We start from the raw sequence: 55780 nt of genomic DNA, 5'->3' as shown, positions 1-55780 counted from the left end.
CCGCTAATCCTTCACGGTAATCAGACCCTTCAAGATTTTTATCTTTTTCCTTGAGAAGACCTGTCTTACGGGCATAGTCATTCATGACTTTGGTAATAGCAGACTTAAGTCCTGTCTCATGCGTTCCACCGTCCTTAGTGCGAACGTTATTGACAAAGGACAGGATGTTATCTGAAAATCCATCATTATACTGAAGGGCTACTTCTACTTGGAAACCATTATCTTCGCCTTCAAAGTAAAGGACTGGCGTCAAGGTTTCCTTGTCTTCATTGAGGTAAGAAACAAAGTCTTGTACCCCATTCTCATAATGGAATTCAATTGCTTCATCTGTTCGTTTGTCCGTTAATGACAAGGTTACATTTTTCAAGAGAAAGGCTGACTCATTGAGACGCTCTGAAATGGTATTGTATTTGAAGTCTGTCGTAGAAAAGATACTAGCATCCGGCATAAAGGTCACTTTGGTACCTGTTTTAGACTTAGGTGCCGTTCCAACCTTTTCAAGAGTTGTTACTGGCTTCCCACCATTTTCAAAGCGTTGCTTGTAGACTGCACCATCACGAGTGATTTCTACTTCAAGCCAACTAGAGAGTGCATTCACAACAGAAGAACCAACCCCGTGGAGACCGCCAGAAGTCTTGTAGCCACCTTGACCGAATTTTCCTCCAGCGTGGAGAATGGTAAAGATGACCTCAACCGTTGGAATCCCCATAGCGTGCATCCCAGTCGGCATCCCACGTCCGTGGTCTTGAACCGTTAAACTTCCATCTTTATTAATCGTTACATCAATGCGATCACCAAATCCAGATAAGGCTTCATCGACTGCATTATCGACAATTTCCCAAACAAGGTGATGTAGCCCAGCACCGTCAGTCGATCCGATATACATCCCTGGACGTTTACGGACTGCATCCAACCCTTCTAGCACCTGAATGGCGTCATCATTATAATTGTTAATATTGATTTCCTTTTTTGACACAAGGAACCTCCTATTTGTTCATCTTTTCTATTTTACAGGTTTTCTAAGGATTTTGCAAAATTTTCAAGTTAAAAGCCTATTCACAAGTCCTATTTAGTAAAAAAATCACTCATTCCCGCCCTAAAAAAAGAAACCAAGACGAGAGTCTCAGTTTTCTTTTCCTTTAACTTGACTTGTTGCAATATCTTCACCAAACCATTTTTGGCTAATTTCTTGGAATTTTCCTTCTTGATAGAGTTCCACAAAAGCCTCATTCAAATTGGCTAATAAGGTCTTATCCGCTGGTCTTACTCCGACCGCAAATGACTCACTCTCAAAACCGGCTGGAAAAATCTCATATTGATCTAAAATTCCTTCCGTTTTAAGATAATAGTTGGCATAAACACGGTCAATTAAAAGAGCATCAATCCGATCATTTTGCAAGTCAATCAAGGCTTCATTAAAACTCTGATACTGATTAGCCTTTTGGTCCTTAACAATATTCTTTAGAAGATCTGGCTGAGCTTCAAAATCTAGATAACCAGAAGAACCTGCTTGGGCTCCCAAAATCTTATTTTTCATATCCGAAACCGACTGGATATTTTGCGATTTTTTTGAGACTAGAACCTGCTGATTCTCCATATAAGGAATGGTAAAATCTACCTTCTCACGGCGTTCATCTGTTGCGGAATAGCCGTTCCAAATTGCATCAATAGTGCCGTTTTGAAGTTCTGTTTCTTTCATATCCCAATCAATGGGTTGAAACTGTACCTTGAACCCCAGTTTCTCAGAAACAGCTTGGGCTAAGTCAATATCAAATCCAACATATTGCCCATTCTTTTCTTCAAAGCCCATAGGAACAAAGGTATTGTCAAATCCAATAGTAATGCTTCCTTGTTGTTGGTATTTGTCCCAATTATCGACTTTGGGATCACTAGCTTTTTGCGTACATCCTACTAGGAAAAAAGCCAGAAAGAATACCAAAACAAGACTGATTTTCTTTAGATTCATAGACACCTCCTACTTAGGCTCTACTTTGAGAATCTGATCAGCAATATTCTCTGCAAACTGGAGATCGTGAGTCACGACAATCTGAGTCATGCCTAATTCTCGATTTTGTAGGATCAGTTTTTCAACCTCAAGACGCAACTCAGGGTCAAGGGCTGAAGTTGGTTCGTCATAACCAATCACTTCAGGATCTATCATCATAGCGCGTGCTAAGGCAACCCGTTGCTTTTGACCACCAGATAATGAGTATGGATAAGCATCTGCATGAGCTTCGAGTCCCAGACGAGTTAATAAGTCGACCGCCTTCTTCTTTGCATCTGCTTCAGACATCCCCATAGTCTTAATAGGGGACAAAATCAAGTTTTCCATAACGGATAAGTGAGGAAAAAGCTGAAAATCTTGAAAAACAAAACCTAACAAGTGGCGCTTTTCAAGTTCATCCAAATGTAGGGATTCTCCATTATAAAAAATCTCTCCCGAATCAATGGTTTCTAGTCCAGATAACATTCTAAGCAAGGTAGTCTTTCCACCACCAGAAGGGCCAACAATGGCCAAAATTTGCTTTTCAGGAATTGTTAAACTGAAATTGGATAAAATTTCTTTTTTTCCAAATTTTTTGCTGATATTTCTTAACTCTAACATGGATAACCTCCTATCTATAGTAGCTGAACTTCTTCTCAAGTTTCTTAGCTAAGATTGTAACGATACCAATCATAAGCAGATAAATAGCTCCTGCTAGAAACATTGGAATCAAGCTAGCATCACGATTGGCAGCGGTTCGACTAGCTAGGATTAAATCTGAAATACCGAGTGCATAGACCAAAGAAGTATCCTTAACCAAACTCATAACCTCATTAAATACACTTGGTAAGACAATCTTGGTCACCTGTGGCAAGATAATATAGCGGACGGTATCGATAGGTTTGAATTTCAAAACCTTAGCTGCTTCATATTGTCCTTGAGGAATGGTTGCAATCCCTCCACGGAAAATTTCAGCAAAATAGGCTGCATAATTAAGCGTGAAGGCAATAATCGCAGCAGGCACTCGATCTAAACGAATTCCGATACTTGGTAGGACATAATAAATAAAAATCAACTGCAAGAGCAAGGGTGTCCCGCGCATCACCCAGATATAGATATCAATCATGTAATGGAGGGGTTTCCAATGGACCTGTAAGCAAAAGGCAACCAAAATGCCTAAAGGGATTGAAAAGAGCAAGACCAGTGCAAAAACTTGTAAAGTCATTGTCGCACCGCTCAATAAACTTGGTAATATCTCAAATAAGTAAGACATATTCCACCTCCTAAAAATAATTGTTCCTATTATAGCATAAATAAACACAAAATCAAGGAATTTCAGAAACTTTCATGAATTTTTAAAACTTTATCCTTAATTTCCGAACAATAGTGTTCATGTGAAAAATTTTCTACTTACATAAAGAATCAGATGTCACAAATTGAGAAAAGATTCCTTTCCGTTTCTATCCTATTTCATGGTATAATAGAAGCATGATGACAATAGTATTATTAATTTTAGCTTATTTATTGGGTTCTATCCCTTCAGGACTGTGGATCGGGCAAATCTTCTTTAAGATTAATCTAAGAGAACATGGTTCTGGTAATACTGGAACGACCAATACCTTTCGAATCCTAGGTAAGAAAGCGGGTATGGCAACCTTCGTGATTGACTTTTTCAAAGGAACCATCGCAACCTTGCTTCCACTTATCTTTCATGTCCAAGGAGTTTCACCTCTAGTCTTTGGCCTTTTAGCTGTGATCGGGCATACCTTCCCAGTATTTGCAAGCTTTAAAGGAGGAAAGGCTGTCGCAACTAGTGCTGGAGTCATTTTCGGATTTGCTCCTCTATTTTGCCTCTATCTAGCAGTTGTTTTCTTCGGCACTCTTTATCTAGGCAGTATGATTTCTCTCTCTAGTGTTACTGCTGCCCTTGCTGCTGTACTTGGGGTGATTCTCTTTCCGCTTATCGGTTTCCTACTGCCAAGTTACGATATATTATTTGTAGTGATTATCCTAGCCCTCGCAAGCTTAATTATCATTCGCCATAAGGATAACATCAATCGTATTCAAAACAAAACTGAGAACCTAGTTCCTTGGGGACTAAATCTTACCCATCAAAAACCTAAAAAATAAAGCATCAGTTTCAAACTGACGCTTTTTTTGTTTATTTAGATTTGATATAGTTGATACCATCTGCCTTTGGCGCAACAGCTTTACCAAAGAAGGCTGCTAGAACGACAATGGTCAAAAGATATGGTGCAATTTGCAAGTAAACGGCTGGAACTCCTTGCAAGAAAGGAAGTTGAGAGCCGATAACTGCCAAACTTTGTGATAGTCCAAAGAATAGACTTGACAACATGGCACCAACAGGATTCCATTTACCGAAGATCATAGCTGCAAGAGCGATGAATCCAGGTCCGACGATGGTTGTAACTGAGAAGTTAACAGAGATTGATTGAGCGTAAATAGCTCCACCGATTCCTCCAAGGAAACCTGAAATCACAACTCCAAGATATCTCATCTTGTAGACATTAATCCCCAAAGTATCTGCTGCTTGTGGGTGTTCACCAACTGAACGAAGGCGAAGTCCAAAGCGAGTCTTAAAGAGGATAAACCATGCTAAGAATGAGAAGGCAATTGCTAGGTAACCAAGTAAACTTGTTGACTTGAAGAAGATATCTCCGATAACTGGGATATTAGCCAAAAGAGGAAAATCAAAACGTCCAAAAGTTTGCGTTAAGTTATCCGTTTGTCCCTTGTTATAAAGCACCTTCACCAAGAAGACTGCCAAGGCTGGCGCCATCAAATTAAGTACGGTACCACTGACAACATGGTCAGCACGAAAATGAACTGTAGCTACTGCGTGAATCAGTGAAAAGATAGCTCCGACTAATCCACCAACTAGAAGAGCCAACCAAGGAGTTAATGCTCCCAAATCTTGTGCAAATTCAAGGTTAAAAACAACTCCAGAGAAGGCACCCATGACCATGATTCCTTCAAGTCCAACGTTAACAACTCCACCACGTTCAGAGAAAACGCCTCCGATACTTGTGAAAATAAGTGGTGCTGAGTAAATCAACATTGAAGAAACCATAAGGGTTAGCATTGTTGTAATCGACATCCTTATTTACCTCCTTTAAGTTGTTTTCTTGGTTTGACAAAGCGTTCGATGATGTAGTGAACGCTGACAAAGAAGATAATTGAGGCTGTAACGATACTTACAAGCTCAGATGGCACTTGTGCAGCATTCATACCTGGAGCTCCAACTTGAAGCACTCCGAACAAGAAGGCTGCAAAGAGAATTCCAATTGGTGAGTTTGCAGCAAGTAGACTGACCGCCATACCATTAAATCCGATCGCCAATGATGAACCTTGAACATAGACGTTTTGGAAGGTACCAAGTCCTTCTACAGCTCCACCTAGACCTGCAAGAGCCCCTGAGATAATCATTGATAGAATAATGGTGCGTTTAGCTGAAATACCTGCATACTCAGAAGCATTTGGATTGAGACCAACTGCACGGATTTCAAAACCGAGAGTTGTCTTCTTAAGCAAGAACCAGATAACTGCAACTGCAATGATGGCAAAGAAAATCCCAATATTCATACGAGAGTTTCCAGTTAACTCAGCAAGCCAAGGTGTTTGATAAGTTGCGTTTGCACTTACTCGGATAGATGAGTCTGTACTTTGCATGATTTCTTTAGGGAAGTGGTGGATAAAGGCATTTCCCACATAAAGAACAATGTAGTTCATCATGATGGTTACGATGACTTCAGATGTTCCCAGATAGGCTCTTAAAATACCAGGAATGGCACCAACGATTCCTCCAGCCACCAACGCAATGACAACTGTCGCAAGAATCAACAATGGACGTGGTAAATCTGGATTTGAAAGAGCGAACCAGCCACTCATAACCCAACCAGCGAGTGCTTGTCCTGGAAGACCAACGTTAAAGAAGCCAGCACGACTCGCAACTGCAAATCCAAGAGCAATCAAGACTAATGGCCCCATGGCACGGAAAATTTCACCGATTCCACGAACACTACCGAAGGCTGTGTAGAACAACTCTTCATAACCCCAAATAGCATCGTAGCCAAAAATCCACATAACGATGGCTCCAAGCAAGATCCCAAGGATAACAGAAATCAAGGGAACCGAAATTTGTTGTAATTTTTTAGACATCACTCTTCTCCTTTTTCCAATTCACCACCAGCCATCAAGACACCAAGTTCTTGCTTGTTGGTTGTTTCTGGTGTTACGATCCCTTGAATCTTACCATCATGAATAACAGCGATTCTATCTGAGACATTTAGAATCTCATCTAGTTCAAAGCTGACCACAAGGACAGCTTTTCCATTATCACGTTCTTGAATCAAGCGTTTGTGAATGTACTCAATGGCACCGACGTCCAAACCACGAGTTGGTTGGCTGACGATAAGGAGATCAGGATCTCGATCAATTTCACGAGCGATAATCGCTTTTTGTTGATTTCCTCCTGAGAGTGCTGCTGCTGGTACTATCTCACTAGCGGCACGAACATCAAACTCTTGCATCAATTTTTTTGCATAGTCAATGATATTCGTATAATTTAAAATTCCCTTTTTGCTAAGAGGTTCTTTATAGTAGGTTTGAAGAGCGATATTTTCAGAAATCATCATTTCCAAAACCAGACCATCACGGTGACGATCTTCAGGAACGTGACCTACGCTTAGCTCAGTGATTTGGCGAGGATGCAAACCTACGATAGATTGGCCTTTCAATTCTACGCTACCAGATTCAATCTTACGAAGTCCTGTGATAGCTTGGATCAATTCAGATTGACCATTCCCATCAATACCAGCAATTCCGACAATTTCACCAGCTCGAACATCGAGTGAGAGATTTTTAACAGCAGGAACGCCACGGTTTTCATTAACAACCAAGTCTTTAATGGACAGTACAACTTCTTTTGGTTGAGGTGCCTGCTTCACAGTTTTGAAGGAAACTGAACGCCCTACCATCATTTCTGCCAAGTCAGCATTAGTTGCACCAGCAATCTCAACTGTTTCGATAGACTTACCACGACGGATAACTGTAACACGGTCAGAAACTGCACGAATTTCATCCAATTTGTGGGTAATCAAGATAATTGATTTGCCTTCTTTGACCAAGTTCTTCATGATAGCCATCAACTCATCGATTTCTGATGGCGTTAAAACAGCAGTTGGTTCGTCAAAGATAAGGATATCGGCACCACGATAAAGTGTCTTCAAAATTTCAACACGTTGTTGAGCACCAACAGAGATATCTGCTACTTTGGCTGAAGGATCCACAGCAAGACCATAACGCTCCGATAGTTCGTTAATTTCTCGAGTTGCTCGAGCAATATCTAGGACACCATTTTTGGTTAATTCACTTCCCAAAATGATATTTTCAGCAACTGTGAAAGCTTCAACCAACATAAAGTGCTGGTGAACCATCCCAATTCCTAAGCTAGCTGCTTTTGATGGCGAGTCTAGTTTTACAACTTGACCGTTGACCACAATTTCACCACTAGTTGGTTCTAGAAGCCCTGCTAGCATGTTCATAAGAGTGGACTTCCCAGCTCCATTTTCTCCTAAAAGTGCATGAATTTCACCTTTACGAAGTTCAAGGTTAATCTTGTCGTTAGCGACAAATTCACCGAAAACTTTGGTAATTTCACGCATCTCAATGACATTTTCGTGTGCCATGTGCTCTTCCTTTCAGAGTTTTATTTTATTTCAATAAAACCTGCTAAAGAGATTTAGCAAGCTCTATTGAGACAAAACAATTTGTCTCAATTCTTAAAGAAGCGGCCACAGGCCGCTCCCCTAAGAAATGACTTTTATCTATTATTTTTCAGGAACTTTGATGCTGCCATCTAGGATTTTAGCTTTTGCATCTTCAACAGCTTTTTTACCTTCTTCAGAAAGGTTAGTTGTTACTAGATCAACCCCTTTATCCTTCAATGAGTAAACGATCACTTGACCGCCAGGGAATTCACCTTTTTCAGCTTTGTTTGCGATATCTTGAACTGTTGTTCCGACTTGTTTCAAAGTAGAAGCAAGTACGAAGTTTGATTCTTTACCATCTTTAGAAGTGTATTTACCTTCTTCAACTTGGTCACGGTCTACACCGATAACCCAAACTTTTTCGCCTTCGTTTTTGCTTTCATTCAAAGATTTAGCTTCTGAGAAGACACCTGCACCAGTACCACCAGCTGCTTGGTAGATTACGTCTGCACCTGCAGCGTATTGAGCTGCAGCGATTGTTTTACCTTTAGCGGCATCACCAAATGATCCAGCGTAGTCTACTTGTACTTTGATAGATGGGTCAACTGACTCAACACCAGCTTTGAAACCAGCTGCGAAACGAGAAATAACTTCAGATTCCATACCACCTACAAAACCAACTTGTTTTGTTTTAGTAGTTTTAGCTGCTGCTACACCTGCAAGGTAAGCTGCTTCGTTATCAGCAAATGTTACACTTGCTACGTTCTTTTGATCTTTAATCACATCATCAATCAAAACATAGTTCAAGTCTGCATGTTCTTTCGCTGCTTCTTCAACTGCATTGTGAAGGGCAAAACCAACACCATAAATCAAGTTGTAGCTTCCTGCTGCTTGGTTCAAGTTGTTAGCATAGTCAGCTTCACTTGTTGATTGGAAGTATGTGTAGCCTTTATCTTTTGCAAGATTGTGCTCTTTACCCCAAGCTTGAAGACCTTCCCAAGCTGATTGGTTGAATGATTTATCATCAACACCACCAGTATCTGTAACGATAGCTGCTTTAGTCTTCAAATCAGAAGATGAAGATGCTGCGTTACGAGAAGAGCGATTACCACATGCAGCAAGTCCAAATGCTGCTACTGCAACTAGACCAAGGCCTAGCCATTGTTTCTTGTTCATTACTGAACCTCCTAAATAAGATGCGCAACGAAGTTGCAAGTATGGATTGATTGGTCACAAGGACCCTTGTCACTCAGGGAGTGACGCAGACTAACTAATGCAAGTCTGTAAATGAGTATGGAAGTAATTCCCCGACCGTCATCTCGACCGTCGATTTATCTTTGGCAACTAAGGTCACCTTTAGATCTTGTTCAAAAAATTCGACCATAACTTGGCGACAAGCTCCACATGGAGAAATAGGTTTCTCAGTTTGACCATAAACAATCAATTCTGAAAACTCCCGTTGTCCTTCAGAAACAGCTTTAAAAATAGCTGTTCTCTCACCACAGTTGGTCAAGGGGTAGCTAGCATTTTCAATATTGCATCCTGTATAGACGCTTCCATCCTTAGCAACCAAAACGGCACCGATTGGAAAGTGTGAATAGGGTACATAGGCGTTTTGACTAGTCTCAATCGCTAAGTAAATCAACTCAGTAGTCGCCATCTGCTAACTCTCCTTTTAAGATTGCTACACCAGAAGATGTTCCGATACGAGTAGCTCCAGCTTCAACAAAGGCAACAGCATCTGCATAAGAACGAGCTCCACCAGCAGCCTTAACCCCCATTTCAGGTCCAACTGTCTGGCGCATTAATTTAACATCCGGTAGGGTTGCACCACCTGTTGAGAAGCCTGTTGACGTCTTGACAAAGTCTGCTCCTGCTTTCTGAGCTAGCTGACAAGCTAGAACTTTTTCTTCATCAGTCAACAAACAAGCCTCGATAATAACCTTAACCAGTTTGTCTCCGCTTGCTTCAACAACAGCTCGAATATCTGACTCAACTAAATCAGCATTCCCAGACTTGAGTGCTCCAACATTGATAACCATATCAATCTCATCAGCACCATTTTGGATAGCTTCTTTGGTTTCGAAGGCTTTAACAGCAGATGTTGTGGCTCCAAGTGGGAAGCCTACAACCGTACAAACCTTGACATCAGTATTTTCTAGACCAGATTTGGCATGAGCAACCCAGCACGGATTAACACAAACACTGGCAAAATCATAGTCTTTGGCTTCAGATAACAAACGATCAATTTGCTGTTCGGTAGCATCTTGCTTTAAAAGCGTATGATCAATGTATTTATTTAATTTCATTTCGGTTTTTCCTTAAATTAGGAGATAATTTCAATGATTTCACGCGTTTTGATCGCTTCATCACTCATCTTAATTTTAACATAATTTTGGAAATCTGTAACTAGTTCCGGAGAAATTTTCCCATTTGTATATACTTTTGCGACAATTTCACCCTGTTTGACCGAATCTCCCACTTTCTTCTCAAAAACGATACCTGTCTCATAGTCAAGAGCATCTGTTTTAACGGCACGACCAGCACCCAATCTCATAGCAAAAAGACCAAACTCCATGGCTGGCAGTGCCTCAATAACACCATCTTCCTGAGCAGGAATTTCTACCACATGATCAACTGTTACAGGTCGATAAAGATCTTCTAAATCTCCACCTTGAGCGAGGACCATCGCTTCGAATTTCTTGAGTGCCTGACCATTTTCAAGATGTTGCCTTACTTCCTCGACTGTTTTTTCAACATTTGCCAGAGAAAGCATAATCTGTGCTAACTCACAGATAAAGTTACTAATATCCTCGCGTCCTTTACCCTGAAGAATTTCTAGTGCTTCTAGAATTTCCAAGCGATTCCCAATGGCACGTCCCAAGGGTTGACTCATATCAGTAATAACTGCTACTGTCTTACGACCTACAGCCTTACCAAGGTTTACCATGGTTTGAGCCAGTTGGCGTGCCTCATCAACTGTCTTCATAAAGGCACCTTCACCCACTGTTACATCAAGTAAGATAGCATCAGCTCCAGCTGCAATTTTTTTACTCATGACCGAACTAGCAATCAAGGGAATGGTATCCACTGTTGCCGTCACATCACGAAGGGCATAGAGAAGTTTGTCAGCCTTAACCAGTTGATCGGATTGCCCAATAACTGAAACACCAATATCTTGAACTTGTTTGATAAATTCATCCTGACTTCGTTCAATCTGAAAACCTTTGATGGATTCTAATTTATCGATAGTACCACCAGTGTGGCCTAAGCCCCTACCGCTCATCTTAGCCACTGGGACATCAAAACTGGCTACCAAGGGTGCTAGGATTAAAGTTACCTTGTCACCGACACCGCCCGTAGAGTGTTTATCAACCTTGACACCATCTATAGCAGACAAATCAAACTCCTGACCTGTCTTAACCATATTCATGGTTAAATCAGAAATTTCTCTCGTGGTCATTCCTTGGAAGTAAACTGCCATGGCAAATGCTGACATCTGGTAGTCAGGAACAGTTCCTGCCACATAGCCTTCAATCAACCATTGGATTTCGTTCGAACTGAGTTCTTGTCCGTCTCTTTTTTTCTGGATTAGATCTACTGCTCTCATTCTTTCACACTTCTAAGGATATAATATCCCTTATCTTTTTTTACAATCTCGCAATTGCCAAATACATCTTCCATCTTACTTTTGGCACTTGGGGCTCCTTGTTTTTTCTGGATAACAATGGTCAAATCTCCACCGTCTACTAAAAAGTCTATACTTTTTTCGATGATTTCGTGAACTACTTGCTTGCCTGCACGAATGGGCGGATTCGAAATGACATGATCGAATTGTCCTTCTACCTGCTCATAAATATTAGACTGGAAAATAGTCGCTTGAACCTTGTTTTTTATTGCATTTTGCTGGGCTAAATCCAGTGCACGATTATTGATATCCACCATGGTCGCTTGGGCACCATAAGCTTTAACCAAAGACAAGCCTATTGGACCGTAGCCACAACCAACATCAAGAATTTTTTCACCTTTTTCAACATCAAGACATCTTAACAACAACTGACTTCCGAAATCAATCATTTTTTTACTAAAGACACCAGCATCCGTCAAAAAGGTCATCTTTTGCCCAAGTAGCTCAACTCTAAGCTCATGAACATCATGGGTTGCATCTGGATTTTCTGCATAATACATTTTACTCATGATACTATTTTACCATAAAAATAAGTTATTTGTAAATCGTTTACAAAGATAGCAAGCCCTTAAATCATATTGTATTTTCTCAAAAATAATATAAATTCGGATTAACATTAGGGACCTAGTAAAAAGCTCCCAACTGCCATGGTAATCGGAAAAGCAAAAATGCAAGCAAGACCAAAAAAGAAGAGCCAGCACTTTCTTTTAAAGAAAGCTAGCACAAGGTAGCCAAGACCTATGAGGGGCAATAAGATAAACAAAACAAAAGTGGTCCAGTTATGGCTCTGAGTTCCTATCGTAAAGGAGAAATTCACCCAGTTTGGTGATAACCATAAAACAACTACAAATAGACTGATAAAAACCAGCGCCTTTTCTCTTAATCTAGCTTTCATCTTAACACCTCCTTTATAGGTTTTCCCCCTTATATTTTAACAAAGAAAGCGCTTTTCTTCAATCTCTATCAATTATTGGAAACGAATGACAAGTCATTGGGAGCTATAAGGTATCACAGTCAGGATAAAACAACAAATTTATTGTCTATAATCAGACGCATTTTGATTACTATTGCTTCACCTTCAAATACTTAATTATCAACAGGATTCCCAAGAAGATGTTTAGATAAAAGCCCAACTGATAAGTTTGTGTCAGGATTTCCAAACTTGTCCACAGGCGTATCAAATCTTCTATTGACATGCGGAATAAATAACCCTCTGTAGCAATCCACAAAATCAAAAATAGATAACTACCAGCAGCAAGGAATTTTGTCCAACCTTTCCTTAACAACCATGCAATGAGGAGTGAACAAATGAAAATAGTTGTTACAATGGCATAATCCATTAAAAATGTAAAACCGTAATAAATTTCCACAAAACGTCTACCATTATCCACATTGACTCCTTTTATAAAAGGTAAAGCAAAACTTAAAATAAAACAGAGTTCCAATATGTAATTTTTTAAGATTTTCATAGTACACCTCCTATGAGTTGTGAACTAAAAAGCCCCCTTTATTAGCTGATAAAATCAGGAGAAATCAGCTCCTACTTCATCAATAAATTGTTCATTCTCTATCTACTTATAGTATATACTACTGACTTATCACATTCAAGAAACCGCTTTATTTTTTTAGCTTTTTATGGTATGATAGACAAAATATCTAGGGGAAAACAAATGACCAACGAATTTTTACATTTTGAAAATATAAACCGCGAAACTTGGCAATCCCTGCATCGCAAATCCACACCGCCATTAACTGAGGAAGAACTGGATTCTATCAAAAGTTTTAATGACCAGATTAGTCTTCAAGACGTTACAGATATCTATCTGCCACTGGCACATCTGATTCAGATTTACAAACGTTCCAAAGAAGACCTTGCCTTCTCAAAAGGCATTTTCCTTCAAAGAGAGAGTAAAAAACAGCCCTTTATTATTGGAGTTTCAGGAAGTGTCGCTGTCGGTAAATCAACCACTAGTCGTCTCTTGCAAATTTTGCTTTCTCGTATCGTTCCTGAAGCAAGTGTTGAGCTAGTTACTACGGATGGTTTTTTATACCCAAATAGTGTCTTAATTGAGCAAGATATCCTCAACCGCAAGGGTTTTCCTGAGAGCTACGATATGGAAGCTTTGCTTAATTTTCTAGACCAACTCAAAAATGGTCAGGATGTTGATATACCTGTTTATTCCCATGAAATTTATGATATCGTGCCGGGTCAAAAACAACAAGTAGAAGCTGCTGATTTTGTCATTGTTGAGGGAATCAATGTGTTCCAAAATCCACATAATGCCCGTCTCTATATTACTGATTTCTTTGACTTTTCAATCTATGTCGATGCCGCTGTCGAAGACATTGAAAGTTGGTATTTGGATCGATTCTTAAAACTCCTTAGCTTTGCTCAAGATGATCCAGTCAACTATTACTACCGTTTCACTCAACTTCCTCTTAGTGAAGTCAAGGATTTTGCTCACCAAGTTTGGACCAGTATCAACCTCACCAATCTCCAAAATTACATTGAACCGACACGAAATCGTGCCGAGGTCATTCTCCATAAATCTAAAAATCACGAAATTGATGAAATTTACTTAAAAAAATAATTTTCCCTTGTCAAAACGTAAGTTTTCAGATATAATGGTATAGTTAGTAAAAATGGAGGTAAGAACATTGGCAAACATTAAATCAGCTATCAAACGCGCTGAATTGAACGTTAAACAAAACGAAAAGAACTCAGCTCAAAAATCAGCTATGCGTACTGCTATCAAAGCTTTTGAAGCAAACCCATCTGAAGAACTTTACCGTGCTGCCAGCTCAGCTATCGATAAAGCAGAAACTAAAGGTTTGATCCACAAAAACAAAGCTAGCCGTGATAAAGCACGTCTTGCAGCTAAACTTGGTTAATCATTAACTGCATACAAAATGAGCTCCTCGGAGCTTTTTTTGTGCACATTTTCTGGAGGTTATTATGAAAATAGCTATCATTGGATATTCTGGATCAGGCAAATCTACTCTGGCAGAAAAACTTGCTAAGCACTACTCCATCCCCAAACTTCATATGGATACTCTCCAATTTCAACCAGGGTGGCAAGATAGTGACCGTGACTGGATGCATAACGAAATGAAAACTTTTCTAGTCAAAAACAAAAACTGGGTCATTGATGGCAACTACTCTTGGTGTTGTTATGAGCAAAGAATGGACCAAGCTGACCAGATCATTTTTTTAAACTTCTCTGCTTGGAATTGTTTGCTAAGAGCCTTTAAGCGCTATTTAAAATACAGAGGAAAAGTGAGAGAAAGTATGGCTAAGGGATGCCCCGAGCAATTCAACTGGGAATTTATCCGTTGGATTCTTTGGGATGGACGAACTAAAAATGCTAAGGCAAGATACCAACACTTAAACAATACTTACCCTGCAAAGATGCGCATTCTCCATTCTCAAGCAGAGATTGATTGTTTTTTGCGATCTTTAAAAAAATAAACAATATAGTAGCATTTCATTAAAGTCAGCATGGACTGAATGACTAAAAATAACTCGAGCAATTTATAAATCAACAATATAGTAGATTGAATTTAGAACAGTACACTACAACTGCTAAAAATATTTCTAGAAATTAGTTTGACTTTTCTAATCTCTCTGTTCACATCTTATTTCAATCCACTATAATATTCCCCTAGAAATGAAGAGAATCTTGTTCATAGTTTCTGAGTTCGTAATACAAAAAAACTGAAAGAAGTATAGTCCTACTTCTTTCAGTTTTTTATTGTCTCAATTTAGAAAAAACTTCTCCGATATTACCTTCGATAACTAAATCAGCTTGGCTATCTTGAGGAGTGCTGGACTTGTTGATAACGACAAGATTTGACCCTGAAAAATAATTGATTAGGCTAGCTGCAGGATAAACGACTAAAGAAGTTCCACCAATGATCAATAAATCTGCTTGCTGAATGGCTCGAGCTGCTCGACTAAATACGTCCATATCTAGTGATTCCTCATAAAGGGTTACATCAGGTTTGACTACCTTGCCACAATCTAAGCAGTGGGGAACTGGACCTTCAAGTGCCAAAAATGCATTCAAATCATAAAAGCGATGACAGCCCAAACAGTAATTACGATCTGCACTACCATGCAGTTTCAAAACTTTTTCAGAACCCGCCATTTCATGGAGACTATCGATATTTTGCGTCACAATCGCCTTTAATTTACCTGTTTTTTCTAACAACGCTAGATAATTATGTGCTAAATTTGGCTTGGCATCTGGATAGACCAGATATTTTTTGTAGAAATCAAAAAAATCCTCTGGATAGCGCTCAAACATGGTGCGTGATACCAGTTGCTCGGCAGTAAAATGGCGCCCCAACTTAAGACTATAAACACCATCAGAACTTCGAAAATCTGGAATATTAGATTCTGTAGAAACCCCTGCACCACCGAAAAAGACAATTCTTTGACTTTGGTCAATGATTTCCTGTAGTTGTGCAATTTTATCCATTTCACCCCTCCTTAAGTTTTTTGTTCTAAAAAAGTTGAAAACCTCTAGCTATTGTCAAGCAGGCTTTCAACTTTATTTGATTATGATTTAGATATTAAACTGACTAGTCTCGGTTCTTTGACACAATTTGACGTTCTTCAAAGTCCTTATTCTCATCTATTAGAAGATTGAAGCAATGAACATGCTTATCATTTTGAGAACAAGAGTAATCACATGAATGGAATCTAACTTTAGTCTGCAATCAAGGTTTCTAGACCAACCTTCATCATATCTGTGAAAGTATTTTGGCGCTCTTCTGCAGTTGTATCTTCATCTGGATTAACCAAACTATCTGAAATAGTCATGATAGCAAGAGCATCAACATGGTGTTGAGCAGCAAGATAGTATAGCGCCGCCGCTTCCATTTCCACAGCTTTCACCCCCCATTTTCCAAGCTCAATGTTCTTTTCAAAGTAATTTGAATAGAAGACATCTGAAGACAAGACATTCCCAACGTGAGTAGTCATACCAAGATCTTTGGCGATATGGTAGGCTTTATCTAGCAAATCAAAGCTAGCGATTTGTGGAAAATCATATTGAGGCCAGTCATTGCGGATAATGTTTGAGTTGGTAGCAGCTGCTTGCGCCAAGACCAATTCACGGACGTGAACATCCTCATTCAAAGAACCAGCAGTTCCCACACGGATCAATTTTTTCACACCGTAATCGACAATCAATTCACGTGCATAGATGGAGATTGATGGCATTCCCATCCCTGTTCCCATGACAGATACACGATGGCCCTTGTAAGTTCCAGTGTAACCAAACATGTTACGGACTTCATTGAAGCATACAGCGTCTTCAAGAAAATTCTCAGCGATAAACTTCGCACGAAGAGGATCCCCAGGAAGAAGAATTTTATCAGCAATTTCACCCTGCTTAGCAGCAATATGGATAGACATAGTTTATGATACAAAGAGCGACCAGAAAGCGACTGAAAATTAGGAATCTGACGAGAAATCCTGATTTCACAGTCAGATTATCTATTTTCCGAGCTTTCCGCTCGTGTTCAAATCTGAACACATGCTCTACCTTTCTGTTGTTTTTAATTTGTTAATGAATCCAAAAATGCATAGAGTTTTGCATTCATTTCTCGATAAGCATAGTTACGAATAGCTTCAGGCTTTTGAACATATGTCGATTTTTTGCTTTGTTCTTCCAAAACTTCTTCACCATCCGCAGCAATTAAGAGCTCTACTGCTTCTGGATCAAATTCCAAATGAGCTTGGAAGGCATAGTGTTTAGGACTAAAGCGAATAATCTGACGTGGACAGCCTTGACTGGTCGCAAGGACGACAGCATTCTTTGTCAAACCTGGCATATCTCCATGCCAGTGGCCGGTATTTAAAGTTTGTCCAAAAACTTTGACATGATTGTCTTTTAATCCAGCTTCAGTTAGCGTTATTGGAAAAACACCAATCTCACGCTCTGGACTATGTTCATACTCTGCGCCATAAGCAACCGATAGGAGTTGAGCACCAAGACAGACACCAACAATATAACGATCTGCCTTCATAGCCTTTTGAATCAGCTCAATCTCTGCCTGAGGATTGTAGTATGGAAAAGTTTCCCGATCTTCATCTGGCGATTGAGGTCCCCCCATCACAATTAAGAAGTCGATTTCATCCACTGTCTCTGGTAAGGCTTCATTCTCATAGACTTTGGTCGTGGTCACTTGATGGCCACGATCCTGTGCCCATTTTAGATAAGCACTCGGCACTTCAAAGGTTTCATGCAGTACAAAATGTACCTTCATCGTTTCTTCTCCCATCTCTTTCGAATCACGTAAGACAGACCAGCCGCAAGTACAAGCGGAATTGTCAAACTCCAAGTTTGGCCTGTAAATCCAAGGCTCAGGGCAATGGCTGTCAGAGGAGCTTTTAAGGTCGTCCCTAAAAAGACGGTCGCTCCTAGTAACATCCCTAGAGCAGGATCTAGATGAATCCCAACTGTTGTCAAAAGCAAGGTCACTAGGTAGCCAGAGCCAATCCCTAAGGCAAATGATGGTGTTAAAGTTCCCCCATAAGCACCATTGCGTAAGAGGAGATAAACCAGAATCCCCTTCACTGCAAGAGCCAGTGGAAGATAAGGAATCGACTGGCTAGACAAGAGGGCTTGCGCTAGTACCTGGCCATTTCCCATAAAGATAGGGAAAAAGATTGCTAGGCCCCCCAGCACTAGAAAGGCTAGCGGAAGAGCCCAAAGAATCGTCCCATCCTTCCGCCGTTTGTAACTAGCCCGCTTGGCTAGGAAAGCAAAGACCAGAGCCAAGGGAGTGACCAAGAAAGCAATCACAATAGCCTGTAAGAAACTGCTAGCCGACCATGAGACTGCGGACAGGTGATAAATAGCCTCCTGACCAACGATGGACTGAGCGACCCATGTGGCCAGATAAGTGCTGGTCAAAACCAGTAGAAGGTTCTGCCAACTGTAGGCGAGTCCTAAGGTCTCAAAAACAAACAAGCTACTGGCAAAGGGAACTTGATAGACCGCAGCTAAACCAGCTCCAGCACCACAGGCAATCAAGACTTTTCGCTCTTTGAGGGCTAGAGAAAAAGCTTTCGCCAAGCGACCAGCTAGAAGAGCCCCGACCTCACGTGGTGCTCCTTCTTTTCCGACCGATGCACCTGCTCCGACAATCGCAACCTGCATACCTGCATGAAGGAACTGGGCTAAGGGCGGTGGTTCCCTGTCTCCAGCTAAGTCAATTTGCTGGCGAATAGACAGAATCTTATAACGCTTTTGCAAGGCATACCAAAAACCAGCTGCCAAGCACCCAGTCACACATAAGACCAAAAATCTACGGAGACCTCCAGCTTCTTGAAATTGCTGGAGTAAATCCGACTTATCTTGGCCAAAAGCCAGCCCTTGCACCCCTTCTAGTAGATAATGACAGGCAATTCCGACCAGACCCGTCCCTATTCCTAATGATAAAGTGGCTAGAAGCACTCTCAGTCCATAGGGCATACTTTGGAGTCGTACTCTCATAGTCTTACAATTCTGCAAGAATAGCTTTAAGCAATCCTTTAAAATCTCCTTTGACACGTTCGGTAACTTCTACTACTTCTTCGTGGTTAAGTTCCTCTTGGAAACCAGCCGCAAAGTTGGTAATACATGAAATACCAAGAACTTTCAAGCCAGAGTGAGCTGCCACGATAACTTCAGGAACAGTTGACATACCGACAGCGTCTGCACCAAGAGTCTTATAAGCACGGATTTCAGCTGGAGTTTCATAAGTTGGACCAGTTACACCGATATAAACACCGTCATCAAGTTTAACACCAAGCTTTTCAGCAACTGCATGCGCTGTAGTACGATATTCTGGAGTGTAGGCTTTTGACATGTCTGGGAAACGTGGACCGAAGTCATCTAAGTTTTCACCGATTAGAGGATTTTGTCCTGTCATATTGATGTGGTCAGTGATAGCCATCAAAGTACCAGGACCAAATCCGATACCTCCAGCAGCGTTGGTTACAATCACACCTTCACAGCCCAAAACTTTCATGACACGAACTGGGAAAGTCACGACTTCAAGCGGATTTCCTTCATAGAAATGGAAACGTCCTTGAAGAGCTAAGACTTTACGTCCTGCAAGTTCACCGTACACCAATTTTCCAGCGTGTCCAACAACAGTCGAACGTCCCCAGTTTGGAATCTCAGCATAGTCTACCACAACTGGATTTTCGATTTCTTCAGCAAGTTCTCCAAGTCCTGATCCAAGAATCAAGCCGAACTCTGGTGCTTCTACTCCCTTTTCTTTTAAGAAAGCAGCTGTTTCATTGATTTTTGCTAATAATGTCATTGTCTGTCTCCTTTATAATCTTTTAAAAATTGACCGATTTTGTCAAAGGTTTTTGCATTTCGAATAGTAATATTACGATAGAAAGGCATCTTAAGCAGGAACTTGTGATAGGCTGTTTTGGTATAGGTTTCTTCTGAGAATTTGCCCCAGAAAATTCCCAGTTTCCCGAAATGAAGCACTTCATCTACCAGTTCCATACTTTCGACTTTCTCGATGACTTGCTTGATATCCAGTCCCTCAGTATAAAAGAGAACATCCTTTCGAGCCATTTCTTGGAACCACCATTCCGGAAGAGTTCTAATCTCCTCTTCGTAATCTTCTTGACTTAACAAGGAAAAATGTTGGATAAATGGATAATGTTCTTTAAAGAAATCCTGTAACCTCTCAACCAACTGAGTTCTAGGCATGCTAGTATCAAAGAAAATATTGCCACTATTGATGTAGGTTTCAACATTTTCTAATCCCAACTCTGTCAATTCTTGACGCAACTGTGCCATAACCACCTTATGTTTCCCACCGACATTGATCCCTCTAACCAGTAATGCAAAACGAGTCATCTTAAACTAATTTATCTAAGAAGCTTTCACCAATCATAGCCTTATCTACGCCAAAGTTATCAGCGATTGTCGCAGAAATATCTGCAAAATGACCGATTGGTAGGTGTCCATTTCCTTTTAGTGATGGACTGTATGCCAAAAGTGGAATATATTCACGAGTATGGTCAGTACCAGCATAGGTTGGATCATTTCCGTGGTCAGCAGTAATCAAAAGAAGATCGTCTTCTCTCATTGTTGCCATGATTTCTGGCAAACGCTCATCAAACTCATGCAAACAATCACGATAGCCATGTGGATCACGACGGTGTCCATATAAAGCATCAAAGTCTACCAAGTTTGTAAATGAGAATCCTTTTTCAAACTCAGGTAGTCTCATCGTTGTCAAAAGCGTGTCAATCCCGTGGCTATTGGACTTATTGTGACCCATATCATGGTTAACCCCAGCACCATTAAAGATATCGCTAATCTTACCTACTGAATAAGTATCAATGCCTGCTTCGTTCAATTTATCCAAAACAGTTGGTGCAAATGGTGATACGGCCAAGTCACGACGATTTGCAGTACGTGTGAAGTTTCCAGGCTCCCCAACATAAGGACGAGCAATAATACGTCCCAGAAGAGCTGGACGCTCTAAAGTAATCGAACGAGCGTACTCACAAATACGATAGAGTTCATCCAAAGGAATGATCTCTTCGTGGGCTGCGATTTGAAGAACTGGGTCAGCTGATGTATAGATAATCAACTCGCCAGTTTCCATTTGGCGTGGTCCAAAGTCATCGATTACTGCTGTTCCTGAGTATGGTTTGTTGGCTTCACGAATTATTTTACGACCTGAGAATTCTTCAATCTTTGTAAGGATTTCTTCTGGGAATCCATTCCAGAAAGTATCAAACGGTTCAGTGATGTTGAGGCCCATGATTTCCCAGTGACCTGTCATAGTGTCTTTACCTAGTGACACTTCCTCAAGTTTAGTGTAGTAACCGCTAGGATTTGCTTCTGCGGGAACGGTTTTAAGCGCTGTCTCACGTTCAATGTTCCCAAGACCAATCTTAGCCATATTCGGTACATTCAAACCTACTGATTTTGAAATGTGTCCAAGCGTGTCAGATGCTCCATCTGGAACCCCTGCATTGACAAAGTTATGAGCATCTGGTGCCGCACCGATTCCTACAGAATCGAGTACCACCAAGTGAATACGTTTAAATGTTGACATCATTTGCCTCCTTTATTTCCCTTTTGTTGAAGTTAAAACCTGAACGCCAGCTTGTCCTGCAACGATCACTTTATCAACCATTTGATTAAATAAACCGTGCTCAACAACACCAACCTGAAGATCCAATTGACGACCAAAAGCGATCGGATCTTCAATAACACCTAAATCAAGGTCAATGATGAAATTTTTCATATCCGTCACAAAGCGTTGGCCATCTTTTTCACGAAAACTTGGCTTATAACCAGCCTTTTCAAAACGACGGAAAACCTGTTCTGCTCCGTATTGGACAACTTCGACAGGTAGTTTAAAAGCGCCCAGTTTTTCAACCATTTTACTCTCATCTACCACCCAGATATACTGTTTAGTTGGTGTCGCAACTACTTTTTCCATTAGAAGTGCACCACCGCCTCCTTTGATACCATTAAACTGACGATCCACCTCATCAGCTCCATCAACAGTCACATCAACCTCATCCACCTCATCAATAGACTTAAGCGGTATATTCAAGCATTGTGCCTGATTCGTCGTTACACTCGAAGTCGTTACGGCTGTAATTTGAAGTCCTTCCTCCTTGATTCTACGACCAATCTCCTCTACGAAATAATAGGCAGTCGAGCCTGTTCCAAGTCCTACAACCATTCCATCGGTTACGAACTCAGCAGCCTTGATGCCTGCTATTTTTTTCAGATTTTCCACTTAAACACCTCCAAACAAAAAGCTACTTTTATTATAACATGAATACGCTTTAAATTCATCCTTGCACTAGAAAAACCCGAACATTTTATGTCGGGTTTCTGATTCTTATTTAACCATATCAGGATCGTAGTCATAAAATCCTGTGTCAAGGAAACGATTTTTGGGATGGAGTTTACGAACTTCCTCATCCAGCAAGAAGGCTTGGTCATGGCTAAAGTTACCCTCTTCAATCAAACTGCGAGCTTGGATGAAAAGTTTAGCAATCTCAACAAAGTCTTGCCCTGGAGTATAAAGCCCCTCTAGCTTCCAATGAGTGAAACCATGTTCTACCAACTCTGTCAATTTTGTCATCAAATCAAGGTCATTGTTGGCAAAAATGTGGGTTCCATGATTGTCTTCAAAAATGGAATAGTGGCTCTCTGGATCACTTGGCTCCGCCAAGAACAAATCACGTTGACGTGTTTTTTCATCATCAATTTGAGTGAAATTATAGTAGTTTTGTAAGAGTGGACGCTTAGAATGATGGATGACACTAGCACCGTAAACCAAAACTTCAGCAGGAATTTCCAAAATCTCCGGCATCTTGAAAAGTTCAGCGGATGGAATTTCGCGGGCCAAAACAGCCTCAGATGCGCCAGCCTTTTGCCCCCAGAAGTTAATCTGACGACTGCTGGTAACCATGGTTGAGGCATCGTAAATCGTTTTGAAAGAATAGTTATCACGGTTAACCACATAAAAGACACCTGCGTCCCCAACTGTGATATAGTCCGTTTTGATTTCTTCTAAAAAGTCCAAGAAGGGCTTGATACGGTCCATCATGTCTTGGTGCATAAGAGCATTAACCGCAACGATTAATTCCTTACCGGCATCATGAATGATTTTTGCGATTTCACGCAATTCTTCATGACTAAAGGTAGTTGGCAAACGAAGTCCAAAATCTTTCTCACCGACATAGATGCGGTCAACTCCCGCCTCTAGTAATTCTTTTACTTGTTCAATGCTTTCAGCAGTTGCTGTAATAATAATCTTTTCCATAAGAAAAATTATACCACATTTCTGAAAAATCAGCTATGGGCAATCTATTTTTTAAGAAAAGTTATACTCTTCACTTTTAGAAACATAAAAAGTGAACTACCTTTACTAGAGTTCACTTTATATTCTTTTATGCTTGTATTTCTTCAACAAGGTGACCATCATTCATGATAAAGACACGATCGACCTTATCGAGAAGTCTGGTGTCATGCGTAATCATCACTACTCCTCTTCCCTGCTCATGTGCAATTGAAGCAAGCATATCCGTTACTTGGTAAGCTCTTTGGGTATCAAGACTAGCCGTTGGTTCGTCAGCAAGAACGATGCTAGGATTGTTATAGAGTGCTCTGGCAATTGCTGCTCGTTGACGTTCTCCCCCAGATAAGGCCTTGGGATAATAATTTTGAACTTTGTTCAGGTCCAACAAATCAAATAACTCTTGGCGGTCACTTTTCGAAGATTTGTCTTTATCTAGTCGATCAATTAGGTCTAATTGTTCCTTAACAGTTAAAAAAGGAATCAGGTTTGAAGCCTGTAATATAAAACCAAATTCCTTAAACCGAAGATCTGTTTTCTCTTTTTCAGTCAAATTACCCGTTTCTGTTCCCTTTACTAAAATCTTCCCACCTGAAGGCTCCTGCAACTGCCCTAAGGTGGTCAAAAAGGTTGTTTTACCAGATCCAGAAGGACCAACTATGGCAACAAATTCACCTGCATTTAGTTGAAAGTTCGTCTCGTGTAGTGCAATGACTTTCATATTTCCTTCTCCATAGCTTTTCGTCACTTGCTTCATTTCTATCAATGGTGTCATGTAGGTCTCCTTATCATTCTGCAATAGCCGTTATTGGATCAACCTTGAGCAAACGAGGGAGAGAAATCACTCCTCCAAGTAACGCCATCAAGCAAATTCCCAAACTCAATCCTAAATATGCTAACCAACTTGGATAGAAAACGAAGGTTGCAGGTAGAACAAGAATGACACCTACAATCGCCAATAAGGCTAGACCGATCCCAAAACCTGCCAGCAATATAATTTGACAAAAAAGCGACCAAACAATAGTTTTAACCTGAATTCCTTGGGCTCTCATAATTCCATAGAGGCCTAGTTTTTGAATGGTAATAATATAAATGAAAATACCAATAATAAGACCTGATATGATAATCATCGCTAAAATCATGCCTGAAAATACGTTTACTTGAGGTGTGTAGCCCGGAATATGGGCAATCATGTTTTGAATGGTTAATTGACTTAAACCATCAGCAGATAGCTGAACATCATTTTTTAAGACCAAATCAGAAATCGAGCGACCTGCATTCAGACTACCTTGCAAAGTCCAATAGCTTGTCAAATTTGTAAATACTACAGGTTCTGTAAAAAATTTATTCCCTTTCGTAAGTCCAACGATGATATAAGAATTTTCACTTCCATTCAGTTGAATGACATCGCCCAGTTTTATTCCATAGTTTTCTAAAGACTGATCCACGACAACTTCATTGTCACTTTCTGGGTAATGGCCCTCAATCAAGGAAGGAGAGATAAAACTATCCCAATCCTGTGCAAAAATAGAGATGTTTACCTTCTCACTATCATTGACGAGATTGGTCACCGCAAACATATACCCCAAAGGTGCTGCATCTTCGGAAACCTGATCCTGATAATTCTTTTCTGGAATAAAGGATGCTGTCAGATTATCATTTGCATAATCTGATAAAACAATTCCTGTCGCTTGCCAATTATCCACGGCTGCTCTATTATTTCTAACAAGCCCCAGAGCTAAACTTGTCATAAAAAAGACCATAAACGCTATAAGAAAGATCGTCGTTAAAATCAAACTATAACGAAGTTTATTTTTTAAAATTTCCTTGATTGCAAGATACACTGCAAATCTCCTTTTACTTTTCTAAGAGTGGAAAAAGCTCACTCAGCATCAAAAATAAAAGACAGAAAAATCTGTCTTTCATGCAAATCTTTTCATTCATCCTACAAAGTGGTTCTAAATCTACGGATACAACCAGCAATTGCTACTTATATTTATTTCGCTTCCTCATTACAAAAACTTGAACAGGCAAGATGTTTTGAGTTGTTCACCCATCCTATCACCTTTGGGTAAGAGTGTCAAGAAATTTGTTTCATCATTTGAAAACAGACTTTATTCTTTTTGTAACCTTACTGTAATAATTTTTTTCTTGAAAAATGGTAAAATGAAAGAGTACTGTTAAGGAGAGAATCATGCCCGTAAGAAAATATCAATCGTATGAGTTTGAAGAAGAGGAAACTCAAACAGCGCTCTATCAAGACTATGTTCCAGAAACCACTTCCGTTGCTAGTTTGAAGGAAGTCCTTTTCTTTGTAAACATTGCTTGTTTTTGCGTCTTTTTAGCTTTGTTTAGCTTTATCTTTTTAGCCCTCAAGTTTAATACAGTTCTGGCTTTTAGCCTAGCAATTGCCTTGAGTTTAGCAGCATCAAACATTCAACGTTCGATAATTAAGAAGAAATTATATTAGATTCAAAAGGTCGGGATTTTTGTCCCGACCTTTTTTTCTACGATAGCTAAAGAGCTGCGACTAGAAAAGCGATACTTGGTCTACCGCTTTCTAAGTCACAGCCTTTTTTTATTTATTTTTACGCTTGGATGGTGTTTGGATGGCGATTTTTACTTCAAAAATCGTCCCGTGTGGTTTGTTATCCTTAACACTGATGGTTCCTTTTAAGGCATCAACAATCTGTTTTGCTAAGGACAAACCTAACCCAAAGCCGCCTTTTTGGCGAGTACGAGCTTTGTCAACTCGATAAAAGCGATCAAAAATTTTCTTTTTATCTGCTGCAGAAATACCAATTCCATCATCAGCTACTGACAAATAGAGATTACGCTCCGTCGTAGCAATGACAAAATGAATATCTCCTTCTTCTTCTGTGTACTTGACAGCATTGTCAAACAAGATAGTCATGAGTTGTTTAAGAAGAAGCTTATCTGTTATGATGGTCCGATGAATACGATTTTCAAAATGAAAAGCACGGTTATTTTCAGACGCAATCATTTCATAGTTGGTAAAGGTTGTGTTAAAGAAATCCGGCTCTACCTCTCCTAACTCCGGTTTAATGCCGTCATCACGACGAGCTAAATTAAGTAGATTAGTCGTTAAAAAGCGCATGTTCCGAACTTCTTCTAGACTGGAGGCAATACTCTCACTTGACTCCATAATGGTTGCCTCAGGTTTTCTGAAAAGAGTTTCTAGACGATTTTGAAGAACAGCCAGTGGAGTTCGTAACTCATGACTGGCATTTTCCACAAAGCTCTGTTGCTTTTGCATACTCTCAAGCAAGGGTTTTACACTAACACGCGCAAGGTAAAGGCTGGCAAGGATGGATAAAATCCAGAAGCTAGCCATGACTACCACGATTAATTGCTCATGATTTTGACTGATTTGCTCTATCTGACTGGTATTCATCAAAACCGCTGCATACTTAATATTGGTCGAGACAGAATCAATGTTTATTTCAGATAGAATCACTCGGTAAATCTCGTCCTGACCGTAACTATTCTGAACATGAAGTTGTCGAATATGATTCAAATCCTTTTTATTAAAAGTAATCTTATCAAGACCTAAAAAGCGGTTGCCAGTCACTAATTGATTCAAATTTGAATCCAACAAAATCACTTCCGTATTGGAACTGACCGTTGGTTTTTTATCCGTTGATGGAGGAACGGATTGACTATTGAGATCTTTGACTTCATCTGTTGCTCGATTGACAGCCAACTGGATGACATCTTGAGGATTGCCACTGAGAGACAGAAGCTTCTCATCCACTGAGGTGTAGAGACTAGAGTGCATAACCTGCAAGATAATCAAGGTCATAGCAGAGAAAATCAGAGTAAATACTCCAAAGTTACGGATAAAGTAGCTAAAATCTTCTGCATACCAATTCTTTTTAAATTTATTAAACATGTTTTAAAATATACCCAACACTACGCAAGGTTTGGAGGTTTTCAGCAAAGACTGATCCCTTTAATTTCTTACGAACTTTTGATACGTAAACCTCTACGACAGAGATAGTCGTATCACTGTCGAATCCCCACAAACGGTCAAAAATCTGGGTTTTGGGTAAGATTACATTTTGATTTTGGAGGAAATAAACCAAGAGATCAAATTCTTTACCCAATAATTCAACAGCAGTCTCATTGACTTTAACCTCATTAGTAGAGAGATTGACAGTCAAATCACCATAGGAAAGGGTGTTTTCATTGAACTTACCAGAACGTTTAAGCAAGGCCTGGATACGCATCTTGAGTTCTTCTAGATAAAATGGTTTTGTTAGATAATCATCTGCCCCAAGTTCAAATCCGTGTCCCTTATCATCGAGACTTTCCTTGGCTGTCATGATCAGAACAGGAGTCGAAATGCCTTTTTCACGCAATTCTTTTAAAACTTGGAACCCATTTTTTTCAGGCAACATCAAGTCCAATAGAATCAAATCATAAACACCACTTTCAGCCTCATAAAGACCTTCCTCACCATCAAAAACCTGCATGACATCTGCAAAATCATCCAAGAAATCAAATACTGAATTAGACAGGCCTAGGTCATCTTCCACTAATAGAATTTTGATCATCAAAAATTCCTCCTTATTATACCTATTATAGCAAAAATATCTTAAAAAAAAACTCAACTTCCCTTGTTTTTCCTAGAGAAAGTTGAGTTTTTGGAATCTATTTAGACTAGAATCTTTTAAGCTTTGCTATATTGAGCTACAACTGCTTCAACTGCTGCTTTTTCACGCTTGATCAATTCAACGCGAGCTGCGATATCCTTAATCCCCATGCGGATATTACGGCTAAGGGCAAGGTCAGAAAGTTGTGGTTCATAGAATGCCTTGTATTCTGCTAAGCGTTGCTCTGTTTTAAAGATGTGTGATGGGAAGATGACAAAGCTGTCAAAACTCATATCACCACCAAGAGCTGCCTTAATCCAATCCCAGTTTTCACGTGCCCACACCCATACAGTTTCTTGAGTTGCTTGGTGTCCGAGGAATTGGAGATACCATGCTGAAAGGTCCTGTGGTTTCACGACAAATTTGTCCTTCCAAGTTGCAAGCAGTGTTTGGATGTTCTCTGCATCTGTCGCATAAGCAAGGGCTGCTGCTAATTGACGTTTAAAGGCGGCATCTGTCGCATGAGTATAAAGATCGAGATAAGTTGCGACCAATTCCTTAGTCTCATGGTGTTTCATTTCATTGATGAGAACTTGTGAACGAATAGCTGCTGGAAGTCCTGCAAGATTTTCTTTATGGGATGCGAAGATTTGACTAGCAACCTGACTAGCTTCTTCATCATTTGAACGAATCATCATAGAAATGGTTAATTGACGAACCAATTCATCCTCATCAGATTCACCCTCTTTAGCTTCGAAACCAAGACGATCATAGTTGTAACGAGCCAGTTTAGCAATAAGGGCTTTAAAGGCTTTTTCTGCCTCTGTTCCTTCATCAATGAAGCGTTCAAGGGCTGTAATAACTTGAGAAACTGCAGCAACAACTAGGTAAGATTCTTCTTGTGCCAATTGATCCACTACTGGAAGCAAGTCTGCGTATGAAATGTGCCCAGCTTCAGCAAGCAAACGACGTTCTTGGACGATTTGAAGTTTACTTGTGTTATCAAGTTCTACTAATTCTGAAAGAACAGCATCCAATAAGTCGCCTTGATAGTCTGTAATGTAATGTGCTGTATTTTCAGTGTTAAGACGAAGTGCTCCTTCATTTTCAGCAAGAAGAGCTGCATAACCTGGAATTTCGATGCTCTCAGTTTCGAGAGTATCTGGCAAGCCTTTCCAGTTACTGTTAAGTGGCACTACCCAGAGACGGTTCTTGTCTTCGTGTTCACCGATGAAGAATTGTTTTTGTGAAATCTTCAAAACATCATTTTCAACTGTGGCAGTAAGGACTGGATAACCAGGTTGCTCCAACCAAGAATCCATGAAGGCTGCTACATCACGACCAGATGCTTGTCCGAGTGCATTCCAAAGGTCACGACCAATGGTATTTCCGTATTGGTGTTTTTCAAAGTAAGCATGCAAACCTTTGGCAAAATCAGCATCCCCTAGCCAACGGCGAAGCATGTGCATGAGACGGCTTCCTTTGGCATAAACGATAGCACCATCGAAGAGCGTATTGATTTCATCTGGGTGGCTAACTTCAACGTGGACAGATTGAACGCCATCTGTCGCATCACGTTTAAGAGCAGCTGGCACTCCACCTGTTTGGAAGTCTTCAAAGATATTCCAACTTGGCTCGATGGCATCCACACAGACGTATTCCATCATATTCGCGAAACTTTCATTGAGCCAGAGGTCATCCCACCACTTCATCGTCACAAGGTTACCAAACCATTGGTGAGCAAGCTCATGGGCAATAACTAGAGCTACTTGTTGACGGCTGGCAAAAGTAGAGTTCTCATCCACAACCAAGTAAACTTCACGGTAAGTTACCAGACCCCAGTTTTCCATAGCACCAGCTGAGAAGTCAGGAAGGGCAATGTGAAGAGATTGAGGAATAGGGTACTTGACTCCGTAGTAATCTTCGTAAAACTCGATTGAGCGAACTGCGATGTCTAGTGAGAAATCAAGGTTTGAAAGTGGATGTGCCTTGGTTGAGTAAACGCCTACCAAAGTACCATTTTTTGTTTTAGCAGTTACCCCTTGCAAATCACCAGCAACGAAAGCTAGCAAGTAAGAAGACATACGTGGAGTTGTCTCAAATTTCCAGATACCAGTTTCCTTGCGGTTTTCAACGTCAATCTCTGGCATGTTAGACAAGGCCAATTCACCTTCTGCTTGGTCAAATCGAAGAGCTAGGTCAAAGGTTGCTTTGGCTTCTGGTTCGTCCACACATGGGAAGGCTTCGCGAGCAAAGTGACTTTCAAACTGAGTTGACAAAACTTCCTTCTTAACACCATCAACTGTATAGTAAGATGGGTAGATACCTGTCATGTTGTCTGTGATTTTACCTGAAAATGCTAGAACCAATTCAACTGAACCAGCTTCTTCAAGTTCGATATGAAGAGCTTCGTTTTCATTATCAACTGTAAATGGACGAGCTTGGCCTGCTACTTCAACAGAAGCAATCTCCAAGTCTTTTTGGTGAAGGGAAATACGGTCACTTTTAGCTTGACCAGTGATGGTTACTCTTCCTGAAAACGTCTTAGTCTCACGACTCAAGTCTAAAAACAAATCATAATGTTCAGGAACAAATTTTTCGATATAATGTTCTACTGCTTGCATCATATTCTCCTATTCTAAATTTATGAGCATATGCTCTAGTTCAAACATACCTATTTTATCATATTTTAAGTCAGAAAAAAGCTTTGGACGGTGATTTCCAAAACTTTCTTCCTTCTAGTAGTCTACAGAGGATAAACCTTGCGAAATTCTTCTAAAACGACCTTGCTGTCAGGTGTAAAAGTCAGTCCGGCCTCGCTCATCCACTCGGTGAAAACCTCCTCATGAACCTGACGCCAATAGGTCAGAGATTTGTCGCCTTCACCTTCCTTGTAGGCATGGTCGGCTGACACTTGATGGAAAGGCTGAACAGAAACCTTTGTAATTTCGATAATGCAGACAGCTTGATCTTGACTGTCTAAAACGACATCAAAGGTCCCTTCTTGTGGAAGGGGTTCGTCCTCTACTGCGTAAAGATCATAAGCTGAGGCAGTTGCTGTTTTTTCGCCTGTAAACACCAAATCCGCTAAAAGGTCTGGTTCCACTCCAAAAGCCCAGGCATCTATCTCATCTCCGATAGAGGGGTTGATTTTCTTGTAGGCATTCCACATTTCTTGAGGTGTCATGGGTTGCTCCTTTGTATTTTTTTACTTTCTTCTTTTACACGTTTGAGATGATCTGGATGGTCAATCTCTAAATTAAAAATCTCCGGAATAGAACTGTAGTGGATAATGCACTCAATCCCCATCTGATTCATTTTTTGTATGAAAGAAGGATTCAGATAGCCTGCTACAGCGAAATCTATCTTTTTCACCCTTGCTTTATCCTGCATCTGTCTCAGCATTTCTAACATAATGGGACTTTCCATATCATGCCACTGACTATTTCTCACAGTGGCAAAAACAAAAGAAGTCAAATCATTCATTCCCACTACAATCTTTGAAATACCAGTTTCCAGTATCCTGTCCAAATCAAAATAAGCTGATGGTAATTCAATCATTGTTCCAACTTTCCCAGTAAAACCATGCTGGCGCAATACTCTAATAGCTTGTTTTAATTGGTCGGCATCATTGACAAAAGGAAAAATAACAGACAGATTGAGATTGGTTTGATAAACTTCTGTAACAACATGTGCTTCAGCATGAAATTCATCCAAACACGCCAGTAAACGCCTAGTTCCTCTATATCCAAATAAGGGGTGGCGTTCATCAAAATACTCTTTAGTCCCGTCTAGATAATTTGCTTCTGCATTTGTTAACTCTGAAAAGCGATACCAGACTTCTTCATCTGGGTACAAATGGCAAATAGTGTCTAGATAATCTTTTACAAATTGCTGACAACTTGGTAACAGGATGTTTTGGTTGAGCTCTCTCAGCAAGTATTCGCCACGAATCATACCAACATGATGAAATAGTTGTGGGTAAATTTTTTCAACAATTCTTTCGCCACTGAGAGCCAGTTGATTTTGCATGTTTTACCTTCCAATTCTTATAGCTTGTCATGTCCAATTCTGGAAATCCTCGTAACTCTGCCTTCACCTTCAATACTAAGGGTGAGGCATTTTCTTCGGTAATCTGCTCAAGAGGAAGCCAAATTGCCTTTGCTGAATCATTGCTTCCGTCAAGAACCTCCTGAGGAAGGGATTTATGAGGGCCTTCGAAATCAAGTTCTATATCATAAAAGGCCATGATATGATGTACTGCGAAGTCTTGCCCCTCTTCTTGAACCATTACATCATAAATTCTAGAATTTGAATAACGGATAAGCGTATAGCCTGTCTCTTCCAAAACTTCTCTCTTGAGGGTTTCTGTCAAACCCTCACCGATTTCCTGACTACCACCAGGTAAATCAAAACGATGCTGATAAGGCCCTCTCGTTTTCTCAATGCAAAGCAATTTCCCATTCTCATAGCAAACGCCATAGACACCAAAGTGTTTTTTGATTTCCATATTCTACTCTTTCTAAAAGTCCAAGATTGCTAGAACACCTTATCCCTTAAAAGGAAAGAGGCTATAGATCTCATGCTCCTTGATATACTTCTTTAGTATCTCCATATTCTCTTCGATTTTTACTTGGATATCTGTCTCTTCACACGTTGACTCAGCAATAAAGAGGTGAATTTTTAATAAATCAGTCAGGTATAGCAGACGACGTTCCATTTCTGATTCAGGGCTTGGAGCCTGCTCGATTTTTGCAAGCTTTTGCTCCAAGCTATCACCATTCAAAAATCTCTGATGAACTCTCCTTCTTATTTTTTGAGTTGATTTCTCCCCTTGTTCTAATGGAGATAAAAGGAGTTTTTTATAGACGAATACCTGATTTTCTTTTTCTCTTTCCAGATAGGCCAATAAACCCAGAGAGCTATCAACAAAGGTCCAAGTGTTATAATTCCCTTCAAATGGAACTTGTATGATCCTATCTAATAATTCCTTAGCCATTTCCTCTTGGCCATCCAGATAAAGTAAATAGGCCAGATGATTTAGCGATTCGAGATAACTAACTTGGGTCTTCTTATTCTTTTTTAAAATTTTATCTAAATAGAGATGTAGGTCTGGATGATTTTCCACTAGCTCAACTACTTCTGATAGCTTCATCTGAAATCCTTTCTATTCTTTTTTAAAATAATTTAAAGAGATTTTAGTCAACTAATCCAACTCTGCTCTACTGAACAAGTCTTTCATAGCTTCGATATCATCGCAAAATTCTTTAAATTCTAAAGAGAATTTAGCCAAGGCGTCCACCTTGGAAGAATAGGCACAAAACATACTTCCTTCAGGATCAAAGTCGATAGCATCGCTTAATTCAGGCATTTTTTCCTCCAAAAATAGCAAAGCTAGCGATTCCCAATCGTAGCCATTTCCTTCGGCTCCTTCGTCTTCTCGAGTATCAAACACTTCCTGTCTATATTCTCCATCAGGGTAATAAATGAGCGACCCTCGAACATTTTTAGGATCCTCATCATATACAAGCAGGCTAAAAGGGGCAATTTTTTCATTTATGTTTTCGTAATCTATCATTTCTTAACTCCTTATTGTATTTGTTAATTATCAATGAAACTGCATAAATCTAGTATGCTTACTAGCTTTCAAAGGTCATAAAGCAATCATGCTGATTATAATAATTCAAAGCTTCGACCAAGTCTTGGAGACTTACATCTGGTTTTTCTTCAAGTGCGACTGCAAGAACGTCAATCAACTGCTCTCCATAGTAGACTAGCCGGAGATCTTGCTCCGATGCATCAGCAGGATAGACATCACTGTCTTCCACGACATCTGGATAATCTGATACCCAATAAAGGCAATCCAGTTTCAGTTCTCCATCCTCCTTGCCATAGAGACAAAAATTATCTGAAGATAACTGGTCCACGCGCAGCTGCTGGATAATCTGCTCTAGTGAAAGTTCTTGGTGTTTTCGCATCCCTTCTCCTTTTTCGTCTTAGTCTTCAACAAAGGAATTCAGAAAATCCTCAAAAGACGGCCATTGGCCGTAGATCTCGGCTGTTTCTTCTAGAACATAGAAGTACACCTTGCCATAATCCTCTGCCCTTAGAGAAAGTGCATAGTTGCCAGAACCAGGATCATAGGCGAAATGGAGAAGGTCTGTTGCCTTAAATCCCGCAGGTACCACCTCATCATCAAACCATGTAAAAGACTTCCTCATCTCCTCAAGTGAATTAAAGGAATTGAAAGGAAAGAGGTGATGTTCATCGTGGACATCCCTTACTTGGGGCTGGCCACCGTTGTACTTGAGATAAAAGTCCATCATAGCCTCCGGTAATTTCTTCCCCATAATCTCCTCAAATTGTAAAAGGTCTTCTTTTGAAATCGGTGAATCTTCATCAAGCATCCTAAACATGATTACTCCCTTCAGTTTTCTACAATTCTTCTTCCAATACCTTATCAATAAATTCATAGACGTTCTTAGCAACTTTTTTCATTTCTAAGGAACCTAAAGCACCCAGGTCATTTTCATAAATGCAATCATCAGAATTTTTCTTGATAAAGTAAGCCAAATCTCCTTCCTGTCCAATCATAAAGTAATCTGGCTCTACTTCCTCAATCTGATAAGTCTCATTTCGCTCTTGAAGATCCTCCTTAGCATACAAACAGATGCCTGAATCTCCAATTTCATAGGGGTCAATCTCTTCCCACTCTGATAAAAACTGATAGTAGAGATTGGGCAAGACAAATCCAAACTCATCTCTTTTCATGGCTTACCTCCACATATTCACTGAGTATCAACTATATTACTTCAAAGACCAACCACCATCAATAGTCAGGATTTGTCCATGCATGGCACTCGCTTTTCCACTTGCTAAGAAAAGGCTAATCTCTGCTACTTCTTCTGGTTCTATCCAGCGTTTGATGGGGGTTGCACTTGCCACCCAGTCCGCCAGACCGCCTGGTTCAAAGTCAGCTGCCGTCATGCCCGTCTTGACTGCACCAGGAGCAATCCCAAAGACCTGGATACCTGCTTCTGCATAGTCCAAAGCTAATTGCTTGGTAAATCCAGCCAAGGCGTGTTTAGAAGAGGTATAGGCGTGACCACCACCGCCTGCTAGATTTGAAGCGATGGAACACATATTGATGATAATCCCATGTTTATGTTCCAACATGTTTGTCAGATAATAGCGGGTCAACTCTACTGGAGTTACGTAATTAATTTCAAAAATCTCTTGAATTTCTTGGGCGGATTGTTCTAGTAAGGGCTTGTAGTCATCCAAAACTCCAGCAGTATTGCACAAAACATCCACCTGAGGACACCAGTCAAAAATAGGCTCCAAGTCCAAGGTCAAATCTCTCTGTAAAAAGTGGAAATCACCCTCTAAGAGTGGATTTCCACCTTGGTCCACTCCATAAACTTGATAGTCCTTCTCTAAAAAAAGTCGAGCCTGAGCCAATCCGATACCTGAACTCACTCCTGTAATGAGTACACGCCTAGTCATGCACTTCTACCCAATCTGTCGCCAAAACATCACAAGGTGTCGGACTCCACATGGAAAAACCTTCTCCTTCTCCAGATACGTTGATGAGGAAATAGGGTGTCACTTCAAGAGCGACCCCGTTTTGCTCGATAGTGTCAAAAAGTTGGACATAGTTTTCAGCTCCACCCCAGCCAGTACGTACATATTTTTTCTTAGCCTTTAGTCCAGGCAAAATTTCTTCAAATGTCATATTTTTCTCCTCTGTTATCTATGAATCTCAATTTAATTATAACAAAAAACCGTTTTTCAACGGCTTTTTGACTGTAATTATTCTGATTTATATAGCTTGAAAAACTATCACCATTGCAACCCAGCTTCTATGATTTCCTTTCTAGAGGCATACTTCCCATTTGGTCGGTGCCATCTTCCTTTTCCATCTCTAAAGTAGCCACCTGTATTACTACTTTGTGATTCTTCTTCTGCTGGTGCTGGTGCTTCAGTTTCCTGCTGTTTCTGTTCTTCTTTAGCCTTCTCTTCTGCTTCTTTTTTAGCTTTTTCTTGTGCTTCTTTTTCTTCAGCTTCTTTCTTGGCTTTTTCCTCGGCTGCCTTAAGCTCTGCAGCGCGTTCTTCAGCTGACTTGACCGTATTCTTTGCAGTACCATCTGAATAATTTATTTCAGCATTGGCTGAAACGTTATCCAAGGCGACATGGGTTACGGAATACTTATCAATTTTTTCCTTGCTACTGCCTAATTTAATTTCAAGCAAATTTCCATCCTGATCAATTCCTACGTACTGTAAGATAATCTGTCTCGGAATCAATTCATTATCCTTATAGACAGCTGTCACCTTATAGTCAAGGTAATAGTTTGGATGATTTGCAAGCCACGAATCTAGTCCATTTTCATAATAGAGCATGCTACTTTGATTTTTGTCATCCGTTCCAGTAAAAGCACCTGTATTTAACCAAGCTGTCATAGGAACTAGATTTCGGCCTTCATCGTTAAGTCCACTAAATTGATACCCAACTAAATGACCGCGATTCATCAGCCAAGCCTCTTTAGAACCATCTCCGTAGTAAAATTTATAGTTATGCCATCCAACTGGATCAAAGGTTAATTTAGCTTCTCTCTTTTCTTTAGGCTCATCACTATCTTTTAGCTGAATGTGAGCATAAGTTGCACGGGATTTTGAATCAAGTTCCCCGAGTTCTAGCTGCTTTTCATTTTTAAAAGTAAGTAAGCCAGCTTCCTTGTATAACTTTATATTATCCTGCGTAGTCTGTTTAGTCGTTACAGGTTCAGCTACTTTCGCCTCTTCTTTATGTTTCGAGCAGCCAACAGATGTCAGTAATGAGAGTAAAACAACAGAAGTCAAAACTATTCTTTTCATTCTATATTCTCCTAAATTATCAAAATATTTATTATATTGTTATTTTATACCATTTTATCATTTATAGTTTGTATTTTCAAACAATTATATAAATATTTTTACAAATTTAAAAAGAACGAGTTAGAATCTCGCTCTTGATAGGATAGCGTTTTAGTCTCTAAGGCAAATCATTCCCTGCTGCTAGGTAAATCTCATACCATTCTTTTCGAGTTAGAGTCAGGTTACTTGCTTGGCTAGCTTCTATCAAATGTTTAGGGTTAGTTGTTCCCACTACTGCCTGCATCTTGGCTGGGTAGCGTAACACCCAAGCGATAGCAATGGCTGATGGGCTCACACCGTATTTTAAAGCTAATCGATTTAGAACCTTATTTAGATTTTGAAATTGCTCTTTGCCAACAAAATTGCCCTTAAAATAGCCAAACTGCAAAACTGACCAGGCCTGAATGACCATATCGTTTAGTTTGCAGTATTCAAAGATGCTTCCATCACGTACAGCAGCCTTGTCACCTTCCATATTGACATGGAAACCTGCTTCAAATCCTGGCGTGAAAGCTGCACTTAGTTGGAGCTGATTAATAGATAGAGGTTGTTTGACCTCTTTCTTCAGTAATTCCATCATCATAGGATTTTGGTTGGATACACCAAAATCTCGAACCTTACCTGATTTGTGAAGGATATCAAAGGCCTCTGCTACTTGATCAGCTTCCATTAAGGCATCTGGGCGATGGAGAAGCAAGCTATCTAGGTAATCAACCTGCAATCGTTGTAGAATCCCATCAACTGACTCTAAAATATAATCTATTGAAAAATCAAAATAGGTAAATTCTTCTATGCGAATGCCACACTTGGACTGAATCCACATCTTTTCTCGCAGGTCAGGACGATTGTTTAACACTTGACCTAGTAATTCTTCACAACGACCTCCACCATAGATATCAGCTAGGTCAAAGGCATTGATTCCGACAGATAGGGCTGTTTCAACCAGTTCCTCTACTTCTTTGACCGACTTGTCACTGATTCGCATCATGCCTAGGACGATTTCTGATAGTTCTCTTTTCTCTTGACCGAATGGAATGTATTTCATGGCAATTTCCTCCGCTTTTCTTCATTATAAAGCAGAATGACGCTTTTATCAACTGATACCTTACATAAGAAAAGAACCAGTTCAAACTGGTCCTTTTTAAATCTTAGCCAATCACACTTCCGTTTGGTACAGCTGGATCAACTGTGAGAAGGGTTAATTTGCCATCATGTTCAGCTGAGAGAATCATCCCTTGGCTGACATATTTTTTCATCATCTTACGTGGTTTAAGGTTGGCAACGATTTGTACCTTCTTGCCAACTAATTCTTGTTCGTTTGGATAGTACTTAGCAATTCCTGAGAGAATTTGACGATCTTCACCATCTCCAGCATCTAGGTGGAATTGAAGCAACTTATCAGAACCTTCCACTTTAGAAACTTCTTTGACTTCAGCAACACGGATTTCAACCTTGTCGAAGTCCTCAAATTTGATTTCATCCTTGTTTAGTTTGAGTTCAACTTCATCTGGATTCCATTCTTTTTCGACGGCTGGCTTGTTACCTTCCATTTGTTCCTTGATATAGGCGATTTCTTCTTCCATATCCAGACGTGGGAAGATTGGTGTTCCTTTGACAACTACTGTTACTCCTGCAGGGAAATCAGCCAAGCTCAAGTTTTCAAGGCTAGAAACTTCTGCGAGACCAAGTTGAGTCAAGACTGCACGACTGGTTTCCATCATAAATGGTTCAATCATGTGAGCTACGACACGAAGGCTGGCTGCCAAATGGCTCATAACACTTGCCAATTGGTCACGATGCGCTTCATCCTTGGCCAGTACCCATGGAGCTGTCTCATCGATGTATTTATTAGTACGTGAGATAAGAGTCCAGACTGCTTCAAGCGCACGCGGATAGTCAACTGCTTCCATGTAGGTATGGTAGTCAGCGATTGATTGTTCTGCAACGTCAGCAAGTGCATTGTCAAACTCAGTTACACCTTCTACATAGGCAGGGATTTGTCCATCAAAGTACTTGTTAATCATAGAAACCGTACGGTTGAGGAGGTTTCCGAGGTCATTTGCCAATTCATAGTTGATACGACCTACATAGTCCTCTGGAGTGAAGGTTCCGTCTGAACCAACTGGAAGGCTACGCATGAGGTAGTAACGAAGTGGATCGAGACCATAGCGCTCTACTAACATTTCAGGGTAAACGACATTTCCTTTAGACTTAGACATCTTACCGTCTTTCATGACAAACCAACCGTGGGCAATCAAACGGTCAGGTAATTTGATATCCAACATCATAAGAAGGATTGGCCAGTAGATTGAGTGGAAACGAAGAATATCCTTTCCTACCATGTGGAAGACTGTTCCGTTCCAGAACTTGTCAAAGTTGCCATGTTCATCTTGACCATAACCAAGAGCTGTCGCATAGTTAAGAAGGGCATCAATCCAAACGTAAACTACGTGTTTAGGATTTGATGGAACTGGAACTCCCCATGTAAAGGTTGTACGAGAAACTGCCAAGTCTTCCAAACCCGGCTCGATGAAGTTTCTTAACATTTCATTGAGACGTCCATCTGGAGTGATGAAGTCAGGGTGAGATTTGAAAAATTCGACCAAACGGTCTTGGTATTTGCTGAGGCGAAGGAAATAAGATTCTTCTGAAACCCACTCTACTTCGTGTCCTGATGGTGCGATACCGCCCGTTACATTTCCTGCTTCGTCACGGAAAACTTCCGCAAGCTGGCTTTCTGTAAAGAATTCCTCATCTGAAACTGAATACCAACCAGAGTATTCACCCAAGTAGATATCATCTTGAGCAAGCAAACGTTCAAAAACTTGAGCCACTACTTTTTCATGGTAGTCATCTGTGGTACGGATGAATTTATCGTATGAGATATCAAGCAATTTCCAGAGTTCTTTAACTCCAACTGCCATGCCGTCAACATAGGCTTGTGGTGTGATGCCAGCTTCTTCTGCTTTCTGTTGAATCTTTTGACCATGCTCATCCAGACCTGTCAAATAAAAGACATCGTAGCCCATGAGTCGTTTGTAGCGAGCTAGGACATCACAAGCGATGGTAGTGTAGGCAGAACCGATATGAAGTTTACCAGATGGATAGTAAATCGGTGTTGTAATATAAAAATTCTTTTCAGACATAATATTTCCTTTCCAGGCAAATGAAACCTGTTTTTATAACACTTCATTATACCATATTTTTAGTGATTTTCGAAATGGAAATCCATACAAAAAACAAGATAGACAAGTGTCCATCTTGTTTTTCCTGTTGTTTATTTTATTCATATCGAAGGGCTTCAATCGGGTCTAGTTTAGAAGCCTTGTTGGCTGGTAAAACACCAAATATCATACCGATACCAGCTGAGACAGCTAAACTAAAGAGAGCGATTGGGATGGATACGCCAACTTCGATTCCTGCAATCATGTTTTGAAGAAGGACACCTGCAAGCATAGTCACCCCTGCAGCCAGCACCAGACCGATGACCCCTCCTAACAAGGTTAGAATCATGGATTCAATCAAGAACTGAACCAGAATATTACCCCGAGTTGCTCCTAGTGCTTTCCGTAGACCAATCTCGCGGGTACGCTCTGTCACTGAAACGAGCATAATGTTCATAACACCAGTACCACCGACAAAAAGGGAAATCCCTGCAATGGCACTAATAATCGTTGTTATGAAGCCAAAGAGTTGTTGAACTTCTTGGAAGGCAGCAGACGCATCTGCAACTTGATATTCCCCTTGTTGAAGACCTGCAATCTCTGTCATTCTTCTTGCCAACTCTGGTCCTAAAGTCTGGGTTAAGCTAGTATCATTGACACGAAAGACAATATTTGAAATCTCATCTGTGTTAAAATTAGCTGCTAAGGAAATATTGGTCGTGATTGGTAGTCCTCCGACACCAAATGTTTTCGCAGCCTTAGCTTCCTTACTTGCATAAACACCAATAACACGGTAACTGATTTCATTTACTTCAACAATTTGGTTGAGAGCTTCTTGTGCTGAACCAAAAAGGCTATTGGCAAGCTCTTCATCTAAAATGATCACACTTGCGAAATCCTTATAATCTTGTGGTCTTAAACTACGACCCGCAATAATTTTATTTTCAACCGCATCCATATAGGTAATGTTGCCACCTGTCAAGCTGGCACGTTCAACCTTTTTATCCTTATAAGTCAAGGTCACATTGGATGAGTTGGTTACATAGTAGCTGTCCACACCTTTCAGTTTAGCAGCTTCTTTAACCCAGGCTTCTTGTGGTTTAGGTAGTTCAACAAAGACATCTTCCTCTCCACCAGATAAGGTCAGAGCAGATTGCTTCTGGGTGAAGGATCCGTCCTTACTCTTGGTAGGTGAGAAAAAGACATGGATGTCTTTCTGGGACTTGGTCATGTTTTTATTGACCTGACGAGACATGGAATCTCCCAAAGCCATGATAACGACAACGGAGGAAACACCTATGATGATACCGATCATGGTCAGGAAGGAACGCATCTTATGGGCCATAATGGATGAAAAGGCAAATTTCAGATTCTGCATCTTAGTTTTCCTCCTTTTCTACGAGACCACTATCAGACGAAATAACACCATCACGGATGACAATCTGACGTTTAGCATAAGCAGCAATTTCAGGCTCATGCGTTACCATAATAATTGTTTTTCCTTCTTTGTTTAATTCAACCAAGAGCTGCATAATCTGGTTTCCTGTTTTAGTATCAAGGGCTCCAGTAGGCTCATCTGCCAAGATAATCGAAGGATTGTTAACAAGTGCACGCGCTATGGCAACTCTTTGCTTCTGACCACCTGACAACTCCGAAGGTAAGTGATGGCTACGCTCAGTCAACTCAACCTTTTCCAGATACTCTTCTGCTAATTTGCGACGTTTTGAAGCACCAACTCCTGCATAAATCAGAGGAAGTTCCACATTTTGGAGGGCATTCATTTTAGACAAGAGAAAGAACTGTTGAAAGACAAATCCGATTTCTTGATTTCGAACCTTGGCTAATTGTTTTTCACCCAGACCAGCTACTTCTTTTCCATCTAGAAAATACTGACCACTTGTAGGAGTATCCAACATCCCAATGGTGTTCATGAGGGTTGACTTACCTGAACCGGATGGTCCCATGATAGCTACAAATTCTCCCTCTTGAACTTCTAGGTTAATGTTTTTAAGGACTTGAAGTTCTTGGTCACCATTTCGATAGCTACGGCAGATATTTTTGAGGCTAATTAGTTGCTTCATCAGTCTTCACCTCTTTCCCTTCTTCTAAGGAAGCTGTCGGATTACTGATGACTTTTGCTCCATCTGTCAAACCAGATGTGATTTCTTGGTTTTCTGCGTCCGCATTGCCCAATCCAACTTCAACTTTTTTGGCCTTTTGATTTTCATCAAGAATCCAAACATAGTTTTTGTCTTCTTCCATGACTACGCTGGTGATCGGAACAATCAATGCTTTGCTAGTGCTTTTCACTTCAACACTGACTGTAAAGCCCTGTTTCAAATCACCGATTTCACTAGTTACATCGACTGTATATGGATATTTAGAACCTGTGTTTGAAGCAGCTAAGCTACTACTTGCTTCACTGTTATTTTTTGGATAATTTGAAATATAGCTAATCTTGCCATTCCAAGTTTTATCTGGGTAAACCTTGGAAGTAAAAGTGACTTCTTGGCCTACAGATAGATTGGCAAGGTTGTACTCAGAAAGCTCTCCCTTGACCTGCAAGTTATCGTTACTTACGATATGAACCAAAACTTGACTATTTCCTGTTGGAGATTTTGAAACGTTACGATTTACTTCAACAACTGTTCCCTCCACCGTACTCAATACCGTAGCAGCATTCAACTGAGCTTGGGCTTTTTCAAGTTGCGCTTCTGCATCTGCACGCACATCACGAGCATCGCTGATTTGAGAATCAATAGCAGCTGTGGCAGAACCGGGTGACTGAGCTGGCGCTTGTCCAGTTGCTCCTTCTAGACCTGCTTGCGGAAGGCTAGGTGTTGCTGCGGCGGTATTTCGAGACTCATTCAGTTCATTGATATGACGGTTAGCTTTAGCAACAGCACGACTGGCAGCATCATAGGCAGCCTGGGCTTCTGTGCTACTATACTTGACGAGAGCCTGTCCTTCGCTGACCTGATCACCAACAGAAACCAAGACCTCATCCAAGTCACCCTTGCTTGCATCATAATAGATGTATTGTTCATTCTGAGCAGTTACTGTACCAGATAAAAGAACTGAAGATGCCACAGACCCCTCTTTAGCAAGGACAATCTTAGCAGTTTCATCTTTTGCTGCAGCTTGATTTGGTTGTCTTAACAGAAGAACAGCAGCTGCACCCACTACAAGAACTGACGCCACTCCAATAGCAGTAAATAAAGGCCATTTCTTAGCTTTTGACTTTCTTTTCATAGCAATACCCCTTTTATAAATATATATGTTAAGATTATAGCACATATCCTAAAAATGGACAATTTATTTCTCATTATCCAAAAACATTTGCTAAATCTTTTATTGTTGTATTAGTTATATAATACACTTTCTTTTTTATTTTTGCAAGCATTTTCTTAAAAATTTTATACGTAGCAGATTTTTGCATTGACCTTCAAAAAAAGATAGAATATGACTAGAAAATAACAAAGGAGCTTTCTATGAGAGAATACGATATTATCGCCATTGGAGGAGGTAGCGGGGGTATTGCTACCATGAATCGTGCTGGTGAACATGGTGCTAAAGCGGCAGTTATTGAGCAAAAGAAATTAGGTGGAACCTGTGTCAATATTGGCTGCGTTCCTAAGAAAATCATGTGGTATGGAGCTCAAATCGCAGAGAGCATCCACAAATATGGACCTGACTATGGTTTTACAAGTACTGGCAATGAATTTGATTATGCAAGGCTTCGTAAAAATCGTGAAGCCTATATTGATCGTGCTCGCTCTTCTTATGGTGGAAGCTTCAAGCGTAACGGAGTTGATTTGATTGAAGGACGCGCCGAGTTCGTTGACGCTCATACAGTCAGTGTCAATGGTGAGTTGATCCGTGCTAAGCACATCGTGATTGCAACTGGGGCCCATCCTCATATTCCTGCCATTCCTGGTGCTGAACTAGGTGGTAGTTCTGATGATGTCTTTGCTTGGGAAGAGTTGCCTGATTCTGTAGCCATTCTGGGTGCTGGTTACATTGCTGTCGAATTAGCTGGCGTGCTCTATACTCTTGGTGTACAGACAGATTTATTCGTCCGTCGTGATCGTCCACTTCGTGGATTTGATAGTTATATTGTTGAGAGTCTAGTTCAAGAAATGGCCAACACTGGATTAAACCTCCACACCCATAAGGTTCCTGCTAAACTTGAAGAAACTGAACAAGGCATTACCATTCATTTCGAAGATGGTAGTACTCATACTGCCAGTCAAGTTATCTGGGCAACTGGTCGCCGTCCAAACGTTGAAGGACTCCAGCTAGAAAAGGCAGGCGTTACTCTCAATGAACGTGGTTTCATCCAAGTTGACGAATACCAAAACACAGTCGTTGATGGTATCTACGCTCTTGGAGATGTAACGGGTGAGAAAGAACTTACTCCTGTCGCAATCAAGGCTGGCCGTACCCTATCCGAAAGACTCTTCAACGGTAAAACCAATGCTAAAATGGACTACACTACTATTCCAACTGTAGTCTTTTCACACCCAGCTATCGGAACTGTCGGTCTGACTGAGGAAGAAGCCATTAAAGAGTATGGACAAGAAAACATCAAAGTCTATACTTCAAAATTTGCATCTATGTATTCTGCAGTTACCAGCCACCGACAAGAAGCTCGCTTCAAGCTCATTACAGCTGGTGCGGACGAAAAGGTCGTTGGTCTTCATGGTATCGGCTACGGCGTCGATGAAATGATTCAAGGTTTTGCAGTAGCAATCAAGATGGGCGCTACAAAAGCAGACTTTGACGCTACAGTTGCTATCCATCCAACAGGATCAGAAGAATTTGTCACCATGCGTTAATAATTTTAAATGAAACCATCACGGTCACTCAGATTGAAGAAAAGGCCTATTTAAGACCATTTTCTTCAATCTTTTTCTTTTACTAGAGCAAATTATAAAACACTTAAAAATAGCATCCCATCAGGATTCCTAATAATTTTCACTATATGGTAGCCAAGCTCTATAAGGCTAGTCTTTTTATTACGGATAAGATTTATCTGTGTTTTGAAAAATCTCTTGGCCTCCGGCTCTCTCTAAATCGGCCGTTACAAATTTGTAACCTTTGTTTTTAAAATAGGTTGACAATTATGTTTCTTAAAGTATAATAGTTACTATAAATTACAAAAGAGGTTAACTATTATGAAAAAAGCACACATTTACGCTATTCCTGCTATTGGGGCTGCTCTGATTGCAGTATTAGCCCAAATCAGTATCCCAATTGGTCCTGTACCATTTACTCTGCAAAACTTTGCTATCGGTCTCATTGCTACTGTTTTTAGACCAAGGGAAGCTGTTCTCTCTGTTGGACTCTATCTATTACTGGGTGCCATTGGTCTTCCTGTCTTTGCTAGTGGAGGAGCTGGTTTCCACGTTTTAATTGGGCCAAGTGCTGGTTATCTATGGTTTGACCTTGTCTATGCTGGGCTTGCTTCCTATCTAACACACACAAATAGTGGTGTTGTACGTATTTTCCTAGCCAATCTCTTGGGTGATTCCCTTGTCTTTGTCGGTGGTATCCTCAGCCTCCACTTCCTCGCTGGTATGCCCATTGACAAGGCTCTCGCTGTCGGTGTGATTCCCTTTATCATTCCTGATCTTGCAAAAATTATTGCCATTAGTTTTATCGGACGACCACTCCTTCAACGTCTTAGTAATCAACCCTACTTTTCACATAAATAAAGAAAGAAAGGAGGTCGGGAATTTTCTCCCAACCTCTTTTCGTCTGTCTTTATATGATTGCTTATTGATTTTTGAAGGCATCGACCATCACTTGAAACTCTTCGTTTGAGAGGGTGATTCCTTTCCCCATCTTAGTGTGGTCTGGACTCCAAGCACGAATGTCAAACTTTGCTGGTGCTCCATTAAAGCTGACACGATTGATTTCCTTGGTCCAACCTTTTTCATTCTCTGAGAGTGTGAGTAAGTGTTCTTCGATTTCAAATGTAAATTCTGCCATTGTATTCTCCTTTTGATTGTCTTCACTTGATTATTCGTAAAATCTTGTAGATTTTTTTAAAATTGTATATAATGGTAAAAAGAAGGGAGGCTCCGATGAAAGATTTATTTAACTACATTCAACAAAAGTTCCAAAGCTTTCTCGACGGGCGAGAAGAACCAGATCATTCCAAAGCCGACTCCCTGACAAGTGCCATTAAAGAGGCCCTCCTAAAAAAAACTGCTGTCCACATTATTTTTTCAAATACAAGTTTTACAGGGGATATCATCAAATATGATACGGACCGCCAGCAAATTATCGTTAAAAATTTTGCAAAAAATGTGACCCGCATTATTCGAATCCCAGATATTCAGAAAGTGAGTTTTGTTCCCTCAACTGTCCAAACAGCCCAAAAAAATCGATTTAAGAAAGAGTGAGATGAGTTTACTTCATCTCACTCTTTTCTATTAACGAATTTGTTCAAAATGAAGGTGAACAGCAATGTGTTCTCCGTAACCACTTCTCTCTAAATCACGTTGCAAACGGTAAGAGATATAGTGTTCAGCGATGGTAATGTAGCCTGCGCCAAGCAAGCGATGCTCAACCATTGATTGAATCATGCTGATAGTGGCACGCTCCACTTTTGCTTCTTCTAGATCCAAGACAACTTTTTTAGTTACTTGAGCTAGATTTTGACGTAAATCATCGGTCAAAACATAAACTGTTTGAGCAGCTTTGAGAATGGCTTGATAGATTTTATCTGGATCAAAGTCGGCAACTTGTCCATCACGTTTAATGACTTGCATAGGCTTCTCCTTTTAATTTGTATTTTCTTTAATGTCTGCTAACATTTTGGATTCTTCTGCTGTTAATTCGTAATGTTCCAACAAATCTGGTCTACGCTCATAAGTTTTTTTGAGACTTTCATAGAGACGCCATTGACGAATCTTCTCATGATGCCCACTCATAAGCACTTCTGGAACCACCATACCACGATAGTCATAAGGACGTGTGTACTGAGGGTATTCAAGAAGGCCTGATGAGAAGCTATCATCTTGGTGACTGGTTTCCTTCCCAATTACTTCTGGTATCAAGCGAACCGTCGCATCAATCATGGTCATTGCTGCCAGTTCTCCACCAGTTAGAACATAATCACCAAGAGAAATCTCATCTGTTACCAAGGTCTTAATGCGTTCATCATAGCCCTCGTAGTGACCACAGATAAAGATGAGTTCTTCTTCTTGGGCTAAATCTTCAGCATAGGCTTGATCAAACTGCTTACCAGCAGGATCCAAAAGAATCACGCGCGGATTCTTCTTTTCAATAGCATCAAAGGCATCAAAGATTGGCTGCGCACGTAGCAACATCCCTTGACCACCGCCATATGGTTCATCATCCACATGACGGGCCTTTTCAGCATATTCACGAAAATTGTGATACTGGATGTCAAGAAGTCCCTTCTCACGAGCTTTCCCAACGATGGAATGTTCTAGAGGCGAGAACATCTCTGGAAAGAGGGTTAAAATATCAATCTTCATCGTCTAACCCTTCTAAGAGTTCTACATCCACACGCTTATTAGGAATATCTACATTAAGGACAACCGGTGGGATATATGGTAAAAGCAGATCGCGTTTCCCCTTGCGCTTAACTACCCAGACATCATTGGCACCTGGTTGAAGGATTTCCTTGATAGTTCCAATCAAGTTATCACCCTCGTAGACCTCTAATCCAATAATCTCGTGATAGTAAAATTCACCCTCATCCAGGTCATTCAGGTTTTCTTCTGCAACCTTCAAACTGTGTCCCTTGTATTTTTCGATATCATTGATGTGATACATATCCTTAAATTTGATGATATCAAAGTTTTTATGCTTACGGTGACTCGCGATAGTCACTGTTTTAACAAATTGATCCTTCTCATCAAATAAGGCAAGCTCTGCACCTTTTTTAAAGCGTTCTTCCGAAAAATCCGTCACAGATAAGACTCTCATCTCACCTTGCAAACCTTGTGTATTGACGATTTTTCCAACGTTAAAATAGTTCATTTGATCTCCTGTAATTTCCTTATCTCCATTTTCTTCTTACAATTTTTTAATAATATCTACAATTTTTTCTGATTCGGACCACTGTAAATAATGATGACTTCCACCTAGAATAAGTTTAGTCTTAGAAGTCCAATATTCTAATTCTCTGTACTCTTTTTCTCTATAAGCCTGACAAAAAATAAATACAGGGATACGATCTGTTATTGACACATCCTCAAAATCTTCCTTGGTGATCTCAACAGATACCTGAAAGCCCGGAACTTGAGATTCCAACTCTAAGCCTTTTTCTTGCATTAATTCCCATATCTTTTTATTAATTTCAGGGCTAAAGGTGGTTTGAGTTAAGTTCTTAAAATAAAGTTCAGGACCGAATTCTTCAATCAGTCTCATTTGCTTTTCCATTTCTGGATAAGGATTCTTTGAAAAATCAGCAAACATTACTTTTTTAGTGGTCGGTTCAATCGCCACTAAAGCTTGACAATTAAAATCTTTGTTCATCAATTTGCAAGCTAAGATTCCACTCAAGCTATGAACACAAAGTACATAATCAGAAATATTTAGTTTTTTAAGAATTTCATAAACTGCATCTACAAGATTGTCCAGATTTTTTCCAGCTAGGTTCTGAATCGAACTCCTACCTGTGTTTGGAAAATCAATTGTCAAATAACCAATTGTGGGAGGAAGTTTTTCAAGTATAAGTGAAAAATTTTCATAACTTGGTATCAAACCTGCTCCATTTAGACAAACAAGCATTTTCTTTTGCTTTTTATAAGTAACAGAGAGACTACCAATTTTTGTAGACACTTCAATCCTCTTCATAAAGAAATCCACTCATTCTATATAATGAATTATTAAAAATCCTTACCCTTTATTTTATCACGTTCTAGGTATTTTCACAAGTTGGAGAAAAAAGCTAGTTCTGACCTTCCGCTTCTAAATATCCTTCCAAATCTCGTTCATGGTGATACTTGATGGCAGCCTTTTTATCTTTTTCAAAAATGGTCTTGGTTAGGTCAATATCGTTTATAGCTGCGATTGCAACCGTATAATGAATAATATCAGCAAGTTCTTTAGCAAGTTCCTCATTTGAGTCCTGAACTCCCTCTTTTCGTCCAGAACGTCCATTTAAAACCTCGGCTACTTCACCAACTTCCTCTACTAGCTTGATAAAAAGACCTTCCTCTGTACGAGATTGCTGGTAATGTTCTAGCAAATAGGCTTGTAGTTGTCTAACTGTTAAATCCTTCATATCCTACTCCTAGCAAAAAAGCGAGACTTCCGTCCCGCTTTTCTTATTTTTCGTCAATAACGATTCTTACTTTTTTGTCTTCAGTTGGGACAGAGTAGACAATCGTTCTTATCGCAGAGATAGTGCGACCCTTACGACCAATCACACGACCCACATCGCTTTGGTCAAGATCCAAATGATACTCCAAAAATTCTGGTGTATCTTCAATCTTGATAGTTAAGGCATCTGGTTGTGAAATCAAAGGTTTCACAATTGCAATAATGAGATTTTCAATCGTATCCATCTGTCAACCTACTTTAGAATTATTTAGAGAATTTAGAATCGTGGAATTTCTTCAATACGCCTTCTTTTGAAAGGATGTTGCGTACTGTATCTGAAGGTTGAGCTCCATCAGCCAACCATGCAAGAACGCGATCTTCTTTCAAAGTTACTTGGTTTTCAGCAACAAGTGGGTTGTAAGTTCCAACTGTTTCGATAAAACGTCCATCACGTGGTGAACGTGAATCTGCTACGTTAATACGGTAGAAAGGTTTTTTCTTAGAACCCATACGAGTCAAACGGATTTTTACTGCCATTTTTAATATCTCTTTTCTTTTATTTTTTTAGTTCGGTGAAATAGCTGAGCTATTTAGCACATGTTCTATTATAACAGATTTCTAAGAGGTGTCAAGAAAAAAACTTGACAGACTTTAAAATTTTTAAATTTTTTAGAAATTTGTTAGACTAATAGAGTTAAATTAGAAAGAGAAACTTTATGAATACTAGTCTAGAAAACATTTACAAAGACCATCAGGTTAAGCCTTATATCTCTCCTGATCGTGATATAGAGGCTTGGCTACAAAATCCCAAGCCTGTCCCAAAACGAAATATGGAACAACTAGAAGACAATCTCCTGGCAGGAGATATTATCCTCCTCTGGAGAATCAACGTTGGAACATTCACTACTGAAACCTGGTTCCCTAAATACTTCGAATACACATATGGTATTGATGCCCCAAAACATTTAGAAACGCTTGTTGAAAAAGGCTATGCTATTATTGAAACAGCCTTTGACTCGCTTGACCATCTAAATAGTACCATGAAAAGGAATATCCTGAAGAAGAAGGGGGTTACTGGACTTTCTAAAATGAAGGCTGGCGACCTGGATCAAGCCCTTCATGAACATTTTTCAGAAGAGGAATTAGCAAGTCTCTTTTCGATTCGTGGCTATAAACTAACTCCAAAAGGAGAACAAGCTCTCAAGGACCATCAAGCAATCATTGACCGCCATCCAAAGAAGAATCTTTAAGCATTAGTTTTCTGGTCTGTTTTCTGAAAATCTCCCTATCACTAACATTTGAAATCCACTTTCAATTAGGGTACAATGGTAGAAATGATTTTTGAAAGGATTCCCATGAAAAAAATAGCAACACTTCTATTAATCTCAACTTTTGCCCTTGCTGGATGTAGCAGTATCCAACGTAGTCTGCGAGGGGATGACTATGTAGATTCTAGCTTGGCTGCTGAAGAAAGTTCCAAAGCAGCTGCCCAATCTGCCAAGGATCTCAAAGACGCCTTGACAAATGAGAATGCTAACTTCCCACAACTCTCTAAGGAAGTTGCTGAAGACGAAGCTGAAGTCATTCTCCACACCAGTCAAGGAGATATCCGCATCAAACTCTTTCCAAAGCTAGCTCCACTTGCGGTTGAAAATTTCCTAACTCACGCAAAAGAAGGCTACTATAATGGTGTTACCTTCCACCGAGTGATCGATGGCTTCATGGTCCAGACTGGTGATCCAAAAGGGGATGGTACTGGTGGTGAATCCATCTGGCATGATAAGGATAAGACTAAAGACCAGGGAACTGGTTTCAAGAGCGAAATCTCTCCGTATCTCTATAACATTCGTGGTTCTCTCTCTATGGCCAATACTGGTCAACCAAATTCAAACGGTAGCCAGTTCTTCATCAACCAAAATACGACGGATATTTCTGCCAAACTCCCTACAAGTAGCTATCCAAAGAAAATTATCGAAGCCTACAAAGAAGGTGGAAATCCTAGTCTAGACGGTAAGCACCCTGTCTTTGGTCAAGTCATCGACGGTATGGATGTTGTTGACAAGATTGCCAAGGCTGAAAAAGACGAAAAAGACAAACCAACTACTGCTATCACTATTGACAGCATTGAAATTGTTAAGGACTACGATTTCAGTAAAAAATAGGATGACCCCAAAATAAAGAGATGTGAAAATGATTTTATTCTGGGGTTCGAAAGGTTAGCAAAAGGTCTTAGGACATACTCAAACCACTATCGAGTGTGGTCACTGTAACATACCGACACTTGGAAAATTTCAGAAACTGGACGTAAGTTTACCCTTTACTGGATTCCACTCTTTCCTTACGGAAAAACTTATTTCGTTTCTTGCCCGATTTGTCACTACGGGAAAGAAATCCAAAAATCTGATCTTGAAACCTATTTGAATTACTAGCCAAAAAGCCAAGTCACACAGACTTGGCTTTTTTATGACTATTTATGTCAGCTGATTGAAGTCCCAGATCTGGTCCATCCAGCCTTCGTAGAAGTCTGGTTCGTGACAAACCATGAGGATAGAACCCTTGTATTCTTTCAAAGCACGTTTGAGTTCGTCTTTGGCATCCACATCCAAGTGGTTGGTAGGTTCGTCAAGAACAAGGACATTGTTTTCACGATTCATCAAGAGACAGAATCGCACCTTGGCTTGTTCCCCACCTGACAATACTTGGATTTGACTCTCGATATGTTTAGTCGTCAGACCACAACGAGCAAGGGCTGCACGAACTTCGGCTTGATTGAGTGCCGGAAAGGCATTCCAGACAGCTTCTAGTGGTGTCTGGCGATTGCCACCTTCCACTTCTTGTTCAAAGTAGCCGAGTTCTAGGTAGTCACCTCGCTCAACCTCCCCAGCAATTGGAGGAATGATTCCCAAAAGACTCTTCAAGAGGGTTGTTTTCCCGATACCGTTGGCACCGATGATAGCGACCTTTTGATTGCGCTCAAAGGTAAGATTTAATGGTTTAGTAAGGGGACGATCGTAGCCAATCTGCAAGTCCTTGGCTTGGAAGATAAAGCGTCCAGGTGTACGAGCTGTTTTGAATTCAAAGGATGGCTTTGGTTTCTCACTTTGAAGTTCGATGATATCCATCTTGTCTAATTTCTTTTGACGAGACATAGCCATGTTACGAGTAGCAACACGCGCCTTATTACGGGCTACGAAATCCTTGAGATCCGCAATTTCTTTCTGTTGACGTTCATAAGCTGCTTCCAATTGCGATTTCTTCATAGCATAGACTTCTTGGAACTGGTAGTAATCGCCTGAATAACGTGTCAACTGCTGATTTTCTACATGATAGACGATATTGATAACGTCGTTGAGGAAAGGAATATCGTGTGAAATAAGAACAAAGGCATTCTCATAGTTCTGAAGATAGCGTTTGAGCCAGTCGATATGCTCAGCATCCAAGTAGTTGGTTGGCTCGTCCAGAAGCAAGATATCTGGCTTTTCAAGAAGAAGTTTTGCCAAAAGTACCTTGGTTCTTTGTCCACCTGACAAGGCTGTTACATCCGTATCCATCCCAAAATCCATGACACCAAGGGCACGCGCTACTTCATCAATCTTGGCATCCAAGGTATAGAAATCACGACTTTCCAAACGGTCTTGAAGTTCGCCAACTTCTTCCATGAGTGCATCAATATCCGCTCCGTCCTCTGCCATTTCCATATAGAGGTCATTGATACGAGCTTCTGCTTTAAATAGCTCATCAAAGGCTGTCCGCAAGACATCTCGCACGGTTTGGTCTTCCTTTAGCACAGCATGCTGATCCAGGTAGCCAGCAGTCACATATTTAGACCACTCAACCTTCCCTTCATCTGGTAACATCTTACCAGTCACAATGCTCATGAAGGTTGATTTTCCTTCACCATTGGCACCAACTAAGCCGATATGTTCACCTTTGAGGAGGCGGAAAGATACATCTTCAAAAATCGCACGGTCACCAAAACCGTGACTCAAATTTTTAACTTCTAAGATACTCATTCTAATTCCTTATCTTATTTTTATGTAATAGTTTATAGAGGCCCCAAGCCAGGTAGCCACCCAAGGTATTGGTCCACAAATCATCAATCTCAAAGACCCGATTAAAGTCCAAGAAAAAGTCTAAAACTAACTGTGTACATTCGATTCCTAGACTCAATAGAAAACTGAGAAGAATCACTTTCTTAGTATTTCTTAGACCTGGCATGAGATAGAGAAGCTGGAAAATCAGCGGGAAGAGCAAAAGGATATTTAAGGCATTTTGTAAAAATATCCAGAATAGCTGCAGAAGGCTGGTTACTTCACCCAGTTTCCAAAGGGAGTTTAAAGGCGTCAAAAGAAAAACCAGGCGTCCAAAAGTTTGAATACCTGGAGTTTCCACTCCTGTAGGAAGTTGAGGCTGGGGAGTAAAACAAAAACAGACGATACAAAGACTGTATAAAAGCACTCCCAAGCTTAGTAATGTTTTTCGACTCATCTTATGGATTTACTTCAGCTACTGCTTTTTGGCGATCACGCTTCATGGTATTTGAACGCAATTGTCCACAAGCCGCATCGATATCTGTACCATGTTCCTGGCGAACGACACAGTTGACACCTTTTTTCTTGAGTGTATCATAGAAGTCCATGACACGCTCTTTAGGACTGCGACTATATTGGTCATGCTCACTTACTGGGTTGTAAGGAATCAAGTTGACATAAGACAATTTCTTGATATTCTTAAGCAATTCAGCCAACTCAAGCGCTTGTTCAACTCCATCGTTGACTTCATTCAACATGATGTATTCAAAAGTTACGCGACGGTTAGTTGTTTCAATATAATACTCGATAGCAGCAAAGAGTTTTTCAATTGGAAAGGCACGGTTAATCTTCATAATGCTTGAACGCAGTTCATTGTTTGGAGCATGAAGAGAAACAGCAAGGTTGACCTGAACTCCTTCATTAGCAAATTCACGGATTTTGTGAGCCAAACCAGAAGTTGATACGGTGATATGGCGAGCACCGATAGCCATTCCCTTATCGTCATTGATGGTACGGATAAAGTTCAAGACATTATTGTAGTTATCAAAAGGTTCTCCAATACCCATAACAACAATATGACTAACACGTTCATCTTGTCCACGCTCGTCAAAATATTTCTGAACCAACATAATCTGTGCAACAATTTCACCGTTATTAAGGTCACGTTGTTTCTTGATCAAGCCTGATGCACAGAAGGTACAACCGATATTGCAGCCTACCTGAGTTGTTACACAGACTGACAAACCGTAGTGTTGACGCATCAGCACTGTCTCAATCAACATCCCATCTGGCAACTCAAAGAGATACTTTACAGTACCATCAGCCGATTCTTGAACGATGCGTTGTTTCAAAGGGTTGACTACAAATTGATCATTGAGTTTGGCAATCAAATCCTTAGATAAGTTTGTCATTTCTTCAAATGATTGTACACGTTTACGGTAAAGCCACTCCCAGATTTGGTCGGCACGGAATTTCTTTTCTCCCTGCTCCAAGACCCATTCTTGCATGCCTTGACGTGTTAAACTATAAATAGACGGTTTCATGTTTTCTCCTTATTCTCTAATCTTTCTGACGGATGACGAAATGACGTTGCCCCTTGTCTTCTTTCTGAGATTTCTGTTCTTTTGAACGGCGTCTATTTCTCTTATCCGTATGATTTTTTTTCTTACTTTGGGAAGTTTTTTTCCCTTTACGAGAATCCTTTTCTTCCTCTTTTTTGCGCATCTTTTGGTCAAACGGTGCTCGTTTAGGAACTTCATTTTCTAGAACAAAATAGGCACAACCATAGCTACAATACTCAAGTAGGTAATCTTGTAAACGACTGATTTTCTCAAGAGACTCTTCTGCTCGCTCATTCTTGTAGAAACCACGTAAGCGCAACTGCTCATTACTCCAGTCTCCAACAATATAATCGAACTTACTTAAAACTTCAGAAAAGCGTTGAGTAAATGCCGTTGCATCAAAAGCATCCTTACTATTTTCAACTAAAGTAAAGGTAAAGCCTTCAGCTTCGACTTTATCTCCAGATAGATGAAATTCAGGACCAGGGAATTTATTGTAATTATATAATTCGGGTGCAATCTCTTTACGCATAATATTCCTTTTTAACGTTTACTTAGTACTCTATTTTACCATATTTTCGCCACATTTTCACCTTTAGCATTAAAATGAAAAAAGTCTGACGATTTAAGAATCTCTATCTAAAAACTCGACTTTCGTAGACAATCATAACCACCCGTCTAACGGGTGGTTTGCACCAGGGCTATAAGCCCAAATTACCAGCCAGCGCCTAAAGACGCTGGCTTTCATGTTGTTCAAGCCTCATTGCTCTTGACTCGTCACTTGCCTCTTAAAGAGGCTTTAGTATTACTTACCACTATCCCTAAAGGGATCCTCATATTCTTTTACACTCAATTTATCTAGTGCTATATCATGCTTTTCCTGCTCTTGAATATATTTCTTAATTGTGGCTTCATTAAGCCCTACTGT

Annotated in this window: 66 protein-coding genes and 2 pseudogenes (1 of these 68 cut by a window edge); 11 read left to right on the top strand and 57 right to left on the bottom strand. The window is 40.2% G+C overall.

All coding sequences use genetic code 11. The features are described 5' to 3' along the window. The 4 genes from parE to QM877_RS00325 all read right to left on the bottom strand — a co-directional run. Nucleotides 1-976 carry the 5' portion of a DNA topoisomerase IV subunit B gene (gene parE, locus QM877_RS00340; protein ID WP_322741469.1) on the bottom strand. Its footprint begins 974 nt before the window's first position, so the window shows 976 of its 1950 coding nt (coding positions 1-976); the start codon lies at nt 974-976; the stop codon falls past the left edge of the window. A gap of 147 nt (nt 977-1123) precedes the next feature. Next, complete coding sequence (locus tag QM877_RS00335; protein ID WP_414317209.1) at nt 1124-1966, bottom strand: amino acid ABC transporter substrate-binding protein; 843 nt, start codon at nt 1964-1966, stop codon at nt 1124-1126. Nucleotides 1967-1975: 9 nt separating this feature from the next. Continuing rightward, a complete protein-coding gene (locus QM877_RS00330) occupies nt 1976-2605 on the bottom strand; it encodes an amino acid ABC transporter ATP-binding protein (protein ID WP_414317208.1) in 630 nt (209 codons plus the stop codon). A gap of 10 nt (nt 2606-2615) precedes the next feature. Then, nucleotides 2616-3257 (bottom strand): amino acid ABC transporter permease, encoded by a 642-nt coding sequence (locus tag QM877_RS00325; RefSeq protein ID WP_263393450.1) that lies wholly within the window; start codon nt 3255-3257, stop codon nt 2616-2618. A 215-nt stretch (nt 3258-3472) separates the two neighbouring features. Between QM877_RS00325 and plsY the strand changes: the two genes are divergently transcribed. After that, nucleotides 3473-4114, top strand: a complete 642-nt coding sequence (plsY, locus tag QM877_RS00320; protein ID WP_414317207.1) for a glycerol-3-phosphate 1-O-acyltransferase PlsY — start codon at nt 3473-3475, stop codon at nt 4112-4114. Nucleotides 4115-4145: 31 nt separating this feature from the next. On the opposite strand, the gene QM877_RS00315 is transcribed toward plsY, so the two are convergent. From QM877_RS00315 to QM877_RS00270, 10 genes are all read right to left on the bottom strand, one after another. Beyond that, nucleotides 4146-5102: an ABC transporter permease gene (locus QM877_RS00315; RefSeq protein WP_316108452.1), complete on the bottom strand. Its 957-nt coding sequence runs from the start codon at nt 5100-5102 to the stop codon at nt 4146-4148. Between the two features lie 2 nt (nt 5103-5104). Next, a complete protein-coding gene (locus QM877_RS00310) occupies nt 5105-6163 on the bottom strand; it encodes an ABC transporter permease (RefSeq protein ID WP_153224833.1) in 1059 nt (352 codons plus the stop codon). After that, nucleotides 6163-7692 (bottom strand): ABC transporter ATP-binding protein, encoded by a 1530-nt coding sequence (locus QM877_RS00305; RefSeq protein ID WP_414317206.1) that lies wholly within the window; start codon nt 7690-7692, stop codon nt 6163-6165. Before QM877_RS00305 ends, QM877_RS00310 begins: the two co-directional genes overlap by 1 nt. Nucleotides 7693-7833: 141 nt before the next feature. Further along, nucleotides 7834-8889: a BMP family lipoprotein gene (locus tag QM877_RS00300; RefSeq protein WP_414317205.1), complete on the bottom strand. Its 1056-nt coding sequence runs from the start codon at nt 8887-8889 to the stop codon at nt 7834-7836. A 94-nt stretch (nt 8890-8983) separates the two neighbouring features. Further along, nucleotides 8984-9373, bottom strand: coding sequence for a cytidine deaminase (locus QM877_RS00295; protein ID WP_414317204.1), 390 nt, complete (start codon nt 9371-9373; stop codon nt 8984-8986). Further along, nucleotides 9360-10022, bottom strand: coding sequence for a deoxyribose-phosphate aldolase (gene deoC / locus QM877_RS00290; protein ID WP_414317203.1), 663 nt, complete (start codon nt 10020-10022; stop codon nt 9360-9362). The genes QM877_RS00295 and deoC overlap by 14 nt, the downstream gene beginning before the upstream one ends. Nucleotides 10023-10039: 17 nt before the next feature. Then, the gene (locus QM877_RS00285; RefSeq protein ID WP_414317202.1) at nt 10040-11323 is read right to left on the bottom strand and encodes a pyrimidine-nucleoside phosphorylase; all 1284 of its coding nucleotides are present in this window, start codon (nt 11321-11323) and stop codon (nt 10040-10042) included. Continuing rightward, nucleotides 11320-11910, bottom strand: a complete 591-nt coding sequence (locus QM877_RS00280) for a class I SAM-dependent methyltransferase (protein ID WP_414317201.1) — start codon at nt 11908-11910, stop codon at nt 11320-11322. The genes QM877_RS00285 and QM877_RS00280 overlap by 4 nt, the downstream gene beginning before the upstream one ends. A gap of 107 nt (nt 11911-12017) precedes the next feature. Further along, nucleotides 12018-12296, bottom strand: a complete 279-nt coding sequence (locus QM877_RS00275; protein WP_414294242.1) for a 1,4-dihydroxy-2-naphthoate prenyltransferase — start codon at nt 12294-12296, stop codon at nt 12018-12020. Nucleotides 12297-12465: 169 nt separating this feature from the next. Beyond that, nucleotides 12466-12870: a hypothetical protein gene (locus tag QM877_RS00270; protein WP_414294243.1), complete on the bottom strand. Its 405-nt coding sequence runs from the start codon at nt 12868-12870 to the stop codon at nt 12466-12468. Nucleotides 12871-13071: 201 nt separating this feature from the next. Here QM877_RS00270 and coaA point away from each other — a divergent pair, with 201 nt between their 5' ends. The 3 genes from coaA (at nt 13072) to QM877_RS00255 (ending at nt 14870) form a co-directional block, all read left to right on the top strand. Continuing rightward, nucleotides 13072-13992, top strand: a complete 921-nt coding sequence (gene coaA / locus QM877_RS00265; RefSeq protein ID WP_414317200.1) for a type I pantothenate kinase — start codon at nt 13072-13074, stop codon at nt 13990-13992. A 52-nt stretch (nt 13993-14044) separates the two neighbouring features. After that, the gene (rpsT, locus tag QM877_RS00260) at nt 14045-14293 is read left to right on the top strand and encodes a 30S ribosomal protein S20 (protein ID WP_029689628.1); all 249 of its coding nucleotides are present in this window, start codon (nt 14045-14047) and stop codon (nt 14291-14293) included. Nucleotides 14294-14357: 64 nt separating this feature from the next. Beyond that, nucleotides 14358-14870: a DNA topology modulation protein gene (locus QM877_RS00255; RefSeq protein WP_414317199.1), complete on the top strand. Its 513-nt coding sequence runs from the start codon at nt 14358-14360 to the stop codon at nt 14868-14870. 280 nt (nt 14871-15150) lie between these two features. On the opposite strand, the gene QM877_RS00250 is transcribed toward QM877_RS00255, so the two are convergent. The 11 genes from QM877_RS00250 to QM877_RS00200 form a co-directional block, all read right to left on the bottom strand. Then, a complete protein-coding gene (locus tag QM877_RS00250; protein WP_414317198.1) occupies nt 15151-15882 on the bottom strand; it encodes an NAD-dependent protein deacylase in 732 nt (243 codons plus the stop codon). Nucleotides 15883-16112: 230 nt separating this feature from the next. After that, entirely contained in the window at nt 16113-16823 is a 711-nt protein-coding gene (gene deoD, locus QM877_RS00245; RefSeq protein WP_045763751.1) for a purine-nucleoside phosphorylase, read from the bottom strand. Between the two features lie 143 nt (nt 16824-16966). Then, nucleotides 16967-17677, bottom strand: coding sequence for a type 1 glutamine amidotransferase (locus tag QM877_RS00240; protein WP_414317197.1), 711 nt, complete (start codon nt 17675-17677; stop codon nt 16967-16969). Beyond that, nucleotides 17674-18909, bottom strand: a complete 1236-nt coding sequence (locus QM877_RS00235) for a chloride channel protein (protein WP_414317196.1) — start codon at nt 18907-18909, stop codon at nt 17674-17676. The genes QM877_RS00240 and QM877_RS00235 overlap by 4 nt, the downstream gene beginning before the upstream one ends. Nucleotides 18910-18913: 4 nt before the next feature. Beyond that, nucleotides 18914-19723 (bottom strand): purine-nucleoside phosphorylase, encoded by an 810-nt coding sequence (locus QM877_RS00230; RefSeq protein WP_414317195.1) that lies wholly within the window; start codon nt 19721-19723, stop codon nt 18914-18916. Then, a complete protein-coding gene (locus QM877_RS00225) occupies nt 19720-20280 on the bottom strand; it encodes a DUF1697 domain-containing protein (RefSeq protein ID WP_414317194.1) in 561 nt (186 codons plus the stop codon). The genes QM877_RS00230 and QM877_RS00225 overlap by 4 nt, the downstream gene beginning before the upstream one ends. 1 nt (nt 20281) lies before the next feature. Next, the gene (locus QM877_RS00220; RefSeq protein WP_414317193.1) at nt 20282-21493 is read right to left on the bottom strand and encodes a phosphopentomutase; all 1212 of its coding nucleotides are present in this window, start codon (nt 21491-21493) and stop codon (nt 20282-20284) included. 12 nt (nt 21494-21505) lie between these two features. Then, entirely contained in the window at nt 21506-22189 is a 684-nt protein-coding gene (gene rpiA, locus QM877_RS00215; protein WP_414317192.1) for a ribose-5-phosphate isomerase RpiA, read from the bottom strand. Nucleotides 22190-22294: 105 nt separating this feature from the next. Continuing rightward, a complete protein-coding gene (locus QM877_RS00210) occupies nt 22295-23224 on the bottom strand; it encodes a peptidase U32 family protein (protein WP_414317191.1) in 930 nt (309 codons plus the stop codon). Between the two features lie 127 nt (nt 23225-23351). Next, complete coding sequence (locus QM877_RS00205; protein ID WP_371607993.1) at nt 23352-24032, bottom strand: ABC transporter ATP-binding protein; 681 nt, start codon at nt 24030-24032, stop codon at nt 23352-23354. A 13-nt stretch (nt 24033-24045) separates the two neighbouring features. Next, nucleotides 24046-25101 (bottom strand): ABC transporter permease, encoded by a 1056-nt coding sequence (locus QM877_RS00200; RefSeq protein ID WP_414317190.1) that lies wholly within the window; start codon nt 25099-25101, stop codon nt 24046-24048. A 350-nt stretch (nt 25102-25451) separates the two neighbouring features. On the opposite strand from QM877_RS00200, the gene QM877_RS00195 reads away from it, so the two are divergent. Next, nucleotides 25452-25727, top strand: a complete 276-nt coding sequence (locus tag QM877_RS00195) for a DUF3270 family protein (RefSeq protein ID WP_414317189.1) — start codon at nt 25452-25454, stop codon at nt 25725-25727. A gap of 108 nt (nt 25728-25835) precedes the next feature. Here the strand turns inward: QM877_RS00195 and QM877_RS00190 are convergent, their stop codons facing one another. The 19 genes from QM877_RS00190 to QM877_RS00100 form a co-directional block, all read right to left on the bottom strand. Then, complete coding sequence (locus QM877_RS00190; protein WP_414317188.1) at nt 25836-27170, bottom strand: sensor histidine kinase; 1335 nt, start codon at nt 27168-27170, stop codon at nt 25836-25838. Beyond that, nucleotides 27163-27834, bottom strand: a complete 672-nt coding sequence (locus QM877_RS00185; RefSeq protein WP_000590623.1) for a response regulator transcription factor — start codon at nt 27832-27834, stop codon at nt 27163-27165. Before QM877_RS00185 ends, QM877_RS00190 begins: the two co-directional genes overlap by 8 nt. A gap of 116 nt (nt 27835-27950) precedes the next feature. Next, nucleotides 27951-30497 (bottom strand): M1 family metallopeptidase, encoded by a 2547-nt coding sequence (locus QM877_RS00180; RefSeq protein ID WP_414317187.1) that lies wholly within the window; start codon nt 30495-30497, stop codon nt 27951-27953. A gap of 122 nt (nt 30498-30619) precedes the next feature. Beyond that, nucleotides 30620-31060 (bottom strand): ASCH domain-containing protein, encoded by a 441-nt coding sequence (locus tag QM877_RS00175; protein WP_414317186.1) that lies wholly within the window; start codon nt 31058-31060, stop codon nt 30620-30622. Then, nucleotides 31057-31905, bottom strand: a complete 849-nt coding sequence (locus tag QM877_RS00170; RefSeq protein WP_414317185.1) for a putative PEP-binding protein — start codon at nt 31903-31905, stop codon at nt 31057-31059. The genes QM877_RS00175 and QM877_RS00170 overlap by 4 nt, the downstream gene beginning before the upstream one ends. Beyond that, complete coding sequence (locus tag QM877_RS00165) at nt 31865-32383, bottom strand: NUDIX hydrolase (RefSeq protein WP_414317184.1); 519 nt, start codon at nt 32381-32383, stop codon at nt 31865-31867. Before QM877_RS00165 ends, QM877_RS00170 begins: the two co-directional genes overlap by 41 nt. Nucleotides 32384-32422: 39 nt before the next feature. Beyond that, nucleotides 32423-33028, bottom strand: a complete 606-nt coding sequence (locus tag QM877_RS00160; protein ID WP_414317183.1) for a DUF6707 family protein — start codon at nt 33026-33028, stop codon at nt 32423-32425. Between the two features lie 51 nt (nt 33029-33079). Continuing rightward, complete coding sequence (locus QM877_RS00155) at nt 33080-33451, bottom strand: Imm51 family immunity protein (protein WP_414317182.1); 372 nt, start codon at nt 33449-33451, stop codon at nt 33080-33082. 61 nt (nt 33452-33512) lie between these two features. After that, nucleotides 33513-33851 (bottom strand): hypothetical protein, encoded by a 339-nt coding sequence (locus QM877_RS00150; protein ID WP_414317181.1) that lies wholly within the window; start codon nt 33849-33851, stop codon nt 33513-33515. An 18-nt stretch (nt 33852-33869) separates the two neighbouring features. Then, complete coding sequence (locus QM877_RS00145; RefSeq protein ID WP_414317180.1) at nt 33870-34289, bottom strand: SMI1/KNR4 family protein; 420 nt, start codon at nt 34287-34289, stop codon at nt 33870-33872. A 19-nt stretch (nt 34290-34308) separates the two neighbouring features. Continuing rightward, on the bottom strand, nt 34309-34644 hold the full coding sequence (locus tag QM877_RS00140) for a hypothetical protein (RefSeq protein WP_414317179.1): 336 nt from the start codon (nt 34642-34644) through the stop codon (nt 34309-34311). Nucleotides 34645-34680: 36 nt separating this feature from the next. After that, nucleotides 34681-35379, bottom strand: coding sequence for a 3-oxoacyl-ACP reductase (locus tag QM877_RS00135; RefSeq protein WP_414317178.1), 699 nt, complete (start codon nt 35377-35379; stop codon nt 34681-34683). Then, the gene (locus QM877_RS00130) at nt 35372-35608 is read right to left on the bottom strand and encodes a DUF2829 domain-containing protein (protein WP_000141913.1); all 237 of its coding nucleotides are present in this window, start codon (nt 35606-35608) and stop codon (nt 35372-35374) included. Before QM877_RS00130 ends, QM877_RS00135 begins: the two co-directional genes overlap by 8 nt. A 107-nt stretch (nt 35609-35715) precedes the next feature. Beyond that, nucleotides 35716-36750 (bottom strand): DNA/RNA non-specific endonuclease, encoded by a 1035-nt coding sequence (locus QM877_RS00125; protein ID WP_414317177.1) that lies wholly within the window; start codon nt 36748-36750, stop codon nt 35716-35718. A gap of 157 nt (nt 36751-36907) precedes the next feature. Then, nucleotides 36908-37834 carry an aldo/keto reductase gene (locus QM877_RS00120; RefSeq protein ID WP_414317176.1) on the bottom strand — a complete coding sequence of 309 codons (927 nt, stop codon included), beginning with the start codon at nt 37832-37834 and terminating at the stop codon, nt 36908-36910. A 103-nt stretch (nt 37835-37937) separates the two neighbouring features. Continuing rightward, on the bottom strand, nt 37938-39935 hold the full coding sequence (gene metG / locus QM877_RS00115; RefSeq protein WP_414317175.1) for a methionine--tRNA ligase: 1998 nt from the start codon (nt 39933-39935) through the stop codon (nt 37938-37940). 136 nt (nt 39936-40071) lie between these two features. Next, nucleotides 40072-41331 carry an ABC transporter permease gene (locus QM877_RS00110; protein WP_414317174.1) on the bottom strand — a complete coding sequence of 420 codons (1260 nt, stop codon included), beginning with the start codon at nt 41329-41331 and terminating at the stop codon, nt 40072-40074. 1 nt (nt 41332) lies between these two features. Continuing rightward, on the bottom strand, nt 41333-42034 hold the full coding sequence (locus QM877_RS00105; protein ID WP_075229145.1) for an ABC transporter ATP-binding protein: 702 nt from the start codon (nt 42032-42034) through the stop codon (nt 41333-41335). After that, the gene (locus tag QM877_RS00100) at nt 42018-43205 is read right to left on the bottom strand and encodes an efflux RND transporter periplasmic adaptor subunit (protein WP_414317173.1); all 1188 of its coding nucleotides are present in this window, start codon (nt 43203-43205) and stop codon (nt 42018-42020) included. The genes QM877_RS00105 and QM877_RS00100 overlap by 17 nt, the downstream gene beginning before the upstream one ends. Before the next feature lie 239 nt (nt 43206-43444). Between QM877_RS00100 and gor the strand changes: the two genes are divergently transcribed. After that, on the top strand, nt 43445-44791 hold the full coding sequence (gor, locus tag QM877_RS00095) for a glutathione-disulfide reductase (protein ID WP_414317172.1): 1347 nt from the start codon (nt 43445-43447) through the stop codon (nt 44789-44791). A 339-nt stretch (nt 44792-45130) separates the two neighbouring features. Continuing rightward, nucleotides 45131-45670, top strand: coding sequence for a biotin transporter BioY (locus tag QM877_RS00090; protein WP_414317171.1), 540 nt, complete (start codon nt 45131-45133; stop codon nt 45668-45670). Between the two features lie 61 nt (nt 45671-45731). Here QM877_RS00090 and QM877_RS00085 read toward each other — a convergent pair whose 3' ends face one another. After that, complete coding sequence (locus tag QM877_RS00085) at nt 45732-45947, bottom strand: YdbC family protein (RefSeq protein ID WP_000807425.1); 216 nt, start codon at nt 45945-45947, stop codon at nt 45732-45734. Between the two features lie 95 nt (nt 45948-46042). Between QM877_RS00085 and QM877_RS00080 the strand changes: the two genes are divergently transcribed. After that, nucleotides 46043-46363 carry a hypothetical protein gene (locus QM877_RS00080; protein ID WP_414317170.1) on the top strand — a complete coding sequence of 107 codons (321 nt, stop codon included), beginning with the start codon at nt 46043-46045 and terminating at the stop codon, nt 46361-46363. A gap of 30 nt (nt 46364-46393) precedes the next feature. Here QM877_RS00080 and QM877_RS00075 read toward each other — a convergent pair whose 3' ends face one another. From QM877_RS00075 to rpsP, 7 genes are all read right to left on the bottom strand, one after another. Then, nucleotides 46394-46732, bottom strand: a complete 339-nt coding sequence (locus tag QM877_RS00075) for an ATP cone domain-containing protein (RefSeq protein WP_001196044.1) — start codon at nt 46730-46732, stop codon at nt 46394-46396. 12 nt (nt 46733-46744) lie between these two features. Further along, the gene (trmD, locus tag QM877_RS00070) at nt 46745-47464 is read right to left on the bottom strand and encodes a tRNA (guanosine(37)-N1)-methyltransferase TrmD (protein WP_414317169.1); all 720 of its coding nucleotides are present in this window, start codon (nt 47462-47464) and stop codon (nt 46745-46747) included. After that, nucleotides 47454-47972, bottom strand: a complete 519-nt coding sequence (rimM, locus tag QM877_RS00065; protein ID WP_316108272.1) for a ribosome maturation factor RimM — start codon at nt 47970-47972, stop codon at nt 47454-47456. The genes trmD and rimM overlap by 11 nt, the downstream gene beginning before the upstream one ends. 36 nt (nt 47973-48008) lie before the next feature. Then, on the bottom strand, nt 48009-48791 hold the full coding sequence (locus QM877_RS00060) for an alpha/beta fold hydrolase (protein WP_414317168.1): 783 nt from the start codon (nt 48789-48791) through the stop codon (nt 48009-48011). Between the two features lie 94 nt (nt 48792-48885). Further along, complete coding sequence (locus tag QM877_RS00055; protein ID WP_000654200.1) at nt 48886-49221, bottom strand: MazG nucleotide pyrophosphohydrolase domain-containing protein; 336 nt, start codon at nt 49219-49221, stop codon at nt 48886-48888. Between the two features lie 43 nt (nt 49222-49264). Further along, on the bottom strand, nt 49265-49504 hold the full coding sequence (gene kphA, locus QM877_RS00050) for an RNA-binding protein KphA (protein WP_000379617.1): 240 nt from the start codon (nt 49502-49504) through the stop codon (nt 49265-49267). Nucleotides 49505-49523: 19 nt separating this feature from the next. Then, nucleotides 49524-49796 carry a 30S ribosomal protein S16 gene (rpsP, locus tag QM877_RS00045; protein ID WP_000268760.1) on the bottom strand — a complete coding sequence of 91 codons (273 nt, stop codon included), beginning with the start codon at nt 49794-49796 and terminating at the stop codon, nt 49524-49526. 179 nt (nt 49797-49975) lie between these two features. Between rpsP and QM877_RS00040 the strand changes: the two genes are divergently transcribed. From QM877_RS00040 to QM877_RS00030, 3 genes and pseudogenes are all read left to right on the top strand, one after another. Further along, nucleotides 49976-50509 (top strand): hypothetical protein, encoded by a 534-nt coding sequence (locus QM877_RS00040; protein ID WP_414317167.1) that lies wholly within the window; start codon nt 49976-49978, stop codon nt 50507-50509. Nucleotides 50510-50614: 105 nt separating this feature from the next. After that, entirely contained in the window at nt 50615-51421 is an 807-nt protein-coding gene (locus tag QM877_RS00035; RefSeq protein WP_000717397.1) for a peptidylprolyl isomerase, read from the top strand. Nucleotides 51422-51509: 88 nt separating this feature from the next. Then, nucleotides 51510-51688: pseudogene (locus QM877_RS00030) on the top strand (zinc-ribbon domain-containing protein). Between the two features lie 42 nt (nt 51689-51730). Here the strand turns inward: QM877_RS00030 and QM877_RS00025 are convergent. The 5 genes and pseudogenes from QM877_RS00025 to QM877_RS00005 all read right to left on the bottom strand — a co-directional run. Beyond that, the gene (locus tag QM877_RS00025) at nt 51731-53272 is read right to left on the bottom strand and encodes an ABC-F family ATP-binding cassette domain-containing protein (RefSeq protein ID WP_414317166.1); all 1542 of its coding nucleotides are present in this window, start codon (nt 53270-53272) and stop codon (nt 51731-51733) included. A 1-nt stretch (nt 53273) separates the two neighbouring features. Beyond that, nucleotides 53274-53747, bottom strand: coding sequence for a VanZ family protein (locus tag QM877_RS00020; protein ID WP_414317165.1), 474 nt, complete (start codon nt 53745-53747; stop codon nt 53274-53276). A gap of 1 nt (nt 53748) precedes the next feature. Continuing rightward, entirely contained in the window at nt 53749-54834 is a 1086-nt protein-coding gene (gene rlmN / locus QM877_RS00015) for a 23S rRNA (adenine(2503)-C(2))-methyltransferase RlmN (protein WP_414317164.1), read from the bottom strand. 16 nt (nt 54835-54850) lie between these two features. Further along, nucleotides 54851-55384: a YutD-like domain-containing protein gene (locus QM877_RS00010; protein WP_414273312.1), complete on the bottom strand. Its 534-nt coding sequence runs from the start codon at nt 55382-55384 to the stop codon at nt 54851-54853. A 273-nt stretch (nt 55385-55657) separates the two neighbouring features. Further along, a pseudogene (locus QM877_RS00005) lies at nt 55658-55780 on the bottom strand (IS200/IS605 family transposase); the annotation flags it as partial.

Origin of the sequence: Streptococcus infantis, assembly GCF_047463655.1 — a bacterium.
Classification (GTDB): domain Bacteria; phylum Bacillota; class Bacilli; order Lactobacillales; family Streptococcaceae; genus Streptococcus; species Streptococcus infantis_Z.
Note: the sequence above shows the minus strand (reverse complement) of the source record. Positions and strands in the feature narration are given on the sequence as shown.

What these genes read in the sequence shown, in the direction of transcription:
- QM877_RS00150 (WP_414317181.1), bottom strand. Translation starts at nt 33,851, where the DNA reads ATGCGAAAACACCAAGAACTTTCACTAGAGCAGATTATCCAGCAGCTG.
- QM877_RS00220 (WP_414317193.1), bottom strand. Translation starts at nt 21,493, where the DNA reads ATGTCAACATTTAAACGTATTCACTTGGTGGTACTCGATTCTGTAGGA.
- rlmN (WP_414317164.1), bottom strand. Translation starts at nt 54,834, where the DNA reads ATGAAACCGTCTATTTATAGTTTAACACGTCAAGGCATGCAAGAATGG.
- QM877_RS00120 (WP_414317176.1), bottom strand. Translation starts at nt 37,834, where the DNA reads ATGAAATACATTCCATTCGGTCAAGAGAAAAGAGAACTATCAGAAATC.
- QM877_RS00225 (WP_414317194.1), bottom strand. Translation starts at nt 20,280, where the DNA reads ATGACTCGTTTTGCATTACTGGTTAGAGGGATCAATGTCGGTGGGAAA.
- trmD (WP_414317169.1), bottom strand. Translation starts at nt 47,464, where the DNA reads ATGAAGATTGATATTTTAACCCTCTTTCCAGAGATGTTCTCGCCTCTA.
- QM877_RS00100 (WP_414317173.1), bottom strand. Translation starts at nt 43,205, where the DNA reads ATGAAAAGAAAGTCAAAAGCTAAGAAATGGCCTTTATTTACTGCTATT.
- QM877_RS00010 (WP_414273312.1), bottom strand. Translation starts at nt 55,384, where the DNA reads ATGCGTAAAGAGATTGCACCCGAATTATATAATTACAATAAATTCCCT.
- coaA (WP_414317200.1), top strand. Translation starts at nt 13,072, where the DNA reads ATGACCAACGAATTTTTACATTTTGAAAATATAAACCGCGAAACTTGG.
- QM877_RS00085 (WP_000807425.1), bottom strand. Translation starts at nt 45,947, where the DNA reads ATGGCAGAATTTACATTTGAAATCGAAGAACACTTACTCACACTCTCA.
- deoC (WP_414317203.1), bottom strand. Translation starts at nt 10,022, where the DNA reads ATGAAATTAAATAAATACATTGATCATACGCTTTTAAAGCAAGATGCT.
- QM877_RS00075 (WP_001196044.1), bottom strand. Translation starts at nt 46,732, where the DNA reads ATGCAAGTCATTAAACGTGATGGACAAGTTGCCGACTTTGATCCAGAT.
- QM877_RS00305 (WP_414317206.1), bottom strand. Translation starts at nt 7,692, where the DNA reads ATGGCACACGAAAATGTCATTGAGATGCGTGAAATTACCAAAGTTTTC.
- QM877_RS00060 (WP_414317168.1), bottom strand. Translation starts at nt 48,791, where the DNA reads ATGAAGAGGATTGAAGTGTCTACAAAAATTGGTAGTCTCTCTGTTACT.
- QM877_RS00025 (WP_414317166.1), bottom strand. Translation starts at nt 53,272, where the DNA reads ATGAGTATCTTAGAAGTTAAAAATTTGAGTCACGGTTTTGGTGACCGT.
- QM877_RS00170 (WP_414317185.1), bottom strand. Translation starts at nt 31,905, where the DNA reads ATGCAAAATCAACTGGCTCTCAGTGGCGAAAGAATTGTTGAAAAAATT.
- QM877_RS00155 (WP_414317182.1), bottom strand. Translation starts at nt 33,451, where the DNA reads ATGATAGATTACGAAAACATAAATGAAAAAATTGCCCCTTTTAGCCTG.
- QM877_RS00315 (WP_316108452.1), bottom strand. Translation starts at nt 5,102, where the DNA reads ATGTCGATTACAACAATGCTAACCCTTATGGTTTCTTCAATGTTGATT.
- QM877_RS00235 (WP_414317196.1), bottom strand. Translation starts at nt 18,909, where the DNA reads ATGAGAGTACGACTCCAAAGTATGCCCTATGGACTGAGAGTGCTTCTA.
- QM877_RS00145 (WP_414317180.1), bottom strand. Translation starts at nt 34,289, where the DNA reads ATGTTTAGGATGCTTGATGAAGATTCACCGATTTCAAAAGAAGACCTT.
- kphA (WP_000379617.1), bottom strand. Translation starts at nt 49,504, where the DNA reads ATGGATACGATTGAAAATCTCATTATTGCAATTGTGAAACCTTTGATT.
- QM877_RS00255 (WP_414317199.1), top strand. Translation starts at nt 14,358, where the DNA reads ATGAAAATAGCTATCATTGGATATTCTGGATCAGGCAAATCTACTCTG.
- QM877_RS00325 (WP_263393450.1), bottom strand. Translation starts at nt 3,257, where the DNA reads ATGTCTTACTTATTTGAGATATTACCAAGTTTATTGAGCGGTGCGACA.
- QM877_RS00105 (WP_075229145.1), bottom strand. Translation starts at nt 42,034, where the DNA reads ATGAAGCAACTAATTAGCCTCAAAAATATCTGCCGTAGCTATCGAAAT.
- QM877_RS00300 (WP_414317205.1), bottom strand. Translation starts at nt 8,889, where the DNA reads ATGAACAAGAAACAATGGCTAGGCCTTGGTCTAGTTGCAGTAGCAGCA.
- QM877_RS00295 (WP_414317204.1), bottom strand. Translation starts at nt 9,373, where the DNA reads ATGGCGACTACTGAGTTGATTTACTTAGCGATTGAGACTAGTCAAAAC.
- plsY (WP_414317207.1), top strand. Translation starts at nt 3,473, where the DNA reads ATGATGACAATAGTATTATTAATTTTAGCTTATTTATTGGGTTCTATC.
- QM877_RS00160 (WP_414317183.1), bottom strand. Translation starts at nt 33,028, where the DNA reads ATGAAGCTATCAGAAGTAGTTGAGCTAGTGGAAAATCATCCAGACCTA.
- QM877_RS00270 (WP_414294243.1), bottom strand. Translation starts at nt 12,870, where the DNA reads ATGAAAATCTTAAAAAATTACATATTGGAACTCTGTTTTATTTTAAGT.
- QM877_RS00240 (WP_414317197.1), bottom strand. Translation starts at nt 17,677, where the DNA reads ATGAAGGTACATTTTGTACTGCATGAAACCTTTGAAGTGCCGAGTGCT.
- QM877_RS00195 (WP_414317189.1), top strand. Translation starts at nt 25,452, where the DNA reads ATGCCCGTAAGAAAATATCAATCGTATGAGTTTGAAGAAGAGGAAACT.
- QM877_RS00175 (WP_414317186.1), bottom strand. Translation starts at nt 31,060, where the DNA reads ATGACACCTCAAGAAATGTGGAATGCCTACAAGAAAATCAACCCCTCT.
- QM877_RS00110 (WP_414317174.1), bottom strand. Translation starts at nt 41,331, where the DNA reads ATGCAGAATCTGAAATTTGCCTTTTCATCCATTATGGCCCATAAGATG.
- QM877_RS00210 (WP_414317191.1), bottom strand. Translation starts at nt 23,224, where the DNA reads ATGGAAAAGATTATTATTACAGCAACTGCTGAAAGCATTGAACAAGTA.
- QM877_RS00310 (WP_153224833.1), bottom strand. Translation starts at nt 6,163, where the DNA reads ATGTCTAAAAAATTACAACAAATTTCGGTTCCCTTGATTTCTGTTATC.
- rpsT (WP_029689628.1), top strand. Translation starts at nt 14,045, where the DNA reads ATGGAGGTAAGAACATTGGCAAACATTAAATCAGCTATCAAACGCGCT.
- QM877_RS00080 (WP_414317170.1), top strand. Translation starts at nt 46,043, where the DNA reads ATGAAAGATTTATTTAACTACATTCAACAAAAGTTCCAAAGCTTTCTC.
- QM877_RS00020 (WP_414317165.1), bottom strand. Translation starts at nt 53,747, where the DNA reads ATGAGTCGAAAAACATTACTAAGCTTGGGAGTGCTTTTATACAGTCTT.
- QM877_RS00230 (WP_414317195.1), bottom strand. Translation starts at nt 19,723, where the DNA reads ATGACATTATTAGCAAAAATCAATGAAACAGCTGCTTTCTTAAAAGAA.
- QM877_RS00135 (WP_414317178.1), bottom strand. Translation starts at nt 35,379, where the DNA reads ATGACTAGGCGTGTACTCATTACAGGAGTGAGTTCAGGTATCGGATTG.
- deoD (WP_045763751.1), bottom strand. Translation starts at nt 16,823, where the DNA reads ATGTCTATCCATATTGCTGCTAAGCAGGGTGAAATTGCTGATAAAATT.
- QM877_RS00330 (WP_414317208.1), bottom strand. Translation starts at nt 2,605, where the DNA reads ATGTTAGAGTTAAGAAATATCAGCAAAAAATTTGGAAAAAAAGAAATT.
- QM877_RS00275 (WP_414294242.1), bottom strand. Translation starts at nt 12,296, where the DNA reads ATGAAAGCTAGATTAAGAGAAAAGGCGCTGGTTTTTATCAGTCTATTT.
- QM877_RS00285 (WP_414317202.1), bottom strand. Translation starts at nt 11,323, where the DNA reads ATGAGAGCAGTAGATCTAATCCAGAAAAAAAGAGACGGACAAGAACTC.
- QM877_RS00055 (WP_000654200.1), bottom strand. Translation starts at nt 49,221, where the DNA reads ATGAAGGATTTAACAGTTAGACAACTACAAGCCTATTTGCTAGAACAT.
- QM877_RS00335 (WP_414317209.1), bottom strand. Translation starts at nt 1,966, where the DNA reads ATGAATCTAAAGAAAATCAGTCTTGTTTTGGTATTCTTTCTGGCTTTT.
- QM877_RS00040 (WP_414317167.1), top strand. Translation starts at nt 49,976, where the DNA reads ATGAATACTAGTCTAGAAAACATTTACAAAGACCATCAGGTTAAGCCT.
- QM877_RS00165 (WP_414317184.1), bottom strand. Translation starts at nt 32,383, where the DNA reads ATGGAAATCAAAAAACACTTTGGTGTCTATGGCGTTTGCTATGAGAAT.
- gor (WP_414317172.1), top strand. Translation starts at nt 43,445, where the DNA reads ATGAGAGAATACGATATTATCGCCATTGGAGGAGGTAGCGGGGGTATT.
- QM877_RS00250 (WP_414317198.1), bottom strand. Translation starts at nt 15,882, where the DNA reads ATGGATAAAATTGCACAACTACAGGAAATCATTGACCAAAGTCAAAGA.
- QM877_RS00280 (WP_414317201.1), bottom strand. Translation starts at nt 11,910, where the DNA reads ATGAGTAAAATGTATTATGCAGAAAATCCAGATGCAACCCATGATGTT.
- QM877_RS00190 (WP_414317188.1), bottom strand. Translation starts at nt 27,170, where the DNA reads ATGTTTAATAAATTTAAAAAGAATTGGTATGCAGAAGATTTTAGCTAC.
- QM877_RS00185 (WP_000590623.1), bottom strand. Translation starts at nt 27,834, where the DNA reads ATGATCAAAATTCTATTAGTGGAAGATGACCTAGGCCTGTCTAATTCA.
- rpsP (WP_000268760.1), bottom strand. Translation starts at nt 49,796, where the DNA reads ATGGCAGTAAAAATCCGTTTGACTCGTATGGGTTCTAAGAAAAAACCT.
- metG (WP_414317175.1), bottom strand. Translation starts at nt 39,935, where the DNA reads ATGTCTGAAAAGAATTTTTATATTACAACACCGATTTACTATCCATCT.
- QM877_RS00140 (WP_414317179.1), bottom strand. Translation starts at nt 34,644, where the DNA reads ATGAAAAGAGATGAGTTTGGATTTGTCTTGCCCAATCTCTACTATCAG.
- QM877_RS00205 (WP_371607993.1), bottom strand. Translation starts at nt 24,032, where the DNA reads ATGACACCATTGATAGAAATGAAGCAAGTGACGAAAAGCTATGGAGAA.
- QM877_RS00180 (WP_414317187.1), bottom strand. Translation starts at nt 30,497, where the DNA reads ATGCAAGCAGTAGAACATTATATCGAAAAATTTGTTCCTGAACATTAT.
- QM877_RS00035 (WP_000717397.1), top strand. Translation starts at nt 50,615, where the DNA reads ATGAAAAAAATAGCAACACTTCTATTAATCTCAACTTTTGCCCTTGCT.
- rimM (WP_316108272.1), bottom strand. Translation starts at nt 47,972, where the DNA reads ATGAACTATTTTAACGTTGGAAAAATCGTCAATACACAAGGTTTGCAA.
- QM877_RS00130 (WP_000141913.1), bottom strand. Translation starts at nt 35,608, where the DNA reads ATGACATTTGAAGAAATTTTGCCTGGACTAAAGGCTAAGAAAAAATAT.
- QM877_RS00125 (WP_414317177.1), bottom strand. Translation starts at nt 36,750, where the DNA reads ATGAAAAGAATAGTTTTGACTTCTGTTGTTTTACTCTCATTACTGACA.
- QM877_RS00090 (WP_414317171.1), top strand. Translation starts at nt 45,131, where the DNA reads ATGAAAAAAGCACACATTTACGCTATTCCTGCTATTGGGGCTGCTCTG.